The organism is Mycolicibacterium flavescens (assembly GCF_001722335.1).
Taxonomy (GTDB): domain Bacteria; phylum Actinomycetota; class Actinomycetes; order Mycobacteriales; family Mycobacteriaceae; genus Mycobacterium; species Mycobacterium flavescens.
Map to the genome: position 1 here is coordinate 282787 of NZ_MIHA01000001.1, position 55118 is coordinate 337904.

The following is a 55118-nucleotide window of genomic DNA, read 5'->3' on the forward strand; positions in this document are numbered from 1 at the left end:
TGGCCTTCCTCGGAGCGTCCACCTCGTTCGTCGAGTGCACGCTCGGGCAGATCTACAAGACCCGCGACGCACTGACCGGTGAGTACCGCGGCGGGCCGGCCTACTACCTGAGCCGCGCGATGGCCCACACCCGCGCCGCCGGCGCCTTCAAGGTCTACGGCCTGATCTTCGCCGCGGTCACCGTGCTGGCGTGCGGACTGCTGCTGCCCAGTGTGCAGTCCAATTCGATGGCGTCGGCGATGGAATCGGCGTGGGGCTTCGAGAAGTGGTGGGTCGGTGCCGGCACCGTCATCGTGCTGGCCTTCGTCATCATCGGCGGCGTCAAGCGCATCGCGGCGTTCGCGTCGATCGTCGTGCCGTTCATGGCGGTCGTCTACATCGCCCTGGCGCTCGTCGTCGTGATCGTCAACGGCGAGCGGATCCCCGAGGTGCTGCAGTTGGTGTTCGCCAGCGCGTTCGGCCTGGACTCGGCGTTCGGTGCGATCGTCGGCTCGGCGGTGATGTGGGGCGTCAAGCGCGGCATCTACTCCAACGAGGCCGGCCAGGGCACCGGCCCGCACGCGGCAGCGGCCGCGGAGGTCTCACATCCGGCCAAACAGGGTCTGGTGCAGGCGTTCGCGGTCTACGTCGACACCCTGTTCGTCTGCTCGGCGACCGGCTTCCTGATCCTGTCGACGGGCGCCTACCGGGTCTTCGAGGGCGAGAGCGAAAGCGGCCCGGTCCTCGCCGAGGGTGGCCTGCTCGCCACCACCGTCGAGGTGGGTCCCGCCTACGCCCAGGTGGGCTTCGACACCCTCTGGAGCGGGGCCGGGTCGACTTTCATCGCGGTGTCGCTGGCGTTCTTCTGCTTCACGACGATCGTCGCGTACTACTACATGGCCGAGACCAACCTGCGATTCCTGCTCGGCCGCTTCTCGACGGCGTCGATGCCGGTGATCCGCGGGACCGTGGGATCGAACCTCACCATGGCGCTGCAGGCGCTGATCCTGGTGTCGGTCATCCTCGGCGCGGTGTCGACCGCGACCGAGGCGTGGGTGCTCGGCGACATCGGCGTCGGGTTGATGGCCTGGTTGAACATCGTCGGCATCCTGATCCTGCAGCAACCGGCCTACCGTGCGCTGTGGGACTACGAGAAGCAGAAGAAGGCCGGCCTGGATCCGGTGTTCGACCCGCACGCGCTCGACATCGTCGGCGCGACGTTCTGGGAGAACTACGACCCGAACAAGACCGAGGAGCCGCAGCGGGCCAGGACGTGAGCGCTCACACCGCGAGCAGGGACGCCACCGCGGCGCGCGGCACCGTCGCCTGCACCGGGCCCGCGGACTCCGGGTACACCTCGCCCTGACTGAAGAAGAACAGCAGCGAGTCGTCGGTCAGCGCGAAGTTCTGGTATCTGGCCGGGTCCATGCCGTCCTCGGGCGGCACCGGCCGGATCATCCCCTGGTGCTGCAGGAACCGGTTCACCTCGGGATAGATGACGTCCAGCGGTCGAGTGCCGGGTTTGAACAGCGTGTCGAAGGTGATGGGTGCGCGTTTGGCGACGTCCCAGTTGAAGGTTTCGTAGAACGTCTGCGGATGCATGCCGCCGAGGTTCTGCCACATGGTGAGCACCACGCTGCGGGTGCCGCCACCCGGCGGACCCGACCGGTAGCCGACACCGTCGGCGTCGAGTTCGTACGGCGGGTTGTAGGCGTCGGGATCCTCGGCGACGTTGAGGAACCCGTCACGCGCCTGCGTCAGGTAGGCCACCACCGGCGCCTGGTCGGGGTAGTCGGTGGGAAAGCTCAGGTCCAGGGTGTAGGCCGGCTTCTCGACGAGCACGCGGCAGATCTGGTCCGGCCCGACGGTGCCCTGCAACTGCGCGCACCCGGACTGTGCGCCGGCGGCCGGGACCGCGATCGAGCCCGCGACGATCAGCGTCGCCAGCGGTACACCGAGGTTGCGCATGCGCATCGTGTGGTCGTCCTCGCAGCCGGCACCGGTTCGGCCACCGGTGCATCACTGCCAGCGTACGTAAAGGTCATCGGGAGGGACGACAAATGAATGCCGTTGCCCGGCTTGCCACCCCAGCCCCGATACGAGCGATCACCACCGATGCTTGCCCGCTGCCGCGCAGGCGAAGCCGCGACCGCAGGGCGTCGGGGTCCACGTCGACACCGCGCACGAGGATCTCGACCGCACCGATATCGCGGGCCGAAAGCGCCTGCCGCAGCCGCCGTTCGCTGAACGCGAGTTCCTCGAGGACCTCGAATCCGCGGACCCCGTCGGGCAGCCGGTCGGTCGACAGGTAGGCGATCGCCGCGTCGAGTTGCCACATGCCGTGCCGAGCGGCGTAGTGGCGCACCAGGCCCGCCCGCACCACCGCGCCGTCCGGGTCGACGATCCACCGGCCCGCCGGTCCGACGGCGCTGTCGTCGGGATCGGCGTCGGTGATCTCCTCACCGGTGTCGAGCACCGAGGCGCGTCGCCGTACCCCGGGTTGCGTCAACTCGCCCGTCCACAGGCACGCTTCGCGCACGCTGCCCGTCAGCGATGTCACCTCGATCTCGCCGGTGAAGCCCAGACCGGTCAACGCGTCGAAATCGATTCCCGGCGCGCACTTCACCGCGGTGTCGCGGTCGCGGTAGACGTCCAGCACGGCGTCGAGGGCGGGCGCGTACCCGCGCGGGTCGAACCGGCGCCGGCCGCCGCTGCGGCGCGCGGGGTCCAGTACGACGACGGTGTCGCGGGTCACCGGTCTCAACGCGTCGGCGCGGCACACGTCGACGCCGGCGACGTTGTGGCGCGCCATCGCCAGGCGCACCGGGTCGAGGTCGCTGCCGACGAGCGCCGCGGCGGTATCCCGAAGCGCCGCAAGCTCGGCGCCGATCGAGCACGTCGCGTCGTGAACCCGCGCACCGGCCAGTCGACGTGCGCGGTGACGGGCCACCGGCTCGGCGGTGGCCTGCTGCAGCGCTTCGTCGGTGAACAGCCACCGCTGGGCGTCGGAGAACTTGGCGGCCGCCTTGCGGCGCAGCACCGTCGTCTCCACCAGCACCGCCGAACGATCACCGAAACGCGAACGCGCCGAAGCGATGTCGGCGACGAGCGTGGCCTTGCTCAGGGGCAGGGCGCCGACTTCGGCCAGGGCGCGCACCCCGGCTTCGCTGCGCAGGTAGGCGACGGCGTCGACGTCGAAGGCGACGCTCACTGCGCGGTCGGCTTGACCCCCGTGATCATCACGTTGTAGTACCAGGACTTGGGAACCACACGGCTCCACAGGTTCTCGTCAACCCAGCTCAGCGCGATCCAGCTGTTGAACGCGAACTTCGCGTAGTTCCAGCCCAACCGGCCCGGCGGGACCGCAGCCTCCAGCGTGCGCAGCGGCCAGCCCAGCATCGCCGCGGTGAATTCGGTTGTCGCAGTCGATACCTCGACGGCGCCGGCGTTACCGGCCATGCGCTCGAGGTCGGCGGGCGAGAACGTGTGCAGGTCGACGATGGCCTCCAGCGCGGCGGCCCGCGACGACTCATCGAGTTCGGTCTGCGGCCGGCGCCACCCCGACAGGCCGGGCAGCCGCGTCACGTTGGTGACAGCCTTCCAGGTCAGCGTGGACAGCGGCCGCGCGTAGTTCTCCCCCGCGTTGGTCGGCTCGCCGGCGAACACGAACCGCCCGCCCGGCTTGAGGACGCGCACCACCTCGCGCAGCGAAAGTTCGACGTCGGGGATGTGGTGCAGCACCGCGTGGCCGACCACCAGGTCGAAGGTGTCGTCCTCGTAGGGGATGCCCTCGGCGTCGGCGACCCGGCCGTCGACCTCCAGTCCGAGGTTCTCGCCGTTGCGCACCGCCACCTTGACCATCCCCGGCGACAGGTCGGTGACCGAACCGCGGCGCGCAACACCGGCCTGCATCAGGTTCAGCAGGAAGAAGCCGCTGCCGCAGCCGAGCTCCAGCGCCCGGTCGTAGGGCAGCTTGCGCTGTTCGGAGTAGGGCACGGTGACGTCGAACAGGTCGCGCGCGTAGTCCACGCAGCGCTTGTCGTAGGAGATCGACCACTTCTCGTCGTAGGTCTCGGCTTCCCAGTCGTGGTACAGCACCTGCGCCAGCTTGGAGTCGTGGCGGGCGGCTTCGACCTGTTCCGCGGTGGCGTGCGGGTTCGGGGCGGCATCGGAGCGGGCGTCGGTACTCGTCATGAGGGCAGCCTAATTGGCGAAGGTGGCCTTGGCGGCAGCCAGTGCCTGCGGCGGATGCTCGACGAACCGTTCGGCCCAGGCCAGCGCCGCGTCGTACACGCCGTCGGGCGCGACCATCTGGTCGATCAGACCCAGCGCCGATGCCTCCTTCGCGTCGATGAACCGGCCGCTGAAGACCAGGTCCTTGGCCTTGCTCACCCCCGTCGCGCGCGCCAACCGGTCGGTCCCGCCGGCCGGGGCGCGGCCCGCGAGGATCTCGGTGGCGGCGAACTTGACGTTGTCGCCGGAGACCCGCCAGTCAGCGGCCAACGCCAGGGTCAGCCCGCCGCCCAGCGCGTACCCGGTGATCGCGGCGACCACCGGTTTGGGGATCGCCGCGACGGCGTCGAGCGCCTCACGGCAGAGCACCGCCGCCGCGGCGGTCTCGTCGGCGTTCAGCGTCTGCAGTTCGGCGGCGTCGTCGCCGGCGGAGAAGATCTCGTGGCCTCCGAACAGGATCACCGCGTGCACGTCGTCGCGCCCGGCCAGATCGGCCGCGGCGTGCGCGACTTCGCGGTACACCTGCCGGGTCAGCGCGTTGGACGGCGCCCGGGCGATCAGCAGCGTGGCCACGCCGGGATGCGCGTCGGCGGTGTGGACGGAGACGAACTCGCTCATTTGGTGCGCGCGCCGGACCCGTAACCGTCCGGCGACCGGCGGTTGCGGGCGGCGTTGTACCGGTCGCTGTTGAAGAACTCGATCTCCCAGTTGCCGGTGTCCTCGTCGGCCGTCAGGTGCGGTTCGACCGCGACGATCTTCCGGTCCAGCGCAAGCACTTCGGCGACCGTGCGCCCGTTCAGTGAGTCCAACTGAGTCCACGTCGGGGGCAGCAGGAAGCTGCGGCCCTCGGCGAAGTCGTCGAGCCCCTGCTGCGGGGTGATCCAGTCGGCGCCCTCGGATTCGGTGTTGTCGTCGTCGGCGCGCTGCCCCTCCGGGAGGGCGCCGACGAAGAAGTAGGTGTCGTAGCGACGGGTGCGCTCCTCCTTCGGCGTGACCCAGTTCGCCCACGGCCGAAGCAGGTCGGCCCGCAGCACCAGGTTCTCGCGGCGCAGGAAGTCGGCGAACGACAGCGACCGGTCGACGAGCGCGGCGCGCGCCTCGCGGTACACCGACGCGTCGTCGACGAGCACGTCGCTGTCGTCGGCCGCGCCGGCGAACAGCACGCCCGACTCCTCGAACGTCTCGCGGGCCGCCGCGCACACCAGCGCCTGCGCCAGGTCGGGTTCGACGCCGAATCGTTCTGCCCACCAGGCCGGTTCGGGCCCGAACCACGCGATGTCGGCGTTGCGGTCGCGGTCGTCGACACCGCCGCCGGGAAAGACCATCACCCCGGCGACGAAGTCCATCGCCGAGTGCCGCCGCATCAGGAAGACCTTGATCCCCTCGTCGGTGTCCTTGATCAGCATCACGGTCGCGGCCGGCCGCGGGGTCAATGGCTCGTCAGTCACGCTTTCCTCCTGTGTGCGGCGCGGCTCCTCGCCCGGCGCGCGAAATACCGTCCGTCGGAAACCTCGAGGGTGATCGCCTGACCGAACGCCTTCGACAGGTTCTCGCCTGTCAGCACGTCGGACAGCAGACCGGACGCGACGATCTCGCCCTCCGACAGGATCAGGCAGTGCGAGAACGCCCGCGGGATCTCCTCGACGTGGTGGGTGACCAGCACCATCGCCGGCGAGTCCGGGTCGGCGGCCAGATCCTCCAGCCGCGCCAGCAGTTCCTCGCGGCCGCCGAGGTCCAGACCGGCGGCGGGTTCGTCGAGCAGCAGCAGTTCGGGGTCGGTCATCATCGACCGGGCGATCAGCACCCGCTTGCGCTCGCCCTCGGACAACGTGCCGTAGGTGCGTTCGGCGAGGTGTTCGGCACCAACGCTCTCGAGCATGTCGATGGCCTGGTGGTAGTCGACCTCGTCGTACTGCTCGCGCCACCGGCCCATCACCGCGTAGCCCGCCGAGACCACGAGATCGCGCACCACCTCGTCGTCGGGGATCCGCTGCGACAGCGCCGAGCTGCTCAGGCCGACCCGCGACCGCAGCTCCGACATGTCGGTGCGGCCGAGCCGCTCACCGAGTACGTAGGCCGTTCCCGACGACGGATGCTCCAGCGCGGCGGCGATGCGCAGCAGCGAGGTCTTGCCCGCGCCGTTGGGGCCGATGACGACCCAGCGCTCGTCGAGTTCGACGGCCCAGGTCAGCGGGCCGACGAGGACCCGACCGCCCCGTCGCAGCGACACCTTCGCGAAGTCGATCAGCAGGTCCGGGTCGGCTGAGTCTCCTTCGGGGGTGGGCACTCGCTCATCGTAGTCAGGCGGGTCGCGGCCACCCCACGCCAGCCACTGACCGCCAGCACCCGCGTCGGCGTCATCCGGACGAACATCTGTACCAGCGGACCGATGCCGAGCGCATACGCCACGGTGCCGACGCCGACCGTGCCGCCGAGCAGCCATCCCGCGGCCAGCACCGTCACCTCGATCGCGGTGCGGATCAGGCGCACCGACAGCCCGGTGCGCTGCACCAGACCGGTCATCAGGCCGTCGCGCGGGCCCGGCCCGAGCCCGGCACCCACGTAGAGCACGGTGCTGAACGCGTTGAGCACGACGGCGGCGACCATCATCGCGATCCGCGCCGGCAGCGACGTCGGCGCCGACAGCAGCCACAGCCCGGCGTCGACGGTCACCGCGATGACGATGACGTTGGCGACGGTCCCGATGCCGGGCCGGTTCCGCAGCGGGATCCAGGCCAGCAGCACCGCGACGCCCACCACCGCCGACGCCATGCCGATCGACATCGGGGTGTGGATGGCCAGGCCCTGGTGAAAGACGTCCCACGGGTCCAGTCCGAGCCCGGCGCGCACCATCATCGCCATCGACAGGCCGTAGCCCGTCAACCCGGTCAGCAGCGCCGCACCGCGCAGGACACCCTCACGCATGGTGGGGAAAGCGCAACTTGATCGCCTCCAATTCCCTGGCCATGCGTTCGGCGTCCCGGTCGACGTAGTCGGTGTAGGCGACCGGGGGCTGCCAGGCGAAGAGCCGCGCGAGCCGCCGAGCCAGCCGAGAGATCCAGTTTCCGTTCATTACCGCATGATTTCGGCGAACTGGCTTGCTATTCAATAGCCAGTTGGCGAATACTGGCCTCTAATGACCATCGATATGCCCGCTCGTGCGCTGAATGTGGATCTTCTGGCTCGCGAATTGGGCAACTGGCGTACGTCCAGTCGGACCGGTCCGGCCTACCAGGGGCTCGCGGACGCCATCCGGTTGCTGATCGTCGACGGCCGGGTGCCAGTCGGCGCGCGACTGCCCAGTGAACGCGCGCTGGCCGACGCGCTGCGGGTGTCGCGGACCACGGTCACCGCCGCGTACACGCAACTGCGCGACGACGGCTATCTCAACGCCCGCCGCGGCGCCCGCAGCACCACCGCGCTGCCGCTGGCCCCGGCCGCGCCGGTCGAGGCCGCACCACCGACGGTGAGCCTGGCCGCGGCGGCGCTGTCGGCCCCGGCCGCCGCGGTGATGGAGGCGTTCTCCGAAGCCACCGGTGACGTGACGCCGTATCTGCACGCCCCCGGCCACGAACTCGTCGGTGTCGCACCGCTTCGCCAGGCGATCGCCGAAAGGTATTGCGAGCGGGGGCTTCCCACCGAGCCGGACGAGGTCATGGTGACCACCGGCGCGCTGCACGCGATCGGCCTGATCCTGACCACCTACGTGCAGCCCGGCGACCGTGTGCTCGTCGAACAACCCACCTATCACGGTGCGCTGAGTTCGATCGCGACGACCGGGGCGCGCGCTGTCCCGTTCGCGCTGACCGACGACGGCTGGGATCTCGAGGCGCTGGCGGCCGTCATCCATCAGATGACGCCCACCCTGGCCTATCTGATCCCCGACAACCAGAACCCGACCGGGATGACGATGCCGGCCGAGGGCCGAAAACACCTGGCGCGCCTGATCTCCGAGACACGGACCCGAACGATCATCGACGAGACCATCCTCGACATGTGGCTCGACGACCCGATGCCGGCGCCGATGGCCGCCGCGATGTCCGCGCGGCGAGACCTGGTGCTGACGGTCGGCTCGATGTCCAAGTCGTTCTGGGGCGGGCTGCGGGTCGGCTGGATCCGCGCCGAGCGCGCGACCATCGCCACGATCGCCGCGCTGCGGCCGTCAGTCGACATGGGGACCGCGGTGCTCGAACAGTACGCTGCGGCAAGGCTTCTCGGACGGCACACCGAGCTGCTTCCGGAGCGACGTGAGATCCTGCGCAGCCGCCGCGCCCATCTTCAGGCGCTGCTGAGTCGCCACCTCCCCGACTGGGAACCGGGTCCGGGTGTCGGCGGGATGTCGTTGTGGGTGCGGCTGCCCGCGCCGATGAGCACCGCCCTGTCGGCGGCCGCGTCCCGGCTGGGGCTGGAGCTGCCCGCCGGCCCGAGGTTCGGTGTCGACGGGACGCTCGAGCGGTTCGTGCGGGTGCCCTACGCGCTACCCGAGCCGCAGCTCGACGAGGCGGTGGAGTTGCTCGCGCGGGCGTGGCACAGCATCACCGGGCTGTCGGCCCCCGAACCCGCGACCGTGGTCGTCTGACTACTGCCGAGCAGCGCCACGCCGAGCAGACGCAAAGTGCCCCGAAAACCCGCGAAAATAGGGCATTTTGCGTCTGCTCGCGCAAGAAAACCGGGCGTCAGTCGGGGATCTCGACCCGGCGCAGCACGCCGTCGATCGCGTCGGCGGCCTCGATCTCGCCGCGGGTGATGCCGAGGATGAACAGCACCGAGTCCAGATACGGGTTGCTCAGCGACGCGTCGGCCACCTCGCGCAGCGCCGGTTTGGCGTTGAACGCCACCCCGAGACCCGCGGCCGCCAGCATGTCGATGTCGTTGGCGCCGTCGCCGACAGCGACCGTCTGCTCCATCGGCACACCGGCCTGATGGGCGAAATCACGCAGCGCCTTGGCTTTTCCGGGCCGGTCGATGACGGGGCCGATGACGCGCCCGGTCAGCTTGCCGTCGACGATCTCCAACTCGTTGGCGGCGACGAAGTCCATCATCAGCTCGTGGGCCAAGGGTTCGATGACCTGACGGAAGCCGCCCGAGACGATGCCGCAGTGAAAACCCAACCGCCGCAACGTGCGCAGCGTGGTCCTGGCGCCGGGAGTCAGCTCGATCTGCTCGGCGACGTCGTCGAGCACCGACGCCGGAAGCCCCGCGAGCGTCGCGACCCGCCGGTGCAGTGATTCGGCGAAGTCCAGTTCGCCGCGCATCGCGGCCTCGGTGACCTCGGCGACCGCGGCCTCGGCGCCGACGCGGGCCGCCAGCATCTCGATCACCTCGCCCTGGATCAGCGTGGAATCGACGTCGAAGACGATGAGCCGCTTGGCCCTTCGCGCCAGGCTGTAGTCCTCGAGCGCGACGTCGATCTCCTGCTCGACCGCGACCCGCGCCAGCGTCTGCTGCAGCTCTTCGTACACCGCCTGTGACGGCACGGAGACCAGCAACTCCAGGCCGGTAACCGGGTAGTCGGACACGCCGCGGATGGTGTCGATGTTGACGTTGAGCCGGGCCAGTTCGCGGGCCACGACGCCGAACTCCTCGGCGCTGATGGGCCTGCCGAGAACGATGATCGTGTGCGTCGACGGCTCGCGCATCACGGGCAGACCGTCACTGCGCTCGATCGTGACGTCGAGCCCGACCCCGCGGATCGCGGCGGTCACCTCGTCGCGCAGCGGCGAACCACCGGTGACTTCGGCCGATCCGGCGACGAGCACACCGAGCGTCAACCGTCCGCGGATGACGACCTGCTCGACGTTGAGAAGCTCGACGCTGTGGCGCGAAAGCACCTCGAACAACGCCGACGTCACACCGGGCTGGTCAGCCCCGGTCACCGTGATCAGCAGCGACGACCGATCGCGCGGCGAGCCGCCGCTCACACCGGCACCTCCGGCTTACCTCCCCCGACGGCGCCCGCCGTCAGCTCGACTGGTCGACGGGCCGCGGATCCGAGGTGTCGTGGCTGCGGCCGACGTGTGCCTCGGCGCGCATCCGGTCCACCATGTGCGGATAGTGCAGCTCGAACGCGGGGCGCTCGGAACGAATCCGGGGCAGTTCGGTGAAGTTGTGCCGCGGCGGCGGGCACGACGTGGCCCACTCCAGCGAGTTGCCGTAGCCCCACGGATCGTCGACCGTGACCGGCTCGCCGTAGCGCCAGCTCTTGAAGATGTTCCACACGAACGGGATCGTCGAGACGCCGAGGATGAACGCGCCGATCGTCGAGACGACGTTGAGGGTGGTGAAACCGTCGGTCGCCAGGTAGTCGGCGTAGCGGCGCGGCATACCCTCGTCGCCCAGCCAGTGCTGCACCAGGAACGTGGTGTGGAAGCCGATGAACGTCAGCCAGAAGTGCAGCTTGCCCAGCCGCTCATCGAGCAGGCGCCCGGTCATCTTCGGGAACCAGAAGTAGATGCCGGCGTACGTGGCGAACACGATCGTGCCGAACAGCACGTAGTGGAAGTGCGCGACGACGAAGTACGAGTCGGTGACGTGGAAGTCCAGCGGCGGGCTGGCCAGCAGCACGCCCGACAGGCCACCGAGCAGGAACGTCAGCAGGAAGCCCACCGAGAACAGCATCGGTGTTTCGAACGTCAACTGCCCCTTCCACATCGTGCCGATCCAGTTGAAGAACTTGATCCCGGTCGGCACCGCGATCAGGAACGTCATGAACGAGAAGAAGGGAAGGAGAACGGCTCCCGTCGCGTACATGTGGTGCGCCCACACCGCGATCGACAGCGCCGCGATCGCGATGGTCGCGTAGATCAGCGTGGTGTAGCCGAAGATCGGCTTGCGGCTGAACACCGGGAAGATCTCCGACACGATGCCGAAGAACGGCAGCGCGATGATGTACACCTCGGGGTGCCCGAAGTACCAGAACAGGTGCTGATACAGCAGCACACCGCCGTTGGCGGGGTCGTAGATGTGCGCGCCGAGGTGGCGGTCGGCGGCCAGGCCGAACAGCGCGGCGGTCAGGATCGGGAACGCCAGCAGCACCAGGATGGAGGTGACCAGGATGTTCCAGGTGAACACCGGCATCCGGAACATCGTCATGCCCGGGGCGCGCATGCACACCACGGTGGTGATCATGTTCACGCCGCCGAGGATGGTGCCCAGACCCGAGATGGCCAGGCCGAGGATCCACAGGTCACCGCCCGCGCCGGGTGAGTGGATGGCGTCGCTGAGCGGGGCGTAGGCGGTCCAACCGAAGTCGGCCGCGCCGCCGGGGGTGATGAACCCGGAGATGGCGATCAGGGCGCCGAAGACGAACAGCCAGAAGCTCAGCGCGTTCAGCCGCGGGAAGGCCACGTCGGGCGCGCCGATCTGCAGCGGCAGCACCAGGTTGGCGAAGCCGAACACGATCGGGGTGGCGTAGAACAGCAGCATCACCGTGCCGTGCATGGTGAACAGCTGGTTGAACTGCTCATTCGACAGGAACTGCAGCCCCGGCATCGCCAGCTCGGTACGCATGAACAGCGCCATCAGCCCGCCGATGAAGAAGAAGATGAAGCAGGCGACGCAGTACATGATGCCGATCAGCTTGTGATCGGTCGTCGTGACGAGCTTGTAGATCAGGTTGCCCTTGGGACCGAGCCGAGCCGGGAACGGACGTCGTGCCTCGAGTTCTCCGATAGGGGGCGCTTCGGCTACCAACAGGTCCTCCAAATTCCGATCGGGGCTTGCCCGCAGTGTTGCTGATCGAATCCTAGCTGCCTCTGTACCCACGGGTCGTGCCGGTCCTACAAAGTGTCGTATTCGACGGTCCGCACCGCTGGCCGGGCAGTCAGCCTCCCGATGTTACCGTCGGCGACGTGCTGATCAGCGGACCGCAGTGGGGTATGGCGGCCAGGGCGCTGGGTCTGACGGCAGTCGCCGCGGCGGTCGCCGTCACCGCGGTGAGCGGATGCGGCGGCTCCCTCGGCGGGGCGCCCCCCGAGGGTGCGGCTTCGCAGTCGGTGATCACCAGCACCACCCGGATTGCGGGCGCCGGCGTGCTGGGCAACGATCGCAGGCCCGACGAGTCCTGCGCACCCGAGCCCGCTGCGGTCGATCCGGGCCCCCCTGAGCGCAGTGTCCGGCACGCCGCGGGTGAGACCGTGGTGCGCGCCGACCCGCAGCGCATCGTGGTGCTGTCCGGCGACCAGCTCGACGCGCTGTGCGCGCTGGGCCTGCAGTCGCGGATCGTCGGGGCCGCGTTGCCCGACGGGTCGCCCGACCAGCCGTCGTATCTGGGGCAGGTCATTCACGACGTCCCCGGCGTGGGCACCAGCAGCGCGCCCGATCTGGACGCGATCCGGGCGGCCACCCCCGACCTCATCCTGGGATCGGAGGCCTTGACCCCGCAGGCGTACGGCGCGCTGTCGGACATCGCGCCGACCGTCTTCACCGGCGCACCCGGGCCGGCGTGGCAGGACAACCTGCGCACCGTCGGCGCCGCGACCGGACGCGCGGACGCGGCCGGCGGGCTGATCGAGGGTTTCGACCGCGAGGCCGACCGCGTCGGCTCCGAGAACGACGCGACGCATTTCCAGGCCTCGGTGGTGCAGTTCACCGATACGACGATGCGGGTGTTCGGCCCCGACACCTTCCCCGGGCGGGTGCTTGCCGAGGTCGGTGTGGATCGTCCTGCGGCGCAACGGTTCACCGACAAGCCCTATGTCGAGGTCGGGGTCACCGACGCCGACCTGGCCGACTCCCCGGACCTGTCGGCCGCCGAGGGCGACATCGTCTACGTGTCGTTCGCGTCGGGGGAAGCCAAGGACCACGCGTCGACGGTGATGGGCAGCGACGCGTGGAAGAAGTTGAGCGCCACCCGCGACAACCGCGTCTATGCGGTCAACAACGAGGTGTGGCACACCGGTGAGGGCATCGTCGCGGCGCGCGGGATCCTGGCCGACCTACGGTGGATCAACGCCCCGATCAACTGACGCGCCGATCTGTCGCCGCGACGGTGATCCGATAGCGTGGCAGCCGTGTTCCACGTGCTGAAGTCGACCTATCTGCAGCCGCCCGAGGTCGTCGACCAGACCCGCCCCGCGCATCTGGAATTCCTCAAAGGTGAGGTCGCCGCCGGGCGCATCGTGCTGGCCGGCCGGCTGGACGACGAGACCGGTGCGGTGCTGGTCACCGGTGACATCAGCGCCGAGGAGGCGCAGGACATCGTCGACCGTGACCCGTACACGCCGGCCGGCGCGGCGCGCTACGAACGGGTTTCGTTCAACGGCGCGTTCCGCGCCGCGGGACTTTAGGAGCGAATTCACAGGCTCGCACGGGATTGCTGAGCGCTCGTGGTTCGTTGGGGCTTACAGGTGGCCGCACTGTCGCGGTGAGTTCGTGTTGTCAATCTGCAAATAGAGAAGGTCGCTAATGAGCACTGTTACCGCCTACGCCGCACCGTCGGCGTCCGCACCGCTGGAAAAGACCACGATCACCCGCCGCGAGGTCGGGCCGCACGATGTGGCGTTCGACATCCACTTCTCGGGCATCTGTCACTCCGACATCCACACCGTGCGCGACGAGTGGGGCCGGGCCAGGTATCCGGTGGTGCCGGGACACGAGATCGCCGGTGTCGTCACCGCGGTCGGCGCGGAGGTGACCAAGTTCGCCGTCGGTGACCGCGTCGGCGTCGGCTGCTTCGTCGACTCGTGCCGCGAGTGCGAGCAGTGCCGCGCCGGTGAGGAGCAGTACTGCACCGGTGGCGGGATGGTCGGCACCTACAACGCCGTCGGCCGCGACGGGCAACAGACCCAGGGCGGCTACAGCGGCGCGATCGTCGTCGACGAGAACTACGTGCTGCGCATCCCCGAGGGCCTGCCGCTCGACGCCGCCGCTCCCCTGCTGTGCGCGGGGATCACGCTGTATTCGCCGTTGCGGCACTGGAACGTCGGCGACGGCACCCGAGTCGCGATCATCGGTCTGGGCGGGCTGGGGCACATGGGCGTCAAGCTCGCCGACGCGATGGGCGCGCACGTCACGGTGCTGTCGCAGTCGCTGAAGAAGATGGAGGACGGGCTGCGCCTGGGCGCCGACGAGTACTACGCCACCGCCGACCGCGACACCTTCAAGAAGTTGCGCGGCTCCTTCGACGTCATCCTCAACACCGTGTCGGCCAACCTCGACATGGGCGGCTACCTCGGCCTGCTCAAGGTCGACGGCACCCTGGTCGAGCTGGGCATGCCGGAGAAGCCGATGTCGGTGCCCGCTCATCCGCTCGCCGGCGGCCGGCGAAGCCTGTCGGGTTCGATGATCGGCGGGATCGCCGAAACCCAGGAGATGCTCGACTTCTGCGCCGAGCACGGTGTGCTGCCCGAGATCGAGGTCATCACACCGGATTACATCAACGAGGCCTACGACCGGGTGGTCGCCAGCGATGTGCGCTACCGCTTCGTGATCGACACCGCGACGCTGCGCGGCTGAGGCTCAGTAGCCGCGGACTTCGACGGCGTTGACGAACAGGCCGTGGCCGGTGGAGTCATAGGTGATGCGGGTGCGCAGGCCGTCGGGCTCGATGGTCCAGCCGTTGACCTTGTAGGCGCCGGTGTCGACGGACACCGGCGCGGTCGGCAGCTGGGCGGCGTCGGGCAGAAGGCCGCGGTCCCAGTTGAACTCGCCGGTGCCGCGAATCACGGCGAGGTTCAGCCGCTGGTTCCATTTGGACGTCTCGAACGGCGCCATCCCCCACGGCTGGCCGTTGGTCAACGCGCAGACCGTCATGGGCCCGCCACCGAAAGCACGGTCGTCGGCGTTGACGAGGCACCGCACCGTCCCGGATTGCAGGAGCACGATCTGGCCCGTGTAGTCCGCCCCGGCCGGCGGCGCCAACGCCACGAGTCCGAGGCCCACGCCCAGAGCCACCGCTGTCCGCCGCACCATGCTTCGTCTCCACACTCTTCGCGTCATCACCTTCAGCGTGGAATGTTCTCACGCCCGGTGACCGGCGGTGGCGGGTTTCCCGGGGAAGCCGCCGGCGATCAGAAGTCCCAGTCCTCGTCTTCGGTGTTGACGGCCTTGCCGATCACGTAGCTCGACCCCGAGCCTGAGAAGAAGTCGTGGTTCTCGTCGGCGTTGGGCGCCAGCGCCGACAGGATCGCCGGATTGACGTCGGTCTCGTCGCGCGGGAACAGCGCCTCGTAGCCCAGGTTCATCAGCGCCTTGTTGGCGTTGTAGCGCAGGAACTTCTTGACGTCCTCGGTCAGCCCGACGGCGTCGTAGAGGTCCTGGGTGTACTCGACCTCGTTGTCGTAGAGCTCGAACAGCAGCTCGTAGGTGTAGTCCTTGAGCTCCTGCTGCGTGGCGGCGTCCTCCATGGCCAACCCGCGCTGGAACTTGTAGCCGATGTAGTAGCCGTGCACGGCCTCGTCGCGGATGATCAGCCGGATCATGTCGGCGGTGTTGGTCAGCTTGGCCCGGCTCGACCAGTACATCGGCAGATAGAAGCCGGAGTAGAACAGGAAGCTCTCCAGCAGCGTCGAGGCCACCTTGCGCTTGAGCGGCTCGTCGCCCTTGTAGTACTGCATGACGATCTCGGCCTTGCGCTGCAGGTTCGGGTTCTCCTCCGACCACCGGAACGCGTCGTCGATCTCGGCCGTCGAGCACAGCGTCGAGAAGATGTTGCTGTAGCTGCGCGCGTGCACCGACTCCATGAACGCGATGTTGGTGTACACCGCCTCCTCGTGCGGTGTCAGCGCGTCCGGGATGAGGCTGACCGCGCCGACGGTGCCCTGGATGGTGTCGAGCAGCGTCAGGCCGGTGAACACCCGCATCGTCAGCTGCTTCTCGCTGTCGTTGAGCGTGTTCCACGACGGGATGTCGTTGGACACCGGCACCTTCTCCGGCAACCAGAAGTTGCCCGTCAGCCGGTCCCAGACCTCGGCGTCCTTCTCGTCTTGGAGACGGTTCCAGTTGATCGCCGAGACGCGGTCGATCAGCTTCATGCCATCACTCACGAGAACCCCATTTCACCAGGCTGTTTGTCTTGTGTCGCAAATCTCTCCGCGACGCCTCCAACACTACAACTGGGGTCCGTCATCCCAGCGCTATACGAGATGTTGTGTCTGGCGTGTCGCCCCCGAACTCGCAAATCCGGCAGCGTCGCGGGTGCAGGTCCTCAGGCCGCCGCAGCGCGCCGCCCGCCGAGAAACCGGTACTCGGACGCGTCGAACTTGCGGGTCGCCAACCAGTACTGCCAGGTCATCCCGCTCCACAGCGTGCGGTTGACCCCGTGCTCGTCGAGGTACCAGCTGCGACAACCGCCGGTGCTCCACACCGTGCCGGCCAGGTCGGCCTGCAACTGCTCGTTGTAGTTGTCCTGCGCCTCGCGGGTCGGCGCCAGCGCCTGCGCGCCGGCCCGGTCGACCGCGGCGATCGCCTGCGCGGCGTAGCGGATCTGCGACTCGATCATGAACACCACCGAGTTGTGCCCCAGCGCGGTGTTCGGCCCCAGCAGGAAGAACAGGTTCGGCATGTCGGCGACGGTGATGCCGCGCAACGCCGCGATGCCCTCGCGGTTCCACCGGTCCACCAGGTCCTCGCCGCGCGGGCCCTTGATGTTGACGTAGGTGTACGAGTCGGTGACGTGGAAGCCGGTGGCGAACACCACGACGTCGACCTCGTGTTCGACACCGTCGGCGGTCACGATCCCGGTCGGCGTGAACCGGGTGATCGCCTCGGTGATCACATCCGTGCGGGGGTCGGCGATCCCGCGGTAGTACGTGTCGGAGTTCAGGATCCGCTTGCAGCCGGCCCGGTAGTCCGGGGTGAGCTTGCGGCGCAGCTGCGGATCCTTGATCGACTTGCGGATGTTCCACTTACCCAGCAGCTCACCGATTTTCAGCAGCTTCGGCTGCTGCGTCATCGCGAACCCGACACCCTCGTGGATCCAGTAGATGCCCGCGCGCATCAACTGCCGGGTGCCGGGAACCGTGCCGAACATGTTGCGCATCCACTGCGGGATCGGGTTGTTGGGCCGCGGCATCACCCACGCCGGAGTGCGCTGATACAGCTGCAACTCGGCGACGTCCCTGACGATCTCCGGCACGATCTGGATGGCACTGGCCCCGGTGCCGATCACCGCGACCCGCTTGCCGGTCAACTCGACGCTGTGATCCCATTCGGCGGAATGGAAAGTGGCACCGCCGAATTCGTCGAGGCCGGGGAACTCCGGCACCAGCGGGATGTGCAGGCCGCCGGCGCCCGAGACGACGAACTGTGCGACGAACTCGCGGCCGTCCTTGGTGAAAACGTGCCAACGGTGCTCATCGTCGTCCCAGTGCGCGCGGTCGACGTGCGAGCCGAACCGGATGTAGCGCCGCAGCCCGTACTTGTCCGTCACGCCCTTGAGGTAGTCGAAGATCTCCGGCTGAAACGACCACATGTGGCTCCAGTCGGCCTTTGGCTCGAACGAGAACGAGTACATGTGCGACGGGATGTCACACGCGCAGCCGGGATAGGTGTTGTCCCGCCACGTACCGCCGATCTCGTCGGCCTTCTCCAGGATCAGGAACTCCACGTTGCGCCGCTGCAACTCGATCGCCATGCCCAGCCCGGAGAAACCGGTGCCGATGATCAGTGTGCGGGTGTGCACGGGTTGATTGCTCGTCTGCGCGGCAACCGTCATGGTGGGCCCTTCCTGGGAACGCCGGTACCGGGTACTTCAGGCAAGTCTCCGGAACGGGACCGACGGTGTCAACGCGCCGTCACGCGCTGTCAGTCACGCGACGGGCTGCTGCTTGCGGACCGCGGTGTTGATGGGCTGGTCAGCGTCGATCTTGATGCCGAGCAGTTCTGCGGTGCCGTTGATCGCCCCGACCATGATCGTCGTCATGTGCGCGATGAACTGGTCGGCGGGCATGCGGCGGGGCTGGTCGTCGTCGGCGCCGAGCCACCAGTCGGTCGCCGAGGCCGCGGTGCCGAAGATCGCGAACGCCGCCAACTCGAACGCGGCCGGATCCGAGGCGAGGTCCTTGAGTTGCGCGCTGATCATGTCGGCCACCGCCAGGGTGATCTCGCTGCCCTTGTTCACCGTCGTCATCGCGGCGGCGGACTGATCGGCGAAGCGGCCCTGCAGCAGGAACCGCACCACGTTCGGATGCTGCTCGACCAGCTCGACGTAATGCCCCACCCCGCGGGCGACGATCTGGCGCGCCGAGTCGTGCTCGACATCGATGCTCGGGATGATCGCCGCCCACAACATGTCCCGCATGCGCTGGCCGATCTCGCTGAACATGTCCGACTTGTCGGTGAAGTGCCGGTAGATCTTCGGCTTGGCGGTCCCGGCCTCTTCGGCGATCTCGCGCACGCTGACGTTGGGGCCCAGGTTGTCGATGGCGCGGAACGCAGCGTCGACGATCTCGGCGCGCACCTTTTTGCGGTGCTCGCGCCAGCGTTCACTGCGGGCGTCCACCTTGACGCCCGACTCGCCGCTGGGGCGTGGCTTGGACCCTCGTCGCACCCGGTCACTGTACCGCTCCGGCGCTGCTGACCTGCTCAGACCATGCTGGGGCGTGTTACGTGTGACGCTCGCCGGGCAACGCCGTCCGACGAGAAACACGCTCGCGGCGCGAGTAATATCGCTTCGACAGCCGAACGACGAGACGAGTTTCATGACGCAGCGATACGACCTGGTCATCGCAGGTGGCGGGCCTTCCGGCTCGGCAGCAGCGTGGCAGGCCGCGCAGACCGGCGCCAAGGTAGTGGTCCTGGACAAGGCCGAATTCCCCCGGGCCAAGCCCTGCGGCGACGGGCTGACCGCCCGCGCGGTCAGCTATCTGCAGAAGATGGGGCTGGCCGACGAGGTCGCCACCTACCACCGGGTGAATCGCGTGACGGTCTTCAGCCCGAGCGAGTGGGAACTGTCGTTCCCGAAGCGCCCCGGCATGCCTGATCACGGGCACACCGTCAGCCGCGAACGCCTTGACACCACCCTCCTCAAGCACGCCGAGTCCGCCGGCGCCGAGGTGCGTCAGGGCGCCGAGGTGTCCGGGCCGATCCTGGAGAACGGCCGCGTCGTGGGGGTCACGCTCAAGAGCGGCGAGAAGGTCTACGGCGATGCGGTGATCGCCGCCGACGGCGCCTACTCCCCCATCAAGCGCGCGCTGAAGATCGACTCGGAATACAACGGCTACTCGGCGATCGCGATCCGCTCGGAGATGGCGGCCAACCGGCCGGACTCCGACAGCCTCGACATCTATCTCAAGCTCGTCTTCGAAGGTGACCAGTTGCCGGGCTACGGCTGGGTGTTCCCGATGGGCGACGGCATCTTCAACATCGGGCTCGGCTACGTCAACAGCTACAAGAATTGGCAGTCGATCAACGCCACCCAGTTCCTCGGCGACTTCCTGCGCACACTGCCGCGCGAGTGGAACCTGCCGCCGATCGAGGAACTGAAGAAGAACAAGAGTGTGCGCGCCTGGCGGCTGCCGATGGGCTTCACCGCCTGGCCGCCGTGGCGTCCGGGCGTGCTGTTCACCGGCGACTCGCTGGGCGCCGGCAAGCCGGCCTCCGGGGCGGGCATCTCCAAGGCGCTCGAATCCGGTTTGGCCGCAGGCGAATGCGCGATCGCGGCGCTGCAGAACGGCGGCCCCGACGACTTCACCAACTACGCCCAGCGCATGGAGGCGGCGTGGGGCCGGGAGTATCGGCGCGGCCGCTACATGCACAAGTTGATCGGTCAGCCCAAGCTCGCCAACGCCGGTGTCAAGCTGATCGACAACGCCGCGTTCCGCGACCGGATGCTCAAGGCGCTCTACAAGAAGGCCCAGGGCCCGCAGCACACCATCAAGAAGTAGCTCGGCGGCCGAAGGGCCACTTATCCCGCGGTTGACTAAGTGGCCACTCAGCGCGGGCTACTTGGCGACGACCGTCAGCAACACCGCCGAATCCTCGAGCGCAGCAAGGCTGTGCCGCTCCTCGGGGATCGGCAGGTAGTCGCCGGCCGCCCCTTCGACCGCCCCACTGGGCGCGTCGAGGCGCACGCGGCCCCGCAGCACCAACAGCGTTGCCTCGCCGGGGCTTTCGTGATCATCGAGGCCGTGGTCGGCGGCCAGCGCCAGCACGGTCTGGCGCAGCGTCTTGCCGCTGCCGCCGAACACGCTGCGCGCCGACCGGCCCGCCGAGGCGGCCTTGGCGGCGGTGATCAGCTCGTCGGCCAGCTGGTGCAGCGACAATGCGGTGGACGTGGTCATGAAATCTCCTTTTCTGCCCCGACGGTCAACGTTCGGGGCGCAATACCAATCCGACCTCGCACGAACCGCCGTGCGGGTCCGGCGTCACCGACGCCTGATACTTCGCGCCGACCGCGTCGGCGTTGCAGTCGATCACTTCCTGGATCAGCCCCTGCTGGATCCCCCGCACGACCTCCGGCGCCGACGCCGCGACCTGCGCCAGCGGGCAGGTGCAGATCTGCACCGTCACCTCGCCGAACGAGTTGAACACCGAGCGCACCTGGAAGCCGAGTTCGTTGAGCGTGGCCACCACCATGTCGGCGATCGTCGGCTCGGAACGCGGCCGCGCCAGCCGGACCCGGCGCGCCAGATCCGCACCGATACGCACCGCGCGCTGCTCCCGCTCCTGCGGTGTGCCGCCCAGATGCGTCGCGAACAGCGCGACGATGTCGGCGTAGTCGAGCCGCGGCGCGACCTCATAAGTCACCCGCGGCCGGCCCGCGCGACCGGCCCTGGCCGTGTGGCCGCGCCGCACCACGCCCTGCTCCTCGAGCGTGGCCAGGTGGAACCGCGCCGTCGTGATGTGGATCTGCAGCGCGTCGGCGACCTGTTGGGCGTCGACGGCGGCCGTCGCGTTCTGCAGCAGGTTCAGCACTTTCCGGCGCTGCTGGCCGACGGCCCGCTCCGAGGGCGCGTCGACGTCATGTCGCGGCACTGACATGACCCGAGTCTGTCACGACTCCGGCACGACGCCGACCAGCGCGACCGCGGTCAGCGTGTGCCGATACCGGTGGAACGTCTTGCGCATCCCGATGACCCGTTTGCGCGCGGCCGGTCGGCGGATCAGGTTTCCGACGATCCGCAACGCGCCGAGCGGTCCCTCGTCGGCCAACACGCGCGCCGGGTTGAGCAGCGCCATCTTCGCGTGGTCGACGGTGTCCACGGTGAACCCGGCGTCGGTCAGCAGCGCCGCCCACTCCGCTGTGGTCAGCGGCCGGGCGTTGACCTTGATCGCACGCGACATGTCGCGGCGGATTTCATCCTTGGTGTCCTGCGCAATGTCGTCGGGCGCGAGGCCCAGCTCGTGGATCGCGTAGCGCCCGCCCGGCCGCAGCACCCGGAACGCCTCGGCGACGATCGCGCGTTTGTCCTTGTCGCCTTGCATGGTCAGCATCGCCTCGCCGATCACCACGTCGGCGCTGTCCGACGCCAGCCCGGTCTCGGCGGCGTTGGCGACCACGACTTTCCCGTTCACGGGTGCGACGATCTTGCGCACCGCCTCACCGGCCGCCGCGGTGTCGTCGACACCGACGTAGGAACGCGGATGCTGCGCGACGATGTCGGTCGCGGTGCGGCCCAGGCCGGGGCCGAGTTCGACGACGTCGGCACCGGTGATCCCGGCCGCACCGAGCAGTCGGCTGGTCAGTTCGAGTCCGCCGGGGCGCAGCACCCGCTTGCCCAGCCGGGCCAGCAGCCAGTGTCCGGGAAGATCTGCGTCGGGCCGCTGCGCCAGCGGAAGTGCCTCTCTATCAGTCATTTTCGAACCGTCCTTTCGACAGCGGCGATCGCGATGATCGCCGTGAACACTGAGCATGCGTACACCAGCGCGGCGTTGGGACCCCACGGCGGAGTCAGCACGCTGTCCTGACCGGTGCCGTACACCGCGTTCAGGAGCGGCAGAAAGCGTTGCAGCGTCGCCCCGCTGGGCAGATAACCGGCCGCGCTCTCCACCACGAACGCCCACAACAGGATCGCGCCCACCGCGCCGAGCGGCGACCGGACCAGCGCGCCCACCCCGACACCGGCCCCGGCGGCGAAGAACGCCAGCAGCGGGACCGACCACAACAGTCGCACACCGACGTCGTCGCCGATCGACACCGGTCCATAGACCGTAGGTGCGATGACCGGCAGACCGATGAGCACGACGGCCACGGTGGCCGCGGCGACGGCGGCGCCCACCACGCCGTAGAACAGCCACCGACCGGTCAGCACAGGCCAGGGCCGCGGCATCGCCAACCGGACGTACTCACCTGCGTGGTAACGGTTTTCGGCTGTCTGACCGTCTGCGCCTGCGACGGCGACCATCGCAACGGTGATCGTGATGACCCAGTAGGCGGCATTCGAGGTGGTCACCTGCAGCACCGAGATCTGGCCCGGGATGCGCGCAAACGACTCCGCGATGAGCGCGACGGCGAACGTGATCGCCACCGGGATCCCAGCGGCGGCGGGGATCTCGACGGTCCACAGCCTGCTGCACCCGCCGGTGCGGATCTGTTCGGCGCGTACGTTGCGCGCTACGGCGCCGGCGATCATGCGCACTCCAGCAGCGTCGACTCGAGCCATTCGCGGGTGTCGGCACCTGCCGGGGTGAGTTGTCCGAGGTCGCCGGTGGCGTGCACGCGCCCGTCGCGCAACAACACGATGTGGTCGGCGGTCAGCGCCACTTCGCCGAGCAGATGGGTGGCGACGACGACGGTGCGGCCACGGTCGGCGAGCTCGCGGACCAGCGACCGGAACCAGACGATGCCGGGCACGTCGAGACCGTTGAGCGGTTCGTCGAACAGCACCGTGGGCGGGTCGGCCAGCAGTGTGCCCGCGACGGCCACCCGCTGACGCAGACCCAGCGAGAGCCCGGCGATGCGCTGGGCCCGGTGGTCGTTGAGACCGGTCTCGGCGAGCACCTCGTCGATGCGGGCGTCGCCGATCCCGGAAAGCGCTGCGAGCCAGCGCAGATGGCGGTGCACCGTGTGACCCGGGTTCATGGCGGCCGGTCCCAGATGGAAGCCCGACAGCAGCGGGTCCGCACCGGCCGGCGTCCCGCACACCGTGACCGTCCCCGTGTCGGGCCGGGTCAGTCCGCCGAGGATCCGCAGCAGCGTGGTCTTGCCCGCGCCGTTGAGACCGAGCAGCGCGGTCACCGCCCCGGCCGGGAAACTCACCGTGACGCCGTCGACGGCGCGGCGGCGACCGAAGGACTTGGTCACCCCGACGGCGTCGATCGTCATTGGAAGTTGCACGGGATCGGCAGGCCGAGGGTCTTGATGCCGTTGCACAGCGACTTGCTCGCCAGCTTCCACCGGCCGTCGATGCGGCGCCACTCGGCCTCGACCTGGACGGTCGGGGCGCCCTGCCGGCTGGCGTTGATGACCGCGGTGTGCCGGTCGCCGTCGTGGGTCTCCGGGCCGGTCACCACGCTGGATCCGCGGGGCGGCCGGAAGAACCCGATCCGGTAGACCATCTTCGGCACGACGACCGCGCGGCTGCCGCCCTCGAGCTGAGCGGCCTTGACCGAATCCGGGGCCGGCGTGCCGACCAGCAGCCGGATCTGCGCGTCGAGTTCGGCCAGCGACGGCACCTCCGAAGTGATGGCGAACTCCTGGACCGGATCGGGTTGGGCCTGCGCCGCGGGCGCAAAACCGGAGGATGCCACGGCGATTGTCGCCATCACTACGCACAGACGCCTGAACATGACCCGGTCTCCTATTTAGAGGAAATCTTTCCGCTAAATGTAGACCGCCCGACCGAGTGAGGCAAGGCTTACCTCTGATAGCAAGCGTGCAGTTGGCGCCGCAGAAAACGGGCTCTGCTGTCTAGACTCCGCGTATGGGTGGCGCGGTCAGGGGGGCGACGGTCGCGCGCACGTCGGTCACCGCGGTGACCTTCCTGCTCCTCATCTACCTCGCCGTGATCGCCCTCTATCCGGAACTGCGTCAACGTGTTCCGAGCGCGGTGCGGTGGTTCGGCGAACCGGTCCCCGTGTCGGTGCCCTCGATCGCGGTCGTCGTGCTGCTGTTGCTGATCGTCGGGATCGGGATCTTTCGCGCGCACGGCAACCGGGAGACCGGCGCGCCGCTCGCCGTGGTCGCCGGGCTGGCGACCATCAGCCTGGTGCTGAGCCTGGCCTCGTTCTGGCGGTGCCACGACTCGTCGCACCCGTTCTTTTTCGCGCCGCTGATCGGCGCCGTGGGAGTCGTCAAGGGCGGCACCGGCGCGCTCGAAACCGAGGCGGGCGCATGTCCGTCGCCGGTGCCGGTGGCGCTGGAGATCGCCCGCCTGTCCGCGCTCGCCGCGATCTTCCTCAGCGTGATCGGCGTGGCCGCCGCACTGTTCCGCAGCCGGGTGGACCGGTTGCGCGTCCGCTTCGCCCGGGCCGTGACGGTGGCGGTGGGCCTCGACGACGACAGCCTGTCGATGGTCGAGGCCGTCGCCGACACCCTCGGACGTCGCAGCACCCTGGTCGTGGTCACCTCGATACCGGACCGGCACTGTGTGCACGCCGCGCGCACCCGCGGCGCCCGCGTGCTCACCGCCGACCTCAGCCACCCCGAGACTCTGCCGGCGCTGCAGTTGTGGCGCCGACTCGACCGGCTCTACCTGCTGTCGGCCGACCCGTCGACCAACCTGCGGCGCCTCACGGCGATCAGCAGTGCGATCCCGGAAACGCATGGGCGTCAACGGATTCCCCTCATCATGCGGATCGACGACCCGTGGCAGGCCATGGCGTGGCGGGCCCAGCACTTCGGCGGCACCGACACCCGGTGGGCCGCCGACGCGGTCGGCAAGTACGAGGTGACCGCACGGCGCCTGCTCGACCGGATCGTCGCCGACCGCAGCTCCCGGCTGCTGGTGTGCGGATCGTCGGCGCTGACGCTGGCGTTGTGCGCGGACCTGGCACAGCGTCGCCTGGAGCGCGACTACCACGCCGGCGAGACCGAAGCCTCGCTCCCCCAGCTGATTCTGGTCGCTGTCAACGCCGACGAATACCGCCGCGACCACGAGCACTGCCTACGACAGGCCGGCTTTCCGCCGGACCGCCTCACCGTCGAGGTCGTCGCCGCCGAGCCCTCGGTCGCGACGGTGCTGGATCTCGTCGAGGGCGGTGACCCGGCCACGACGGCGGTGATCCTGGTCGACTCGGCCGCACTCGATCCGACCACCGCGACACGCCTGGCCGCGCGGCTGCCTGCGACCAGCATCTGGGCGTGGGACCCGAAGGCTGTCGGCTCCGACGAGCGCGCCGCGCTGGTCGGCAGGTTGCGCACGTTCCGGCTCAGCATGGATCTGCCGCAGGGCCAGGCGCACGACGCGTGGGAGCGCGCCGCTCGGCTCATCCACGAGCGCTACGCCTCCGCCGTCGGGCATCGCACCGCCGCGAGCGCGCCGTGGCAGGACCTCGACGAGTTCTACCGCGGGTCCAACCGGCGGCAGGTCGAGACGACCCTGTGGATCGTCGAGGCGATCGGCGGGCACACCTGGAACACGTTCGGCGCCGAGTCCGACGAAGTATCGATCGCCGAGCTGCGGGGACTGGAACCGCTGGAACAGTTGCGCCGGCTGGGTTTCGACCGCGACCGGGCGCTCGCCATGGCGCGCGCCGAGCACGAGGACTGGTGCCGCTACTACCGCAAGCACGGATGGCGGCACGGAAAGGTGCGCGACGACGCCCGCAAGATCCACGACAAGTTGGTCGACTGGAGCGTCGTCGAATCCGAACCGGCGCTGCTGTCGAAGTCACTGAGCAGTCTGGCGGCATCCCTGACGGCCATGCGCGAGCTCGGTTACCGGTCTCGACCGGTCACCGATGCCGCGTCGAACGGCATTCCGTGGCAACGCTTTCGACGCACCGGGACCGTGATAGCCGAAAAGCGTGACGAGCCGTGGACGTGGACCGCGTCGTCCGGGGATTCGATGAAGGCCAGTGCGGGCGACTGGGCGGTGCGCGACCCCGACGGCGGACAATGGTGGTCGGTGCGCGACGACATTTTCCGGTCGCGCTACGAACACCTGGGCGGCGACCGGTGGCGCCGGTCCGGTTTCGCCGCGGCCCGCCCCGCCCGCGACGGTGAGGTGATCGACACGCTCGAGGGTCCGGTAACCGCGTCGGCCGGCGACTGGGTGGTCCGCGGTGAGCACGACGAACAGTGGCCGGTGCCTGCCGATCAGTTCGAACGTCGCTACCAGGGCCCGGTTTCGGATTGACTCAATCCGGCGCGATCGGTAGCTCCGGACACGTCTTGATGTAGTCGATGTCCGGGGAGACCCATTCGTCCCACTGCTTTTCGCTCATGTTCGCGGTGAGTTTGGCGCACAGGTCGTCGGGCTCCGAGCGACCAACCCGGCCGGGGCTCAGAAGAGCCGGTAGCCCTGCCGCGAGATCGTGAAGCCGTGGCCGTCTTCGACGTCGAGGCACGTCACGCCCGACTCGGCGCTGTCACAGCGCAGCACCCCGGCCGAGGCGGATCGGCCGTAGGCGAGCGGTGCGCCGGCGGCGAGCGCGGTGTCGCCGGCGCAGACGAACCAGGCCCCGCGGCCGGGTTGGAGAACGATGCCCTGGCCGTAGTCGAGATGGCAGTCGGCGGGTGGCGGCGGCGGAGCCCAGTCACGTTCGCGGATATCGCACCTGACGTGATCGACGTCGAGGACGCAGCCGATGTTGCCCGATGGCGACGTGAAGCCGGTGATCTCCGCATGGGCGGTCGGTGCGGCGCCCAACGCGACGGCCATGAGGGCACCTGCGAGCAGGTATGCGATCCGCGAGTGTGCCATGGCCATTCCCCCGTCTGCCTCGAGTTCTGACAGAACTCGTTGCACGGTCTTACCACACTGGCGACGGTGATGCCCGCCGACCGAGTCAGCCGGTGACGAAGAGCGCTTTGACCTTGATCAGCAACTCGTAGACCCCGTAGGCGAACGGCACGCCGACCCACACCCACGCCAGCGCGATGTACATCTTCGGCACGGTTTCCTGGTACTCGTGCAATTCGGCGGACTGTTCGGTCATCGCTTCGCCTCCTGCAGTTGGTCTTTGACGTCCGCGGCTTCATGCCATTTGTCGTTGACGGGACGGATCAGCTCGTTGCAGACGAAGCCGACGACGAGCAACCCGATCATGATCGAGAACGACATCGTGTACAGGCCGGGGCCGGACTTGCCCGCGGCCTCCTGGCTGTCGGCGACCGCGTTCACCAGGATCGGCCCGAGGATGCCGGCCGCCGACCACGCGGTGAGCAGTCGGCCGTGGATGGCGCCGACCTGGTAGGTGCCGAACAGGTCGCGAAGGTAGGCGGGCACGGTTGCGAAACCCGCACCGTAGAAAGACAGAATCAGCATGGTGGAGACCAGGAACACGACCTTGTTCGAGTTCTCCATCAGCGTGATCGTCAGGTAGAGCAGCGCCCCGACGCCCAGGTACATCCGATAGGCGTTCTTGCGGCCGATCTTGTCCGACAGGCTGGACCAACCGATGCGCCCCAGCATGTTCGACAACGACAGCAGCGCCACATACCCTGCCGCAGCCGCGGCCAGTGCGGTGGCCGCAGCCCCCGCGGCGGGGAAGAAGTCCTGGTAGATCGGTGACGCCTTCTCCAGGATGCCGATACCGGCGGTCACGTTGAAGCACAAGACAACCCACAGCAGCCAGAACTGGGGCGTCTTGACCGCGTTGTTCGCCGAGACCTGTCCTCCGGTGACAATCGAGTCGGCCTCCGACGGCGCCGGTGGCGTCCAGCCGTGCGGTTTCCAGTCAGAACGCGGGACGCGCACCAGAAGCCAGCCGAGCGACATGAACACCGCGTACGCGAGGCCGTGTACGAGAAAGGTTTTGGCGATGCCCGAGGACTCGGTGCCGAAGACGTCGAGCATTGCCGTCGACCACGGGGAGGCAATCAGCGCGCCGCCGCCGAAGCCCATGATCGCCAGGCCCGTCGCCATCCCGGGCCGGTCGGGGAACCATTTGATCAACGTGGAGACCGGCGAGATGTAGCCGATGCCCCACCCGATGCCGCCGACCAGCCCGTAGCCCAGAAGCACCAGCCGCCAGTACTGTCCGATCGCCAGGCCCGCTGAGCCGATCAACCAGCCGCCGCAGAAGCAACACATCGCAACGAACATCGCGGCACGTGGGCCGTTGCGGTCCACCCAGGTGCCGAAGATCGCCGCGGAGACACCGAGCACGACGATGCCGACGGTGAAGGGCAGCGCGCTGAGCGTGCCGGAGATCCCCAGCGCACCCTCCAGCGGGTTCTTGAACACGCTCCAGGAGTAGGCGGCGCCGATCGACAGGTGGATCGACAGTGCCGCGGGAGGCACCAGCCAGCGGCTCCAGCCCGGCGAGGCGATGATCCGGTCGCGGCTGAAGAAGGGCGGCTTGGTCGCTGCGGTCATCCCCTCGCCTTTCGTTTTCGGTGGTCACACGGAGTGGGCGCACGTCACTGGCGGCACGTGGTGTGGCCGAGCGCACACTCGTGCGTACCCGCGACGACGATAGCGAAACGGCGCCGATCTTGAAACGTTTCATGGAGATTGATGATCGCAGCAAACGACGACCTCACCCAGCCTGTGAAAATGCTGGTAACCAGCTGAAAACCGTTGGAGTCCACGCGGTTCTGCCGCCGAGATTGAGTAACCGTTGAATGGGTAGATAACAGTTACTTGATCTAGAGAGGTGCATCATGACGGGGCTGACGACTCGAGAGCTGACCAGCGGCACGTGGGACGACTTCGTCGGCGTCCTCGGCTCCAACGGCGGCGCCAGGGGCTGCTGGTGCATGCACTGGCGACTGTCGATCGCCGAGTGGACGGACGGCAGAGGTGACGGCAACAAGCGGGCGATGAAAAGCCTCGCCCGACGAAAGAGGGCACCCGGTGTCGTCGTCTACCGGGACTCGACTGCGGTCGCGTGGTGTTCGCTCGGGCCGCGCGACGAGTTCCCGCGCCTTGTCCGGTCGCCGCTGCTGAAACCCGTTGACGATGAGGATGTTTGCGCCATCGCCTGCGTGCTGGTGGCGCGCGCACACCGGCGAAGCGGTCTTCTTCCGTCGGTCTTGGACGCCGTCTGCGACTACGCCGCGGCGCGCGACTACCCCGCGGTCGAGGGTTATCCCGTGGATCCGCCCGACGGCCGCCGCGCCGGTGCCGACACCGCGATGACCGGTATCGCGAGTGCGTTTCGCGAAGCCGGTTTCACCGAGATCGCGCGGCGTCGTAAGGACCGTCCGATCATGCGTCGCGTGCTCAGGTGACGAGGCTGCGGTGCCGGCTGGCCTTTTCGCGGTTACCGCAGGTGCTCATACTGCACCAGCGTCGCCGCCCGCCGCGCGACGAGTCGAGGAACAACCAGCCGCAGCGGTTGCACGTCCTGACCCGGTCCGGCGGCAACGTGAACACCGCGTGCACTGCGAACATCGCCAGGACCGCCGGGATGGCCTGCGGCGCCCTACAGTCGATGCTGAGATCGTGGCCGGTTGCGGAAATGTCGCCGGCACTGGCGCCGTCCGCGGCTCGCCGGAGCAGGTCGCCCAGTTCCGCGCCCGGCAGTGGTTCGGCCCGCGTCACCGCCGCGAATACCGCCCACACCTGCTCGCGGACCTCGCGGAGATCGCGCACCAGGGTGTCGGCCGTCGTTGCGGGCAGCCGCGGCATGCGTCCCATCAGACCGACCGACTGACACCACGACAGTGCATCGGCTGGAGCTTTAAGCAATTCGTTGTCGGCTAACGGATTTCGCCGGTCGGCCACGGTGTTGGCCAGGTCCAGGACCGGATGCCCGCCGATGAAGTGCGCATGCTGCCACGGTTTGCGGGGTCGAATGCGCAGGTCGGCGACGGTAACCATTGAACCGAGTTTAACCGGTTGCGCCTTCTCCGAGCCGTGTCAGCGACGGCCGCGACCGGGCCGGCCCGGTTTGCGCGCCACCTTGCCCGCGGCCGCACGGGCGGCTTGCTTGGCGAGGGTCTTTTCGCGCGCGGTGCGTTTGGGTGGAGTCGCCGCCTGTCCGCGCGACGAACCGGGTTTGCGGCCGCGGACGACGCCGATGAACTCCTCGAGCAACGGCGACTGCGGGCCGTCCTGGAAGGCGAGCGCCACGGGGCACGTGGGAGCGTCGGTGATCGGCCGGTAGGTCAGGTCTTTGCGGTGATACAACCGGGCCAGCGATTGCGGGACGATCAGCACACCCATCCCGGCGGCGACGAGTTCGACTGCGGCCTCGGTGTTTTCGGGTTGGTGTTCGATCGGCGTTCCGGGCGCGTCGGGCCAGGCGACGACGTTGTCCAGTGGGAGCAGTACCGGCTCGGCGGCGAGGTCGGCGGCGGTGACCGTCTCGGCGGCGCTGACGAGATGGTCGGTCGGCGCGACGACCACCGTCGTCTCCTCGTAGAGGGGAATGACCGAGAGCCCGCCGGTGTCTGCGGGTAGCCGGATCAGCGCGACGTCGACGTCACCGGCCCGTAGCGCGTCGGCGGCATCGGCCGCGGCGACGGCGCACAGCTGCAGCGGCGCGTCGGGGTGGCGCTGCGCCCAGTGCCGGACCCATTTCGCGGGTGTCCCGCCGGGCACGTAGCCGAGGGTCAGGGACGGCGCGGTCACTGCCTCAGGTTACCGATACGCTGGGGCTATGAGCAGGCCGAACACGCAGTCCATGAAACCCGCGACGGCGGCGAAGAAGCTGGACGTGTACCTGCCCGCGACTCCCGGGGAATTCCAGCAGAACCCGATCACCCGCGGCGAACTCGAGGCCCTGCAGGCGGACCCGCCGCAGTGGCTCAAGGACCTCCGCAAGAACGGTCCGCACCCGAAGAACCTGGTCGCCGCGAAGCTGGGCATCTCGATCGCCGGTCTCGCACGCGGGGGCGTCACCGAAGCGCTCACCACCGAGCAGATCACCGCGCTGCTGGAGGAGATGCCGGAGTGGCTGGTCGCCGAGCGTGAGAGCTACCAGAACGTGCTGCGCGAAGAGCGGCGCCTGAAGTCGCAGCGTGCCGAGCAGGCCCGCTGACGTCAGTCGTCACCGGAAGAACTTGTCGCTGAGTCGGTCGAAGAAGCCGTCTATGCGCCGATCCAGTCGCGAGCCTTTGACCCATGTCTCCCATACGAAGATCAGAGCTAAGAGTGCGAACACGATCCCGAGAACGAGCGCGGTGATGAGAATTGCCTCGACGGTCGTCGACATCTGATGATCCTCCGGTACCTAGTGATTCGGGAGGAAGCCGGCCAGCTTATGCCGAGTCTTCGTTGCAGTACCGACACGTCTCCTTCTTGATGCCCTTGTTCGTGTGGTGCCTCGTATGCGCACTGCGCTTACTCGACGGCATTGGCCGCCCCTTCCGCACTGCCGACATCTTTGCGCGGGTCTCAGCACTGGCTTGGCGCCCGAAATTCGGATTGGCGGCGCCTCGCCGCTGTTCGGCCAACTGGGCACGAGCCTCTTCCGACATGACGTGACCAAAGCTCGGGTGATCGGCTCCGAACTTCCCGAAGTTGGGATTCTCGGGACCTGAGTTCTGTCCTTTGCGTTGTTTCGCCCATTTTGCGCGCTGCTCAACAGCATGCGTCCGTCCGTCCGTAGAAAGGATTCTCCGCCGCGTATCTACTCACTCCTTTTCGACCCGTCGACCGAATTCTTGCGGCTTCACGCATTTCCGCCGTCCATACGATTCCCATGGGCCCTAAACCGCCCTTGGACAGATTGAGCAACGGGTGCCCTTCCCCCCGGAGGCGCTCGATCCAAGCGACTTCCGCCTGCCCTAGTTCTTCGAGGCCGATAACCTGCTGCAGAACATCCGCGACGATGTCATCACCGTCATGAACTCGAAGCCAGTCATAGAACGGCGTCTTTCTGCCCGACCTGGCAACTTTGACATGCTGCCTGAGACGAATCTCGGCATTCTTGGTCGTCAGACCCACGTAGCGGTAAACGAACCCCGGAGCCTGATCCCATAGATCACGCCTCCGACCGGGGTTTCGTCAGTCACGACATTGCCGCGCTGTCAGCGAGCTACAACATACAGCTGACGCAATTTTCCACCTCAGTGCCTGCCAAGGCCATCTGGCGCAACCGGATGTAGTACAGCGTCTTGATTCCCTTGCGCCAGGCGTAGATCTGCGCCCTGTTCACGTCGCGCGTGGTGGCGGTGTCCTTGAAGAACAGCGTCAGGCTCAGCCCCTGGTCCACATGCTGGGTTGCCGCGGCATAGGTGTCGATGACCTTCTCGTAGCCGATTTCGTAGGCGTCCTGGAAGTACTCCAGGTTGTCGTTGGTCATGTAGGGCGCCGGGTAGTAGACGCGGCCGATCTTGCCTTCCTTGCGGATCTCGATCCGGCTGGCGATCGGGTGGATCGAACTGGTGGAGTGGTTGATGTAGGAGATCGACCCCGTCGGCGGGACCGCCTGCAGGTTCTGGTTGTAGATCCCGTGCGCCTGCACCGACTCCTTGAGCCGCGACCAGTCGTCCTGGTTGGGGATCCGGATGCCGGCGTCGGCGAACAGCTTGCGGACCTTGTCGGTCTTGGGCTCCCACACCTGCTCGGTGTACTTGTCGAAGAACTCACCGCTGGCGTACTTCGACTTCTCGAATCCCTTGAAGTGCGTGCCGCGTTCGATCGCGATGCGGTTCGACGCGCGCAGCGCGTGATACAGCACGCAGTAGAAGTAGATGTTGGTGAAGTCGACGCCCTCTTCGGAGCCGTAGAAGATCCGCTCACGCGCCAGGTAACCGTGCAGGTTCATCTGCCCCAGCCCGATGGCGTGGGAGTCGTTGTTGCCCTGCTCGATCGAGGGCACCGACGCGATCGACGTCTGGTCGCTCACCGCGGTCAGTGCGCGGATCGCCACCTCGACGGTCTGCGCGAAGTCCGGCGAGTCCATCGCCTTGGCGATGTTCAGCGAGCCCAGGTTGCACGAGATGTCCTTGCCCACCTTGGCGTACGACAGGTCCTCGTTGAACTCCGAGGGCGTCGACACCTGCAGGATCTCCGAGCACAGGTTCGAGTGGGTGATCTTGCCGTCGATCGGGTTGGCCCGGTTCACCGTGTCCTCGTACATGATGTACGGGTAACCCGACTCGAACTGCAACTCGGCCAGGGTCTGGAAGAACTCGCGCGCCTTGATCTTGGTCTTGCGGATGCGCGCGTCGTCGACCATCTCGTAGTACTTCTCGGTGACGTTGATGTCGGCGAACGGCACCCCGTACACGCGTTCGACGTCGTACGGCGAGAACAGGTACATGTCCTCGTTCTTCTTGGCCAGCTCGAAGGTGATGTCGGGGATGACCACGCCCAGGCTCAGCGTCTTGATCCGGATCTTCTCGTCGGCGTTCTCGCGCTTGGTGTCGAGGAACCGGTAGATGTCGGGGTGGTGGGCGTGCAGGTACACCGCGCCGGCGCCCTGCCGCGCCCCCAGCTGGTTGGCGTAGGAGAACGAGTCCTCGAGCAGCTTCATGATCGGGATGACGCCCGAACTCTGGTTCTCGATGTTCTTGATCGGCGCGCCGTGCTCACGAATGTTGGTCAGCAGCAACGCCACCCCGCCGCCGCGCTTGGACAGCTGCAGCGCCGAGTTGATCGAGCGGCCGATCGACTCCATGTTGTCCTCGATGCGCAGCAGGAAGCAGCTCACCGGCTCGCCGCGCTGCTTCTTGCCCGAGTTCAGGAATGTCGGCGTGGCCGGCTGGAAGCGTCCGTCCATGATCTCGTCGACCAGCTTCTCGGCCAGCGTGGTGTCGCCGGCGGCCAGCGTCAGCGCCACCATCACGACGCGGTCCTCGAACCGCTCCAGGTACCGCTTCCCGTCGAACGTCTTGAGCGTGTAGGAGGTGTAGTACTTGAACGCGCCCACGAAGGTCGGGAACCGGAACTTCTTGGCGTACGCACGATCCAGCAGCGTCTTGACGAAGTTGCGCGAGTACTGGTCGAGCACCTCGCGCTCGTAGTAGTTCTTCTCGATGAGGTAGTCGAGCTTCTCGTCCTGGCTGTGGAAGAACACCGTGTTCTGGTTGACGTGCTGCAGGAAGTACTCCCGCGCGGCCTGCACGTCCTTGTCGAACTGAATCTTGCCGTCGGCGTCGTACAGATTCAGCATCGCGTTCAGCGCGTGGTAGTCCATCTCCCCCGGGAGCGCGTGCGCGCCGGTGGTTACAGGCTCTGCAGCTGTGACGGTTGGTGGCACGTCTGTTCCTTCCAGAATTCTTGCAATCCCACCCGGACGGCGTCCACGTCGTCCGGGGTTCCCATGAGTTCGAAGCGGTAGAGGTACGGCACCCGGCACTTGGCCGAGACCACATTGCCCGCGTAGGCGAATTCCTCGCCGAAGTTGTTGTTGCCCGCGGCGATGACCCCGCGGATCAACGCCCGGTTGTGCTCGTTGTTGAGAAAGGCGATGACCTGCTTGGGTACATAGCCGCCGCTGTTGATGTCGGGGCTGGCCTTGCCGCCACCGTAGGTCGGCAGCACCAGCACGTAGGGTTCGTCGACCTCGATGCGTCCGTGCAACGGGATGCGGGTGGCGGGCAGACCCAGCTTCTCGATGAAGCGGTGGGTGTTCTCCGAGACGCTGGAGAAGTAGACGAGGTTGCTCATCGATTTCTCCTTTCTGCCCGTTCGATTACCCCGTGAGTTGTTCGTCGTGTCCCTGTTACGCCGTGGCCGTGACGGCGGCCAGCGCCTTGATGCGGTCCGGGCGGAATCCCGACCAGTGCTCGTTGCCGACCACCACGACCGGGGCCTGCAGGTAACCCAGCGCCATCACGTAGTCGCGGGCCTCACTGTCCAGGCTGATGTCGACGACCTCGTAGTCGAGGCCCTGCTTGTCCAGCGCCTTGTAGGTGGCGTTGCACTGCACGCAGGCGGGCTTGGTGTACACGGTGATCGAGGGCTGAGTCATCTGCGGTACGGCTCCTGTGCGAACTGGGACTGGCAACTGACGGGTTACTGCGGTTTGCCGAGATTCACTGAATATCAGCGGTCCGGAGGCCGGGAGAATTCCCTGCCGTCCGGAGCCGCCGTCGCCGGTGTCGGATGACCCGATCCCCCGGTTTGGGAGGCTCCGTCCGGCCCTTGAGAGCGTGGGAATCGCGGGGGCCTTCGGTGCTTCGGAACACTACACCTAGTGTCCGACATTGCGAAGGGATACAAGATGTTCTGAATGACATTTTTGAAATTCCCAGGTCGTAAGCTTTTCGGGCCGACACGCCCCGGCGTGTCGCACGTCACATCTGGCCGGTGTGTCGCGGTGCACCCTCGATCCTGCCACCGGGCACCGACAGGTCCGCGCCGACGACTTGCTGACGACTCGCCGACAGCAAAGCGCCGGCCGGGCCACCAGGGGCCGGGCCGGCGCAGGGTCGAGGGTCGGGTCAGCCGACCTCGGCGACCAGCTTTCCGACGATGTCGCGCAGGTTCGCGGCGAGCTCGGCGTGCTCGCGCGGGTGCCGGCCGTCGAGCGATTTGGTGGGCACGGACAGCTTCAGGTCCTCGACCACCCGCGCACCGGCGATCCCGAACGACTTGCGGGTCTCGTCGTGAGCCCACTGGCCGCCGTAACCCCCCAGCGCCGCGCCGACGACGGCGAGCGGCTTGTCCTTGAGCGCGCCGTCGCCCCAGGGCCGCGACAGCCAGTCGATCGCGTTCTTGAGCACGCCCGGGATGCTGCCGTTGTACTCCGGGGTGACGACGAGTGCGGCGTCCGCTTCGGCGGCGGCCTCGCGCAGCGCGACGACGGGCTCGGCCGGCTCGGCGGTGTCGATGTCCTCGTTGTAGAACGGCAACTCCGCCAACCGGTCGAACAGCTCGAGGTGCACACCGTCGGGTGCGCTCTCGATCGCCAGCTCGACCAACTGCCGGTTGATCGAAGCCGCCCGCAGGCTTCCTAGCAGTACCAATACCTTGGTCTGGGTGGACTCCGGCATTTCCGTCCCTTCGTCGTCGGTGAAATCTTCGCACGACACAACCGGACCATAGTCCGTTTCATTCCCGCTGAACTAAACTACTGACATGGTCGCCTCTCGCCCCGCGCGCGGGTTGCCGGTGGCCGACCAAGCGCCCCACGAACGCGGCGACGCCGCGCGCAATCGCACGTTGATTCTGGACGCGGCCCGCCGACTGATCGCAGAACGGGGGGCCGACGCGGTCACCACCGACGACATCGCGGCGGCCGCCGGCGTCGGTAAGGGGACGCTGTTCCGCCGGTTCGGCAGTCGGTCTGCCCTGATGATCGTGCTGCTCGACGAGGACGAGAAGGTGCATCAGGCGGCGTTCCTGTTCGGTCCACCGCCGCTGGGCCCCGGCGCGCCCCCGCTCGAGCGCCTGCTGGCCTACGGTCGGGCCCGGCTGGAGTTCGTGCATCTGCACCACGACCTGCTGTCTGATGCCAACCGCGATCCGCAGATGCGCTTCAACGCGCCGGCCACGCTGCACCACCGGCATGTGCGCGTGCTGTTGGCCGACGCCGACACCACCGGTGATCTCGACGCGCAGGCCGCCGCGCTGCTGGCGCTGCTGGACTCCGACTACGTGCAGCATCAGCTCCATGACCGCGGCGAGACCCTGGAGTCGCTCGGAGATGCGTGGGAGTCGGTGGCGCGCAAACTCTGTGGCACATGACCCGCTGGGTGCTGCATGTCGACCTGGATCAGTTCCAGGCCGCGGTGGAGATCCGGCGCAACCCCGACCTCGCCGGGGTCCCGCTCATCGTGGGCGGCAACGGCGACCCCGCCGAACCGCGCAAGGTGGTCACCTGCGCGTCCTATCCGGCCCGGGCGTTCGGCATCCATGCGGGCATGCCGCTGCGCACTGCGGCGCGTAAGTGTCCGCAGGCGACGTTTGTGCCGTTGGACACCGACGCCTACGACGAGGTCTCGGCTCAAGTGATGGATGTGCTGCGCGAATTCGGTCATCCGGTGGAGGTGTGGGGCTGGGACGAGGCCTACATCGGCGCCGACCTCGACGATGATCCCGTGGCTTTCGCCCAGCGCATCCGCGAAGTGGTCGCCGCCGAGACCGGCCTGACATGTTCGGTCGGCATCAGCGACAACAAGCAGCGGGCCAAGGTCGCCACCGGGTTCGGAAAGCCGGGGCGCACAACCGGTCCCCCGGGTGTCTTTGTGCTCACCGACGAGAACTGGATGGCGGTGATGGGTGATCGCGGGGTCGACGCGTTGTGGGGCGTGGGCCCGAAGACGACGAAGAAGCTCGCGGGTATGGGAATCACGACGGTCGCGGATCTGGCGTCCACCGACGCGACCGTTCTCACCGCGGCGTTCGGCCCGACCACCGGGCTGTGGATCCTGCTGCTCGCCAAGGGCGGTGGTGACACCGACGTCAGCGCCCAGCCGTGGGTGCCGCGGTCGCGCAGCCATGTCGTCACCTTCCCGCGCGACCTGGACGACATCGACGAGATGCGTTCGGCGGTGATCGATCTCGCGCGACGCACGCTCGCCGACATCGTCGAGCAGGGGCGCGTCGCGGCGCGGGTGGCGGTCACCGTGCGGACCAAGACATTTTTCACCAGGACGAAGATCCGCAAAATGCCCGCACCGACGACCGACGCCGCGGTCATCACCAGCACCGCGCTCGATCTCCTGGCCGAATTCGACGTCGACCGGCCGGTCCGACTGCTGGGTGTGCGGCTGGAGCTGACCCCGCCGGAGGGTGGTTACTGACTGCGCGCCTGCACTTTCGGTGTCTCGATCGGCCGAAAGCGCCTACGGATCAACGCCGTTGCGGGCACCGCCGCCAGCGTCATGACGATGCCGGCCATGATGATGTAGAGGTAGACGCCGGTCGCGGTGCTCACTGCGTCGTCACCGGGGGACGCGTTGGTTCGAAGGATCTCGCCGCCGGCGACATTGAACACCACCGAGCCCAGTGCGAGCACGACCGAGACCAGTCCGGCGCTCGTACCCTGCCGTTGCGGCGTTTCGAGGCTGGTGGCCAGGTTGTATCCGGACGCGCCGATCGCACCGGCGGCCATCCCGAGCAGACCACCGCAGATGATTGCGACCGGGACCGCGGACGCCCCGGCCAACATCCCGAAGGCTCCCGCTGTCCCGAGTACGACGCCGCCGAGCAGCGGCAGTTCGGGGCCGACGCGCCCGGCGATCCAGCCGGCGCCGACCCCGCCGATCACGATGCCGAGGTTGGGGACGGCGAGCAGCACCGCGACCGCCTCTCCGCTGCCCAGCCCGTAGCCGAGCCCGAGGTCCGGCGGTACCTGCGCCACGAGGCTCGTCAGTTGCAGCATGCTTCGAAAGGCGCCCGCCGCCAACACCAGAGCCATCAGCGTCAGCAGGATCGGCCGGGACAGAGCGCGCACGTCGATGATCGGTTCCTCTACGCGCAGCATCACGAACACCCAGCCGAGCAGAGCTACCACACCGGCGGCCAGCAGCGCGGCCATACCCGCGGACGACCACCCGAAGCTCCGACCGAGGCTCGCATATGCCAGCACCGCGCCGAGCCCCCCGCCCAGCAGGAGCCCCCCGGCCACGTCGACCCGGCCGGGGCTGCGGATCGGCGACTCCGGAATGAAGATGCGGACGCTCAGTGCGGCCCCCGCGGCGAGCAGGGCCGCCACGACGAACACGCCGCGATAGCCGAGCACCTCGATCACCGGCGCCATCAGGAACGGCTCGACGACGCCGACGATCGCCGACCCCGAGGTCAGGATTCCCACCACCGCCATCGCTGCGCCCGCAGAGCAGATCTGGCGAACCAGGGTCACCGAGAGAAAGACCGCCGCGAAGGCTGCGCCTTGGAGGAAGCGGCCCACGAGAAAGATCCACATGGTGGGCGCGACAAGGCAGATGAACGCGCCGGCGCACGCCAGAAGCAGCGCGATGATCAGGATTCGGCGTTTACCGAAGATGTCGGAGCTCTTGGCGAGCAGCGGCGACCAGATGGCCCCGGCGAGCATGGCGCTGGCGTTCAGCCACGCGGCCTGGTCGGTGTCGAACCGTTCGAGCAGTTGCGGGAGCACCATCATCGGCGAACCGACCACGACGTCGGCGAGAACGTTGGCACACACCAGGACCGCGGTCCAGAGCACGAGCCGACCACTCCACCTGCGTCCCGTCGACGCCGGCGCGCCTGACCTGTCGCTCAAAAGAATCCTTAAATCTACAATTAGTCGCTTTAGGGCTACGGTAACCCTGCATCGCTTGCACCGCAACGCCGGGCCCGACCACAATCGACACCTCACGCGCAGAAGACAGGGGCACGACAATGGGCGACGGCACCGCCGACCGGCGCCCCGGCGGTCGCAACGCGCGGGTTCGCAATCAGATCCTCAGCGCCACAGCCGAACTCGTCGCACGTCACGGAGTCACAGGATTCCGCTACGAGGAAGTCGCCGAGCTCGCCGGCGTGCACAGGACCAGCGTGTACCGCAACTGGCCGGACCGCGAGAAGCTGGTCGCCGCGGCCCTTCTGCAGTACGCCGAGGACCTCGCATCCATCGCTGACACCGGAGACCTGCGCAAGGACCTGGTCGATTACCTCGTTCGCATCGCCACCGGCCTGCAGACCCCGTTCGGGCGAGCGCTCGAGTCGGCGATGCAACTCACCGACGACAGCCCCGCCGTCCGGCAGACCGTGGCCCTGATCCTCGAGGAGCGGGGCGCCGCGTTGCGGCGACGGGTGGCCACCGCGGTCGACCGGGGCGAGCTGCCGAAGGTCGACAGCGTATTTCTCGGCGAGATGCTGGCCGGCCCGACCCGCCTTGTCGTCAACCGCGGCGGCCGAACGTTCACCCGCGCGGATGCCGAACGCATCGTCGACGTGGTGCTCGCCGGTATCCGGGCCACCGCATCCGAAAGGGAGAACTGACCGACCATGCTGCGCACCGTCGCCATCCGCGGTTACCGCTCGCTGCGGGACATCGTGCTTCCGCTGGCGCAGTTGACCGTCGTCACCGGAGCCAACGGGACCGGCAAGTCGTCGCTGTACCGGGCGCTGCGGCTGCTCGCCGACTGCGGTCGAGGCGAGGTGATCGGCTCGCTGGCCCGCGAGGGGGGCCTGGAGTCGGTGCTGTGGGCCGGCCCCGAACAGCTCGGCGGGGCGCGCCGCACCGGCCGCGTCGAGGGCACCACCCGCACCGGCCCCGTGTCGCTCGAACTGGGTTTCGCCGCAGATGATTTCGGCTACCTCGTCGACCTCGGGCTACCCCAGATGGCGGGCCACAACTCGCTGTTCGCGCGGGATCCGGAGATCAAGCGGGAGGTGGTGTTCGCCGGGCCCGTCATGCGCAACAGCTCGACGCTGGTGCGCCGCACCCGCGACTACGTCGAGACCAGCTCCGAATCCGGTCGCGGTTTCGACAAGCTGACCCAGGCGCTTCCGGCGTACCGCAGCGTGCTCGCCGAGTACGCGCACCCGGGCGCCCACCCCGAACTCGCCGCGGTCCGGGACCGGTTGCGGCACTGGCGGTTCTACGACGGGTTCCGCGCCGACGCGGCCGCCCCGGCCCGGCAGCGTCAGGTCGGCACCCGCACACCGGTGCTCTCCGACGACGGCGCCGACCTCGCCGCGGCGATCCAGACCATCATCGAAGCCGGCTTCGAGGACCTGCACCGTGCGGTGGCCGACGCGTTCGACGGCGCCTCGCTGTCGGTGGCCGTGCACGACGGGCTGTTCGATCTGCAACTGCGCCAGCCGGGCATGCTGCGGCCGCTGCGCGCCGCCGAACTCTCCGATGGCACACTGCGTTTCCTGCTCTGGGCGGCCGCGCTGTTGAGTCCGGCGCCGCCGCCGCTGATCGTGCTCAACGAGCCGGAGACGTCGCTGCATCCCGATCTGGTCGCCCCGTTGGCGTCGCTGATCCGCACCGCGTCCGAGACCACGCAGGTCGTCGTCGTGACCCATTCGCGCACACTGCTCGACCGGCTCGACGCCGCACCGCTGGACGCCGAGGACGACGACCGGGCCGCCGTGCAGATCGCGCTGTTCAAGGATCTCGGCGAAACCCGCATCGAGGGACAGGGTCTGCTGACCACGCCGCCGTGGGACTGGGGCAAGCGTTAGCGGCGGCCCGCCGGCCGCAACGCCTTGGTGAACAACACGTTGGCCTGACGCATCGCCACGCTGTACGGCCACCAGGCCACCCGCTTGAACATGTAGAGCGCCCGGATGTCGAACGACGTGTAGATCAGGAACCGGTTGCGCCGCACGCCCTTGAGGATGCACTCGGCGGCCCGCTCCGGTGAGACCGCGTGACCGCTGAAACGGTCGGTCCACTTCTTCACCCGCGGGTCGTCGCGGTCCACACCTGCGATCTGAACCGTCTGCACCAGAGGCGTTTTGACCGCACCCGGGACTACCACCGAGACGCCGATGCGGTGCCGCGCCAGGTCGAAGCGCAACACCTCCGACATGCCGCGCAGCCCGTACTTGCTTGCGCTGTAGGCCGCGTGCCACGGCAACGCGACCAGCCCGGCCGCAGACGACACGTTGACGATGTGACCGCCGGTGCCCGCCGCCACCATCGGCGGCACGAACGCCTCGATGACGTGGATCGGGCCCATCAGGTTGATGTCGACCATCGACTTCCAATGCTCGTGCGACAGCGTCGAAACGGTGCCCCACGCCGAGACGCCGGCGATGTTCATCACGATGTCCATCGCGGGATGGCGCTGGTGGATGTCGGCGGCGAACGCGCGCACAGCGTCGTAGTCGGAGACGTCGAGGGCGCGGTACTCGGGTACCTCCGCGCCGAGCGCTCTCGCCTCGGCGACCGTCTTCTCCAGGCCCTCGGCGTCGCGGTCGGTCAAAAAGAGCTGGGCCCCCTCGGCGGCCAGTTGCAACGCCGTCGCACGGCCGATACCGCTGGCCGCGCCGGTCAGAAAGCAACGCTTGTTCGCAAACCCGGGGTGCGCCATGGCCGTCACGATACTGGCCTCAGGTCTGCGGCTGGTCGGACCGCTGCAGATGCCCCCAGAAAGCGGCGACCCACAGCCGTTCGAGCGCCTCGACCGCACGGTTCGGGTCGATACCGCGACCGACGAACGTGCTGTCCTGGGTCAGCGTCATCGTGGTGGTGGCGGCCAACGTGCGCACCAGGGCGGGCAGGTCGTCGGTGATCGGGCGGGCGTCCTCGTCCTGTTCGAGCAGCATGATCAGCTTGTCGATGATGCCGTCGTAGAAGTCGTCCATCATCTCGCGGATCTTGGCGTCGGTGTTGCGCGCGGTCGCGCACGCCGACATCACCGGGTCGTCGTTGGCGTACACCTGCGCGGCGCTGCCGACCATCCGCTGGGCGAACGATTCGGGCGTCTCCCCCGGCGCCCGGGGCGCGAAGTGGTGGGTGAGGCTGTCGAGCAGTTCCCCCGCATCGGCCAGGATGGTCGCCAGCACTGCGTACTTGGAGTCGAAATAAAAGTAGAAACCCGAGCGCGCGACGCCGGCGCGTTCGCTGATCGCGCTGACCGACAGGTCGGCGAACGACTGTTCCTGCAGCAGGTCGCGGACGGCTTTGACGATCGCGTCGCGCTGCCGGTCACCGCGGCTGCGACGCGGTGGCGGTGCTGGTTGCGCGGTCATCGCCCTAGACCTTGGCACCACGACGCGCCAAGACAAAACTTGACATGCGTCAAGTGTGCCATTCAGGATGATGGTAGGAGTGAGAACGGCCACAGTCCCTTGGCTCAGGAGAACGTGAATGGCATCGATCAGCACCACCGACTACCTGCTCGACCAGGCGAAGCGACGGCTCACACCGACGCTGAACAACCTCCCGTTGGGCCCGCTCGAGCGTCGGCTCAACAACCGGGAGTGGCCGCAGTTCGTGCTGGCCGAGCCTCCCGCCGGCAGCGGCCTGAAGCCCGTCATGGGCGACTCCGGCCTGCCGATCCTCGGGCACATGATCGAGGCGTTCCGCGGCGGCCCGGAGTACGTGCTGCAGGTGTACCGCAAGTACGGCCCGGTGCACTACGCGCATTCGCCTGCGCTGTCGTCGGTGTCGGCGCTGGGCCCCGACGCCACCCAGGCCGTCTTCTCGAACAAGAACAAGGACTTCTCGCAGAAGGGCTGGCATCCGGTCATCGGCCCGTTCTTCAACCGCGGCCTGATGATGCTCGACTTCGAAGAACACATGTTCCACCGGCGGATCATGCAGGAGGCGTTCACCCGCACCCGGCTGTCCGGATACGTCGAGCACATCGACAAGGTCGCCTCGAAGGTGGTGGCCGAGGACTGGGTCGCCAACGACGCGCGCTTCCTGCTGCACCCGGCGCTGAAGGAACTGACCCTCGACATCGCCTCGGTGGTGTTCATGGGCCACGAGCCGGGCACCGACCACGAGCTGGTCACCAAGGTCAACGAGGCCTTCACGATCACCACCCGCGCCGGCGGCGCCATCATCCGCACCAGCGTCCCGCCGTTCAAGTGGTGGCGGGGCCTGCAGGCGCGCAAGGTCCTCGAGGACTACTTCGAGGAGCGGGTCAAGGAACGCCGTAACTCCGGGGGCACCGACATGCTCACCGTGCTGTGCCACGCCGAGGACGAGGACGGCAACCGGTTCAGCGACGCCGACATCGTCAACCACATGATTTTTTTGATGATGGCCGCGCACGACACGTCGACGTCGACGCTGACCACGATGGGCTACCACCTGGCCGCCAACCCCGAGTGGCAGGAACGCTGCCGCGACGAGTCGTCGCGGTTGGGCGACGGGCCGCTGGACATCGAGGCGCTGGACAAGCTCGAGACGCTCGACCTGGTGATCAACGAGTCGCTGCGGCTGGTCACGCCGCTGCCGTTCAACGTGCGCCAGGCCGTGCGCGACACCGACCTGCTCGGCTACTACATCCCGGCCGGCACCAACATCGTGACGTGGCCGGGCATGAACCACCGGCTGCCCGAGCTGTGGACCGATCCGGACAAGTTCGATCCGGACCGTTTCACCGAGCCGCGCAACGAGCACAAGAAGCACCGGTATGCGTTCGCGCCGTTCGGCGGAGGCGCCCACAAGTGCATCGGCATGGTGTTCGGCCAGCTCGAGATCAAGACCGTCATGCACCGGCTGCTGCGCAAGTACCGGCTGGAGCTGCCGCGGCCCGGCTACCAACCGCAGTATGACTACGCGGGTATGCCGGTGCCGATGGACGGTATGCCGATCGTGCTGCGCCCGCTGCACTGATCTTTTCGCCGGATCAGGCGGCCAGTAGCCGGTTGGCGCACGCGATCACCGCGGCCAGCGCGGACTGCGTCGCGTCGTCGTCGAGGCCCATCGCCCACTCGGCGCGCAGCCCGTCGGAGCCGTGGATGAACGTCGCGATGCGCTCCCCGGCGTGCACCTGGTGGAAGTCGATCATCTCGACTCCGATGCCGCGGTCATAGAGCATCGCGGTCAACGCCGCGACGGGTCCGGGGGCGGCCGCCGTCGTCGTGCAGATCCGGTCCCCGATCGCCAGCGTCGCCTGGTAGTGCCGCGGCCCGAGCCGGTTGGCGGGCCGATCGCCGTCGGCGCAGCTCCAACTGCCCAGGCGCAGCGGCCCGGTGGTCGGTGAGTACTCGGCGAGAAAGGTATCGAAGGGCATCGCGTCTGCCTCCTGGCGCAGACCGCGCGGCATCGGGGCGTCGACGTGAGCCGCGAACGACGGCAGTGCTGCGGTGGTTGCGGATTCTGGTGCGAACGAGATGGTCATGTGCCGGTCTTCTTCTTCGAGAAGGGAAGTGACCGACTACGTAGCGACGACCCACAGCGAGGGGTCGGTCAGGATCAGACCCCGCTGCGGGTTGCTACTACGAGTCGCCTCGGCACGCGCTCGATGCTAGTCCTCCCCGACGTGTTGACGCAAAGGCATAATTGTTCGCGAAACGGTCGGTGGTCTTCGCCTTCTGGCTGGCCTCCGACCGAACCCGATGAGAAGGTGTTGGCCTACTTCTGGAGTCGCCCTGACCTGGAGGAACCGTGCGAAACATCGACTGTTCACAGGACGCCCCCGTGCCCGACGACCCGACGACGGTCGGCAATCGGGTGGGCGCCTTCCGCTATTTCCGCGCACAGGACCGCTGGGAGTGGTCCGACGCCGTCGCCGAGATGCACGGATATCCGCCCGGCCAGGTGCAGCCCACCACGGCGCTGGTCATGTCGCACAAGCATCCCGATGACGCCGCCAGCGTCGCGCTGCTGATCGAGACGGTCACCGGTCAGGGCCGGCCGTTCAGCAGCCGCCACCGCATCATCGACAAGAACGGTGACGTTCACCTCGTGCTGGTGATCGGCGAGCGGATGCGCGACGACAACGGCGACGTCATCGGAACCCAGGGCCTCTACGTCGATCTGAGCAACGTCGACGAGACCGGCACGGTCGACGCCGCGATCGCCGACTTCACCGAGCACCGGGCGATCATCGAACAGGCCAAGGGCGTGCTGATGCTGACCTACGGCATCTCCGCCGAGCGCGCGTTCGACATCCTGGTGTGGCGGTCACAGGACAGCAACACCAAACTGCGCCGACTGGCCCGCCAGGTCGTCGACGACTTCACCACGACGCTTCAGGTCCCGACCGGGCTGCGCGAGCGCGCCGACCATCTGCTGCTGACCGCCCACCAGCGGATCACGCCGATGGATTCGCGCAGCGACGCCTGCTGAGCACCGGAGCCCGCGCCCGGACGGTCAGGACCGCGCCGTAACGTGTGGCCGGTGTCGGCCGGTCGTGTGCGCTTTCCGCAGCGGTGAACTGGGCACTGCTGTTCGCCGCGGGCATCCTCGGCGGACTCACCGGCAGCATCGCCGGGCTCGCGTCGGTCGCCACCTATCCCGCCCTGCTGCTGGCCGGCCTGCCCCCGGTGACCGCCAACGTCACCAACACCGTGGCGCTGGTGTTCAACGGCGTCGGGTCCGCGCTGGGCTCGCGCCCGGAACTGCGCGGGCAGGGCCGCTGGATCCTCGGCACACTGCCGGTCGCGGTGCTCGGTGGCGCGGCCGGCGCCGCGCTGCTGTTGTCCACCCCCGCCGAAGGTTTCGAGAAGGCGGTGCCGTTCCTGCTCGGGTTCGCCTCGGTGGCGATCCTGCTGCCGCGCCGGCCAGCCGCACCCGACAGTCCGGGCAACCACCGGGCGCGCAGGGCGCTCGAAGCCCTCGCGATCTTCGCGATCTGCATTTACGGCGGCTATTTCGGTGCGGCCGCGGGCGTGCTGCTGCTGGCGCTGTTCCTGCGCATCGAGCACGCGTCGCTGGCCGAGGCCAACGCCGCCAAGAACGTCATCCTCGGCATCGCGAACGCCGTCGCCGCGGTGGTCTTCGCCGTCCTGGCCCCGGTGCACTGGTGGGCGGTGCTGGTGCTGGGCCTCGGCTGCCTGCTGGGCTCGCGGCTGGGCCCGGTCGTGGTGCGGCACGCGCCGCCCGGGCCGCTGCGTGTGGTGATCGGCGTGGCCGGGGTGGCGCTCGCGGTCAAGCTCGGTCTCGACGCCTACCGGTGACCGGCGTCAGCCTAGCTCAAAAGGGCTGTCGCCCTTGGTGACCCGCGTCCCGACGTCGATCAGGTTCTGCGCGTTGGCGTGCAGCCGCTCCCCCGCGTCGCGGCTGGCCTGCCCGAGCAGATAGCGCGACCACGTCCCCTCGATGACGATGCCGAGCTTGAAACACGCCATCGCGACGTACCAGTCGAGGTGGTCGGTCTCGCGCCCGCCCGCAGCCAGATAGGCCTCGAGAAGCTCACGGCGACTGGCCAACCCGCCCAGGGCCGCGAGGCGCGCCCCCGCGGTGATCGTGCTGATCTCCAGCGGCCAGCAGATCAGCATCCAGCCGAGATCCAGCAGCGGATCACCGATCGTGCACATCTCCCAGTCGACGAACGCCGCCAGTTCGGGTTTGTCGCGGCGCAGCATCACGTTGCTCAGATGCGGGTCGCCGTGCAGGACGCCGGGTCTGCCGTCGGGCGGCAGGTTCGCCGTCAGCCACTGCGCCAGCTCGGTCACCGCCAGCGTCTCGGGGTCGTAGCGGTCGTGCCGGTAGCTCTCGAGCAGCCGCAGGAACTGCGGAACCTGGCGCTCGAGAAAGGAACCCGGCCGCTTCAGTTCGGCCAGTGGCCTGCCCTCCCAGTCCACGTTGCCCAGTTCGGCGAGGCTGGCCGCGTACGACAGTCCGACCTGATGACGCATCGCCGGGTCGCGTTCGTAGGCCTCGGCCATGTCGTCGCCGGGGTTGAACCCGTCGACCTCCTCCATCAGGTAGAACACCACGCCCAGAACGCTGAGATCTTCACAGCCGGCGATGAAGCCGGGGTGCGGCACCGCAGTGCCCGCCAGCGTGCGCAGCGCCGCGATCTCGCGCAGCATCGTCTTGTCGCTCGTCGGCCGGGGATGCGCGGGCGGCCTGCGCAGCACCATGGGCCGATCGTCGACGCGCAGCCGCACCACGATGTTCTGCGTCCCGCCGGTCAGCGGTTCGACGTCGGTGACCGACTCCCCCAGCCCTTGCCGGCGGACCCAGTCCTGCACCGCGGCTTGGTCGGCGGGGCTCAGGGTCGGAAGCTGCTGCGCGTCGTCGGGCATGCCGCCATCGTCTCAGGTGGCGATTTCGGTGTAGTTGGTGGCGGTGAGCGCAACCAACTACACCGAAACCACGCGATTACTTGGGGGCGAAGCGCTGGCCGGCGTCCAGGCGCAGGCACTGGCCGTTGAGCATCGGGTTCTCGACGATCGCGGCCACCAGCTTGGCGTACTCCTCGGGCTTGCCCAGCCGCTTCGGGAACGCCGCATCCTTGGTCAGCGCCTTGGCGAACTCGTCGGGGATGCCCTCGGTCAGACCCGTGGCGAACAGGCTCGGCGCAATCGCCAGCGCCCGGATGCCCAGGCTGCCCATGTCGCGGGCCATCGTCAGGCACATGCCGGCGATCGCGGCCTTCGACGCGGTGTAGGCGACCTGCCCGATCTGGCCCTCGAACGCGGCGATCGAGGCGGTGTTGATGATGACGCCGCGCTCTTCCTTCTCGTCGTCGACGAGATCCTGCTGGCTCATCTGCCAACCGGCCAGCCGGCTGATGTTGAAGGTGCCGATCAGGTTCAGGTCGACGCACTTGCGGAACGTGTCCAGGCTGTGCGGCCCGTCCTTCTTGACCGTGCGCTCGGCCGCGCCGCCGCCTGCGGTGGTGACGATGATGTGCAGCCCACCGAGCTTGTCGATCGCCTGCTGCAGCACCTTCTCGGTGCCCTCGAAGTCGGTGACGTCCACCTCGAAGAAGGAACCGCCGATCGCGTCGGCCACTTCCTTGCCCTTCGACTGCGGACGGTCCAGCACCGCGACATCGGCGCCGCGCTGCGCCAACAGTTCGGCGGTGGCCTTGCCGAAGCCCGAGGCTCCGCCGACAACGATGGCCTTCTTGCCCGAGATCTCCACTGAGTCCCCTTTCCAGAAAATGCTCGAATCGTAAAGCAACCTAGCTGACGTCACTGTTCGGTAAGCCCCGCGGGTCGCCCGCATGAGTACTTTGGCGGGCATGACCCCGCGCGCGACCAAGGCGATGGCCGGTATCGCGGCGGCCGCGGTCGCCCTCGGAGTGGTCCAGTTGGTCGCCGCGATCGTCGGGCCGCGCTCGGACGCACGCACCGCGGTGGGGTCGGCCGTCATCGATCTGACCCCGGGACCGGTCAAGGAATGGGCCATCCAGACCTTCGGCACCGCGGACAAACTGGTGCTCACGCTCGCGGTGCTGGTGGTGATCGCGGCCGTCGCCGCGGCCGCCGCGGCGCTGGAGACCCGGCGCGTCCCGGTCGGCAGCGTCGCGATCGTGGCGGCCGGGGTCGCCGGTGCGGCGGCCGTGTTGTCGCGCGCGGGTGCGACGCCCGTCGACGTGGTGCCCACGGTGGTGGGCACCGTGTGCGGTGTCGCGGTCCTGCGGCTGCTGCTGTCGGGCCGGTTCACCGACGACGCGCCGACCGCCGACCCGTCCACCGACCGCGGCCCCGACCCCGGCCGACGCTTGTCGTTGGTGACGCTCGGCTTCCTGGGTGTCGGCGCCCTGACCGGTGTGGGCGGGCTGGTGCTCGCGCGGGTGACCGGCTCCGTGTCCGGTGATCGCAACGCGTTCGCGCTGCCACCGGTCGATGTGGCCGCACCGCCGGTGCCACCGAACGTGCAACCGCGGGGCGTCGAGCTGCCGTCGTTCGTGACCCCCAACACCGACTTCTATCGCATCGACACCGCGCTGAGCGTGCCGCAGCTCAGCCGGGAGAACTGGGAGCTGCGGATCCACGGCATGGTGGACCGCGAGATCACCTACGGCTTCGCCGATCTCGAGCAGTTCGAGGTGGTCGAGAAGCTCGTCACGTTGACGTGCGTGTCCAACCCGGTCGGCGGCGACCTGGTCGGCAATGCGGCATGGACGGGGTACCGGGTGCGGGATCTGTTGGCGCCCGCGGGAATTCACCCGGACGCCGATATGGTGTTGTCGATGTCGATCGACGGTTTCACCGCGGGCACGCCGGTCGAAGCCTTCACCGACGACCGCGGGTCGATGCTGGCGATCGGCATGAACGGCGAGCCGTTGCCGACCGACCACGGCTACCCCGCCCGGCTGGTGGTGCCGGGACTGTACGGCTATGTGTCGGCGACGAAGTGGGTCGTCGACCTCGAGGTCACCCGGTTCGACCGCGCGCAGGCCTACTGGACGCGGCTGGGCTGGTCGCCGCGCGGGCCGATCAAGACCGAGTCGCGCATCGACGTGCCGCGCAGCGGTCAGGACGTGCCCCGCGGCCCGGTCACCTTCGGCGGGGTCGCGTGGGCGCAACCGCGCGGGGTGCGCGCGGTGCAGGTGCGGGTCGACGGCCCCGACGGTGAGGGTGACTGGCAGCAGGCCACGCTCGGCGCCGGCTACTCCAACGACACCTGGCGGCTGTGGAGCCTGGCGTGGCAGGCCACCACGCCGGGTCCGCACACGGTGACCGTGCGGGCCACCGACAACACCGGCGCGGTGCAGACCGCCGACATCGCCGACCCGGTCCCCGACGGCGCGACCGGCTGGCACAGCGTCGACTTCGCCGTCACCTGAGCCTTCTGCCTTTGTGGCGCGAGCGTGCCACGCTGGACGGGTGCAGTTGCTCGATGTCGCCACCGCATCCGCTGACGTCGGCGCCTCCTCGTCGCGGCTGGCCAAGACCGCCCGGATCGCCGACCTGCTGCGCCGCGCCGCCGCCGACGGTGACGCCGACCAGATCGCCGTCGTCGTGTCGTGGCTGTCCGGCGAGCTGCCGCAGCGGCAGATCGGTGTCGGCTGGGCGGCGCTGCGGTCGCTGCCGCCCCCGGCGAGCGATGCGGCTCTGACGGTCTCCGAGGTCCATGCCCGGTTCACCGAGATCGGACAGGTCGCAGGTGAGGGTTCGAAAGCACGACGCGCCGAGTTGGTGGCCGCCCTGTTCGGCGCCGCCACCGACACCGAACAGACGTTCCTGCGCCGCCTGCTCAGCGGGGAACTGCGACAGGGCGCGCTGATCGGGGTGATGGCCGACGCCGTCGCGAAGGCCGCCGCGGTGCCGGCCCCCGCGGTGCGCCGGGCCGCGATGCTCGGCGGCGCACTGCCCGCGGTCGCGGCCGCGGTACTCACCGGCGGCGAGGACGCGCTGCACCAGTTCACGCTCACGGTCGGGCGACCCGTCGGGCCGATGCTGGCCCAGACCGCCGCCAGCGTGTCCGAAGCGCTCGACCGTCTCGGCGGCACAGGGGTTTTCGAGGCCAAGCTCGACGGGGCCCGGGTACAGATCCACCGTTCGGGTGACACGGTGTCGATCTACACCCGCAGCCTCGACGACGTGACCGGCAGGCTCCCCGAGGTCGTGGACGCCGCGCTCGCGCTGCCGGTCACCGAGTTGATCGCCGACGCCGAGGCGATCGCGCTGCGCGCCGACGGCCGTCCGCACCGCTTCCAGATCACCGCGTCGCGCTTCGGCCGCTCCGTCGACATCGCCGCCGCGGCGGCCGCCCAACCGCTGTCGGTGTTCGTCTTCGACCTGCTGCACGTCGACGGCACCGACCTGCTCGACCGGCCCGCCGCCGAGCGCATCGCGGTGCTCGACGCGCTCGTCCCCGACCGCCACCGCGTCGACCGGCTGGTCACCGACGATCCGGCTGCGGCTCAGGCGTTTCTGGACGCGACGCTGGCCGCCGGTCACGAAGGCGTGATGGCGAAATCGCCGGGCGCACTGTACGAGGCGGGCCGCCGCGGCGCCGGCTGGTTGAAGGTCAAGCCCGTGCACACCCTCGATCTGGTGGTCCTGGCGGTCGAATGGGGGTCGGGCCGTCGCACAGGCAAACTGTCGAACATCCATCTCGGTGCACGGGACCCGGACTCTGGCGAATTCGTCATGCTGGGAAAGACATTCAAGGGCATGACCGACGCCATGCTGGAATGGCAGACCGCGCGGTTCCTCGAACTGGCCGACGGAGCGACCGACGGCTACGTCGTCAAAGTGCGTCCCGAGCAGGTCGTGGAAGTGGCGTTCGACGGCGTGCAAACCTCGTCGCGGTACCCCGGCGGCATGGCGCTGCGGTTCGCCCGGGTGCTGCGCTACCGCGACGACAAGAGCCCGGCCGAGGCCGACACGCTCGACACGGTCCGGGCCTTCTACCAGCGCGGAAGTTAAAGCCGCCGTTTTTCCACACGTTCCGCGGGGCCGATGAAAGGATCGGTACATGGCATCCCCCACCGCCGCTTCAGAACGGATCGAAGAAACCGTAGGTGACGTCACCTACGTCCGCACCGACAAGGACCTGCCGCCGGTCGCGATCATCGACCGGTCGCCGATCACCGTCAAACACCGGGTCATCTTCGGCATCATCGCCGTGCTCGGCGCGGTCGCGTGGGCGGTGATCGCGTTCTTCCGTGGGGAGACCGTCAACGCGGTCTGGTTCGTGATCGCCGCGATCTGCACGTACGTGATCGGTTTCCGGTTCTACGCGCGGCTGATCGAGATGAAGATCGTGCGTCCGCGCGACGACAACGCCACGCCCGCAGAGCTGTTCGAGAACGGCACCGACTACATGCCGACCGACCGGCGGGTGCTGTTCGGACACCACTTCGCCGCGATCGCCGGCGCCGGCCCGCTGGTCGGGCCCGTCCTGGCCATGCAGATGGGTTTCCTGCCCGGCACCATCTGGATCATCATCGGCGCGGTCGTCGCCGGCTGCGTGCAGGACTACCTGGTGCTGGTGATCTCCACCCGCCGGCGCGGCCGGTCGCTGGGCCAGATGGCGCGCGACGAACTCGGCACCGTCGGCGGCGTCGCCGCGATCATCGGCGTGCTCGTCATCATGGTGATCCTGCTGGCGGTGCTGGCCCTCGTCGTCGTCGGCGCTCTCGCCGAAAGCCCTTGGGGCGTCTTCTCGATCGCGATGACCATCCCGATCGCCATCTTCATGGGCCTGTACCTGCGCTTCCTGCGGCCCGGCCGCGTCTCGGAGGTCTCGCTGATCGGGGTCGCGCTGCTGCTGCTCGCGGTCGTCTCAGGCGGCTGGGTCGCCGAAACGGCATGGGGCGACGAATGGTTCACGCTTTCGAAGGTCAGCCTGTCGTGGGCGATCATCATCTACGGGTTCGCCGCCTCGGTGCTGCCGGTGTGGTTCCTGCTGGCGCCGCGCGACTACCTGTCGACGTTCATGAAGGTCGGCACCATCGCGCTGCTGGCCGTCGGCATCCTGCTGGCCCGCCCGATCATGGAGGCGCCCGCGGTGTCGTCGTTCGCGGGTCAGGGCACCGGGCCGGTGTTCGCCGGATCGCTGTTCCCGTTCCTGTTCATCACGATCGCCTGCGGCGCGCTGTCGGGATTTCACGCGCTGATCTCCTCGGGCACCACGCCCAAGCTGCTGGAGAAGGAAGGGCAGATGCGGCTGATCGGCTACGGCGGCATGCTGACCGAGTCGTTCGTCGCGATCATGGCGCTGATCACCGCCGCGATTCTCAACCAGCACCTGTACTTCGCGATCAACGCGCCCGCCGCCTCCACCGGCGCGACGGCCGAGACCGCGGCCGCCTATGTCAACAGTCTGCCGATCGACAGCCCGCCGATCACCGCCGAGGACATCACCGCCGCCGCCGAGAGCGTGGGCGAGGAATCGATCGTGTCGCGCACCGGCGGCGCGCCGACGCTGGCGTTCGGGATGTCGGAGGTGCTCAGCAAGGTCTTCGGCGGTGATGCGCTCAAGGCGTTCTGGTATCACTTCGCGATCATGTTCGAGGCGCTGTTCATCCTGACCACCGTCGACGCCGGCACCCGCGTCGCGCGGTTCATGCTCTCCGACGGCCTGAGCAACATCGGTGGCCCGATGCGCAAGCTCAAGGACCCGAGTTGGCGTGTGGGAGCGTGGATCTGCAGCCTGGTCGTGGTCGCGGCGTGGGGCAGCATCCTGCTCATGGGTGTGACGGACCCGCTGGGCGGCATCAACACGCTGTTCCCGCTGTTCGGCATCGCCAACCAGCTGCTGGCCGCGATCGCGCTGACCGTCGTCACCGTCGTGGTGGTCAAGAAGGGTCTGATCAAATGGGCCTGGATCCCCGGCGTTCCGTTGTTGTGGGATCTGGTGGTGACGATGACGGCGTCGTGGCAGAAGATCTTCTCCGGCGACCCGAAGGTCGGCTACTGGACCCAGCACTTCCAGTACCGCAACGCCAAGGATGCCGGGGAGACCGCGTTCGGCGCGGCCAAGGACGCCGGGCAACTCGACGCGGTCATCCGCAACACGTTCATCCAGGGCACCCTGTCGATCATCTTCGCCGTGCTGGTGCTGATCGTGTTCGCCGCCGGCGTCATCATGGTGCTCCGTAGCCTGCGCGGGACGGGAACGCCGACGACCGAGGACGAGCCGGTGCCGTCGCGGATCTTCGGGCCGTCGGGCCTGCTCATGACGAAACCGGAGAAGGAGGTGCAGAAGCAGTGGGACGCATTACCGAAGTCGCACGCCAGATCCGTTGGTACTGGGGCTCATTGATGGGTGACAACCACTACCGGCGCTACCTCGACCACCGGTCGCGCACGCACCCCGGCGAGCCCGTGCTCTCCGAACGCGACTACTGGCGGATGCGGCACGCCGCATCGGACGCGAACCCGAGCGCGCGCTGCTGCTGACCCTCGGAGCGGGACCTACGTCAACGTGTAGCGGATCGGCAAGTGCTTGAGGCCGCCGACGAAGATGGTCGCGATGTGCTCTGCCGGCCCGGCCAACTCGATCGCACCCCGCGCACGGTGGTGTCGGCGCGGGCGGTACGCATGAACTCCTTGACCGGGCTCACCCACCGGATCATCTCCTCGGTGGCCAGCGGCATCAGGTCCATGTCGGCCTGCAGACGCGCCAACTGGTCGGGGTGTTCGATCAGCGCGTGCAGGCCACCGGAGACGACCGCGCTGGTGGTGTCGTGACCGGCCGCGGCGATGATCGCGTAGTAGGACACGGTCTCGATGTCGCTCAGCGGTTGCCCGTCGACGGTCGCGTTGGCGATCGCCGAGGCGAGGTCCTCGGTCGGGTGCTCGCGGCGTGACGCCGTCACGGTGGTGAAGTACGCGAACATCTCGAGCAGCGCCATCATCTGCTCTTCCTTGGTGGTGCCGCGTTGCAGTTCGGCGTCGTCGTTGCCGAACAGTTCCTGGGTGTACTTGAGCATCTGCGGGAAGTCCGCCTCGGGCAGCCCCAGCATCGACATGATCACGTACAGCGGGTAGTTGACCGCGACCTCCTGGACGAAGTCGCATTCCGGGCCGCGTTCGAGCATGCCGTCGACGAACCGCTTCGCCAGTTCGTCGATCCGAACCTTCATGGCGCGCATCGCCTTGGGCCGGAACCAGTTCGCGCCGATGGCGCGGATCTCGCGGTGCTGCGGGTCGTCCATGTGGATCAGTGTGCTGATGCCGACGGCGGCCTGCTGTTCGTCGGCCTCCTCGGTCATCAGGACCGGTCGCGGCGCGTTGGTGAACAGCGTGTTGTCCCGCTCGATCGCCATGATGTCGGCGTGT

General features: G+C 68.2%; 56 protein-coding genes and 1 pseudogene (2 of these 57 only partly in view). 20 read left to right on the forward strand and 37 right to left on the reverse strand.

Annotated features, from left to right (window positions below; translation table 11 throughout):
* On the forward strand, positions 1-1256 hold the 3' portion of the coding sequence (locus tag BHQ18_RS01385) for an alanine/glycine:cation symporter family protein (RefSeq protein ID WP_069411769.1). The gene continues 289 nt to the left of window position 1, outside the view; 1256 of the gene's 1545 nt are visible here — the last part of the coding sequence; the start codon falls outside the window, past its left edge; the stop codon is at positions 1254-1256.
* Between the two features lie 4 nt (positions 1257-1260).
* Here the strand turns inward: BHQ18_RS01385 and BHQ18_RS01390 are convergent, their stop codons facing one another.
* The 8 genes from BHQ18_RS01390 to BHQ18_RS29985 all read right to left on the reverse strand — a co-directional run bounded on the left by BHQ18_RS01390 (position 1261) and on the right by BHQ18_RS29985 (position 7285).
* Complete coding sequence (locus BHQ18_RS01390) at positions 1261-1953, reverse strand: esterase (RefSeq protein ID WP_084293811.1); 693 nt, start codon at positions 1951-1953, stop codon at positions 1261-1263.
* Between the two features lie 67 nt (positions 1954-2020).
* Positions 2021-3190: a THUMP-like domain-containing protein gene (locus tag BHQ18_RS01395; protein ID WP_109789151.1), complete on the reverse strand. Its 1170-nt coding sequence runs from the start codon at positions 3188-3190 to the stop codon at positions 2021-2023.
* A complete protein-coding gene (locus BHQ18_RS01400; RefSeq protein ID WP_069411770.1) occupies positions 3187-4173 on the reverse strand; it encodes a class I SAM-dependent methyltransferase in 987 nt (328 codons plus the stop codon). The genes BHQ18_RS01395 and BHQ18_RS01400 overlap by 4 nt, the downstream gene beginning before the upstream one ends.
* A 9-nt stretch (positions 4174-4182) precedes the next feature.
* Positions 4183-4830 (reverse strand): enoyl-CoA hydratase, encoded by a 648-nt coding sequence (locus BHQ18_RS01405; RefSeq protein ID WP_069411771.1) that lies wholly within the window; start codon positions 4828-4830, stop codon positions 4183-4185.
* Complete coding sequence (locus tag BHQ18_RS01410) at positions 4827-5618, reverse strand: NUDIX hydrolase (RefSeq protein ID WP_276045585.1); 792 nt, start codon at positions 5616-5618, stop codon at positions 4827-4829. Before BHQ18_RS01410 ends, BHQ18_RS01405 begins: the two co-directional genes overlap by 4 nt.
* Before the next feature lie 38 nt (positions 5619-5656).
* Positions 5657-6499 (reverse strand): ABC transporter ATP-binding protein, encoded by an 843-nt coding sequence (locus BHQ18_RS01415; RefSeq protein ID WP_069411773.1) that lies wholly within the window; start codon positions 6497-6499, stop codon positions 5657-5659.
* Positions 6457-7137 carry a membrane protein YczE gene (yczE, locus tag BHQ18_RS01420; protein ID WP_069411774.1) on the reverse strand — a complete coding sequence of 227 codons (681 nt, stop codon included), beginning with the start codon at positions 7135-7137 and terminating at the stop codon, positions 6457-6459. Before yczE ends, BHQ18_RS01415 begins: the two co-directional genes overlap by 43 nt.
* Positions 7130-7285 carry a hypothetical protein gene (locus tag BHQ18_RS29985; RefSeq protein ID WP_165614521.1) on the reverse strand — a complete coding sequence of 52 codons (156 nt, stop codon included), beginning with the start codon at positions 7283-7285 and terminating at the stop codon, positions 7130-7132. The genes yczE and BHQ18_RS29985 overlap by 8 nt, the downstream gene beginning before the upstream one ends.
* 63 nt (positions 7286-7348) lie before the next feature.
* Here BHQ18_RS29985 and yczR point away from each other — a divergent pair, with 63 nt between their 5' ends.
* Positions 7349-8791, forward strand: coding sequence for a MocR-like transcription factor YczR (gene yczR, locus BHQ18_RS01425; RefSeq protein WP_069411775.1), 1443 nt, complete (start codon positions 7349-7351; stop codon positions 8789-8791).
* A gap of 97 nt (positions 8792-8888) precedes the next feature.
* Here the strand turns inward: yczR and serB are convergent, their stop codons facing one another.
* A complete protein-coding gene (gene serB, locus BHQ18_RS01430; protein WP_084293812.1) occupies positions 8889-10133 on the reverse strand; it encodes a phosphoserine phosphatase SerB in 1245 nt (414 codons plus the stop codon).
* A gap of 40 nt (positions 10134-10173) precedes the next feature.
* Positions 10174-11904 (reverse strand): aa3-type cytochrome oxidase subunit I, encoded by a 1731-nt coding sequence (ctaD, locus tag BHQ18_RS01435; protein WP_069411994.1) that lies wholly within the window; start codon positions 11902-11904, stop codon positions 10174-10176.
* A gap of 158 nt (positions 11905-12062) precedes the next feature.
* On the opposite strand from ctaD, the gene BHQ18_RS01440 reads away from it, so the two are divergent.
* From BHQ18_RS01440 to BHQ18_RS01450, 3 genes are all read left to right on the forward strand, one after another.
* Entirely contained in the window at positions 12063-13178 is a 1116-nt protein-coding gene (locus BHQ18_RS01440; protein ID WP_234794041.1) for an iron-siderophore ABC transporter substrate-binding protein, read from the forward strand.
* 45 nt (positions 13179-13223) lie between these two features.
* On the forward strand, positions 13224-13499 hold the full coding sequence (locus BHQ18_RS01445; protein ID WP_069411776.1) for a YciI family protein: 276 nt from the start codon (positions 13224-13226) through the stop codon (positions 13497-13499).
* Between the two features lie 118 nt (positions 13500-13617).
* Positions 13618-14667, forward strand: coding sequence for an NAD(P)-dependent alcohol dehydrogenase (locus tag BHQ18_RS01450; RefSeq protein ID WP_069411777.1), 1050 nt, complete (start codon positions 13618-13620; stop codon positions 14665-14667).
* A 3-nt stretch (positions 14668-14670) separates the two neighbouring features.
* Here the strand turns inward: BHQ18_RS01450 and BHQ18_RS01455 are convergent, their stop codons facing one another.
* The 4 genes from BHQ18_RS01455 to BHQ18_RS01470 form a co-directional block, all read right to left on the reverse strand.
* Positions 14671-15123 (reverse strand): hypothetical protein, encoded by a 453-nt coding sequence (locus tag BHQ18_RS01455; protein ID WP_069411778.1) that lies wholly within the window; start codon positions 15121-15123, stop codon positions 14671-14673.
* 98 nt (positions 15124-15221) lie between these two features.
* Positions 15222-16184 (reverse strand): class 1b ribonucleoside-diphosphate reductase subunit beta, encoded by a 963-nt coding sequence (nrdF, locus tag BHQ18_RS01460; protein ID WP_069411779.1) that lies wholly within the window; start codon positions 16182-16184, stop codon positions 15222-15224.
* 173 nt (positions 16185-16357) lie between these two features.
* Complete coding sequence (locus tag BHQ18_RS01465; RefSeq protein WP_069411780.1) at positions 16358-17866, reverse strand: flavin-containing monooxygenase; 1509 nt, start codon at positions 17864-17866, stop codon at positions 16358-16360.
* Positions 17867-17959: 93 nt separating this feature from the next.
* Positions 17960-18700: a TetR/AcrR family transcriptional regulator gene (locus BHQ18_RS01470; protein ID WP_069411781.1), complete on the reverse strand. Its 741-nt coding sequence runs from the start codon at positions 18698-18700 to the stop codon at positions 17960-17962.
* A 151-nt stretch (positions 18701-18851) separates the two neighbouring features.
* Between BHQ18_RS01470 and BHQ18_RS01475 the strand changes: the two genes are divergently transcribed.
* Entirely contained in the window at positions 18852-20036 is a 1185-nt protein-coding gene (locus BHQ18_RS01475) for an NAD(P)/FAD-dependent oxidoreductase (protein ID WP_069411782.1), read from the forward strand.
* 57 nt (positions 20037-20093) lie between these two features.
* Here the strand turns inward: BHQ18_RS01475 and BHQ18_RS01480 are convergent, their stop codons facing one another.
* From BHQ18_RS01480 to BHQ18_RS01505, 6 genes are read right to left on the reverse strand one after another with little or no spacing between them, the layout of a single operon-like run.
* Complete coding sequence (locus BHQ18_RS01480) at positions 20094-20432, reverse strand: cupin domain-containing protein (RefSeq protein WP_069411783.1); 339 nt, start codon at positions 20430-20432, stop codon at positions 20094-20096.
* Positions 20433-20457: 25 nt separating this feature from the next.
* Complete coding sequence (locus BHQ18_RS01485) at positions 20458-21132, reverse strand: helix-turn-helix transcriptional regulator (RefSeq protein WP_069411784.1); 675 nt, start codon at positions 21130-21132, stop codon at positions 20458-20460.
* Positions 21133-21144: 12 nt separating this feature from the next.
* Positions 21145-21948, reverse strand: a complete 804-nt coding sequence (locus BHQ18_RS01490; RefSeq protein WP_069411785.1) for a class I SAM-dependent methyltransferase — start codon at positions 21946-21948, stop codon at positions 21145-21147.
* Positions 21945-22724, reverse strand: a complete 780-nt coding sequence (locus BHQ18_RS01495; RefSeq protein WP_069411996.1) for an ABC transporter — start codon at positions 22722-22724, stop codon at positions 21945-21947. Before BHQ18_RS01495 ends, BHQ18_RS01490 begins: the two co-directional genes overlap by 4 nt.
* A complete protein-coding gene (locus BHQ18_RS01500; RefSeq protein WP_069411786.1) occupies positions 22721-23416 on the reverse strand; it encodes an ABC transporter ATP-binding protein in 696 nt (231 codons plus the stop codon). Before BHQ18_RS01500 ends, BHQ18_RS01495 begins: the two co-directional genes overlap by 4 nt.
* Positions 23413-23880, reverse strand: coding sequence for an MTB12 C-terminal domain-containing protein (locus tag BHQ18_RS01505; RefSeq protein ID WP_069411787.1), 468 nt, complete (start codon positions 23878-23880; stop codon positions 23413-23415). Before BHQ18_RS01505 ends, BHQ18_RS01500 begins: the two co-directional genes overlap by 4 nt.
* 134 nt (positions 23881-24014) lie before the next feature.
* On the opposite strand from BHQ18_RS01505, the gene BHQ18_RS01510 reads away from it, so the two are divergent.
* Positions 24015-26390, forward strand: a complete 2376-nt coding sequence (locus tag BHQ18_RS01510) for a hypothetical protein (protein WP_069411788.1) — start codon at positions 24015-24017, stop codon at positions 26388-26390.
* Between the two features lie 147 nt (positions 26391-26537).
* Here the strand turns inward: BHQ18_RS01510 and BHQ18_RS01515 are convergent, their stop codons facing one another.
* The 3 genes from BHQ18_RS01515 to BHQ18_RS01520 all read right to left on the reverse strand — a co-directional run bounded on the left by BHQ18_RS01515 (position 26538) and on the right by BHQ18_RS01520 (position 28574).
* Positions 26538-26915 (reverse strand): DUF6636 domain-containing protein, encoded by a 378-nt coding sequence (locus tag BHQ18_RS01515; RefSeq protein WP_234794042.1) that lies wholly within the window; start codon positions 26913-26915, stop codon positions 26538-26540.
* Positions 26916-27042: 127 nt separating this feature from the next.
* Positions 27043-27192, reverse strand: a complete 150-nt coding sequence (locus BHQ18_RS29990) for an MFS transporter small subunit (RefSeq protein ID WP_165614522.1) — start codon at positions 27190-27192, stop codon at positions 27043-27045.
* On the reverse strand, positions 27189-28574 hold the full coding sequence (locus BHQ18_RS01520) for an L-lactate MFS transporter (RefSeq protein WP_069411789.1): 1386 nt from the start codon (positions 28572-28574) through the stop codon (positions 27189-27191). Before BHQ18_RS01520 ends, BHQ18_RS29990 begins: the two co-directional genes overlap by 4 nt.
* Before the next feature lie 287 nt (positions 28575-28861).
* Here BHQ18_RS01520 and BHQ18_RS01525 point away from each other — a divergent pair, with 287 nt between their 5' ends.
* Positions 28862-29431, forward strand: a complete 570-nt coding sequence (locus BHQ18_RS01525; protein ID WP_069411790.1) for a GNAT family N-acetyltransferase — start codon at positions 28862-28864, stop codon at positions 29429-29431.
* Here the strand turns inward: BHQ18_RS01525 and BHQ18_RS01530 are convergent.
* The gene (locus tag BHQ18_RS01530; protein WP_069411791.1) at positions 29424-30023 is read right to left on the reverse strand and encodes a CGNR zinc finger domain-containing protein; all 600 of its coding nucleotides are present in this window, start codon (positions 30021-30023) and stop codon (positions 29424-29426) included. The genes BHQ18_RS01525 and BHQ18_RS01530 overlap by 8 nt on opposite strands.
* Before the next feature lie 39 nt (positions 30024-30062).
* A complete protein-coding gene (locus BHQ18_RS01535; protein WP_069411792.1) occupies positions 30063-30776 on the reverse strand; it encodes a LysR family substrate-binding domain-containing protein in 714 nt (237 codons plus the stop codon).
* Between the two features lie 28 nt (positions 30777-30804).
* Here BHQ18_RS01535 and BHQ18_RS01540 point away from each other — a divergent pair, with 28 nt between their 5' ends.
* On the forward strand, positions 30805-31185 hold the full coding sequence (locus tag BHQ18_RS01540) for a DUF5997 family protein (protein ID WP_069411793.1): 381 nt from the start codon (positions 30805-30807) through the stop codon (positions 31183-31185).
* Between the two features lie 9 nt (positions 31186-31194).
* On the opposite strand, the gene BHQ18_RS29995 is transcribed toward BHQ18_RS01540, so the two are convergent.
* The 5 genes from BHQ18_RS29995 to BHQ18_RS01560 form a co-directional block, all read right to left on the reverse strand.
* Positions 31195-31359 (reverse strand): hypothetical protein, encoded by a 165-nt coding sequence (locus BHQ18_RS29995; protein ID WP_165614523.1) that lies wholly within the window; start codon positions 31357-31359, stop codon positions 31195-31197.
* A gap of 825 nt (positions 31360-32184) precedes the next feature.
* Complete coding sequence (gene nrdE / locus BHQ18_RS01545; RefSeq protein WP_084293813.1) at positions 32185-34353, reverse strand: class 1b ribonucleoside-diphosphate reductase subunit alpha; 2169 nt, start codon at positions 34351-34353, stop codon at positions 32185-32187.
* Positions 34320-34763, reverse strand: a complete 444-nt coding sequence (gene nrdI, locus BHQ18_RS01550; RefSeq protein WP_069411794.1) for a class Ib ribonucleoside-diphosphate reductase assembly flavoprotein NrdI — start codon at positions 34761-34763, stop codon at positions 34320-34322. The genes nrdE and nrdI overlap by 34 nt, the downstream gene beginning before the upstream one ends.
* Positions 34764-34818: 55 nt before the next feature.
* On the reverse strand, positions 34819-35067 hold the full coding sequence (locus BHQ18_RS01555) for a redoxin NrdH (RefSeq protein WP_069411795.1): 249 nt from the start codon (positions 35065-35067) through the stop codon (positions 34819-34821).
* A gap of 472 nt (positions 35068-35539) precedes the next feature.
* Positions 35540-36091, reverse strand: coding sequence for an NAD(P)H-dependent oxidoreductase (locus tag BHQ18_RS01560; protein WP_069411999.1), 552 nt, complete (start codon positions 36089-36091; stop codon positions 35540-35542).
* An 85-nt stretch (positions 36092-36176) separates the two neighbouring features.
* Between BHQ18_RS01560 and BHQ18_RS01565 the strand changes: the two genes are divergently transcribed.
* Both BHQ18_RS01565 and BHQ18_RS01570 read left to right on the forward strand, forming a co-directional pair.
* Complete coding sequence (locus tag BHQ18_RS01565; RefSeq protein ID WP_069411796.1) at positions 36177-36785, forward strand: TetR/AcrR family transcriptional regulator; 609 nt, start codon at positions 36177-36179, stop codon at positions 36783-36785.
* Positions 36782-37843, forward strand: a complete 1062-nt coding sequence (locus BHQ18_RS01570; protein ID WP_069411797.1) for a DNA polymerase IV — start codon at positions 36782-36784, stop codon at positions 37841-37843. Before BHQ18_RS01565 ends, BHQ18_RS01570 begins: the two co-directional genes overlap by 4 nt.
* On the opposite strand, the gene BHQ18_RS01575 is transcribed toward BHQ18_RS01570, so the two are convergent.
* Positions 37837-39228 carry an MFS transporter gene (locus BHQ18_RS01575; protein ID WP_234794043.1) on the reverse strand — a complete coding sequence of 464 codons (1392 nt, stop codon included), beginning with the start codon at positions 39226-39228 and terminating at the stop codon, positions 37837-37839. The two genes, BHQ18_RS01570 and BHQ18_RS01575, sit on opposite strands and share 7 nt — an antisense overlap.
* A gap of 176 nt (positions 39229-39404) precedes the next feature.
* Here BHQ18_RS01575 and BHQ18_RS01580 point away from each other — a divergent pair, with 176 nt between their 5' ends.
* Positions 39405-40007 carry a TetR/AcrR family transcriptional regulator gene (locus BHQ18_RS01580; RefSeq protein ID WP_069411799.1) on the forward strand — a complete coding sequence of 201 codons (603 nt, stop codon included), beginning with the start codon at positions 39405-39407 and terminating at the stop codon, positions 40005-40007.
* Positions 40008-40013: 6 nt separating this feature from the next.
* Positions 40014-41201, forward strand: a complete 1188-nt coding sequence (locus BHQ18_RS01585; protein WP_069411800.1) for an AAA family ATPase — start codon at positions 40014-40016, stop codon at positions 41199-41201.
* Here the strand turns inward: BHQ18_RS01585 and BHQ18_RS01590 are convergent.
* Positions 41198-42055, reverse strand: a complete 858-nt coding sequence (locus BHQ18_RS01590) for an SDR family oxidoreductase (protein ID WP_069411801.1) — start codon at positions 42053-42055, stop codon at positions 41198-41200. The two genes, BHQ18_RS01585 and BHQ18_RS01590, sit on opposite strands and share 4 nt — an antisense overlap.
* 19 nt (positions 42056-42074) lie before the next feature.
* Positions 42075-42716, reverse strand: a complete 642-nt coding sequence (locus BHQ18_RS01595) for a TetR/AcrR family transcriptional regulator (RefSeq protein WP_069411802.1) — start codon at positions 42714-42716, stop codon at positions 42075-42077.
* A gap of 118 nt (positions 42717-42834) precedes the next feature.
* Here BHQ18_RS01595 and BHQ18_RS01600 point away from each other — a divergent pair, with 118 nt between their 5' ends.
* A complete protein-coding gene (locus BHQ18_RS01600) occupies positions 42835-44313 on the forward strand; it encodes a cytochrome P450 (protein ID WP_069411803.1) in 1479 nt (492 codons plus the stop codon).
* Between the two features lie 13 nt (positions 44314-44326).
* On the opposite strand, the gene BHQ18_RS01605 is transcribed toward BHQ18_RS01600, so the two are convergent.
* Positions 44327-44821: a 2-isopropylmalate synthase gene (locus tag BHQ18_RS01605; RefSeq protein WP_069411804.1), complete on the reverse strand. Its 495-nt coding sequence runs from the start codon at positions 44819-44821 to the stop codon at positions 44327-44329.
* Positions 44822-45096: 275 nt separating this feature from the next.
* Here BHQ18_RS01605 and BHQ18_RS01610 point away from each other — a divergent pair, with 275 nt between their 5' ends.
* Positions 45097-45771 carry a PAS and ANTAR domain-containing protein gene (locus tag BHQ18_RS01610; protein ID WP_234794051.1) on the forward strand — a complete coding sequence of 225 codons (675 nt, stop codon included), beginning with the start codon at positions 45097-45099 and terminating at the stop codon, positions 45769-45771.
* An 83-nt stretch (positions 45772-45854) separates the two neighbouring features.
* Positions 45855-46601, forward strand: a complete 747-nt coding sequence (locus tag BHQ18_RS01615) for a sulfite exporter TauE/SafE family protein (RefSeq protein ID WP_205866014.1) — start codon at positions 45855-45857, stop codon at positions 46599-46601.
* Positions 46602-46607: 6 nt separating this feature from the next.
* Here BHQ18_RS01615 and BHQ18_RS01620 read toward each other — a convergent pair whose 3' ends face one another.
* Together BHQ18_RS01620 and BHQ18_RS01625 are read right to left on the reverse strand one after the other, a co-directional pair.
* Positions 46608-47675 carry a phosphotransferase family protein gene (locus BHQ18_RS01620; protein ID WP_069411806.1) on the reverse strand — a complete coding sequence of 356 codons (1068 nt, stop codon included), beginning with the start codon at positions 47673-47675 and terminating at the stop codon, positions 46608-46610.
* Between the two features lie 76 nt (positions 47676-47751).
* Positions 47752-48519 carry an SDR family NAD(P)-dependent oxidoreductase gene (locus tag BHQ18_RS01625; RefSeq protein ID WP_069411807.1) on the reverse strand — a complete coding sequence of 256 codons (768 nt, stop codon included), beginning with the start codon at positions 48517-48519 and terminating at the stop codon, positions 47752-47754.
* A 100-nt stretch (positions 48520-48619) separates the two neighbouring features.
* On the opposite strand from BHQ18_RS01625, the gene BHQ18_RS01630 reads away from it, so the two are divergent.
* Genes BHQ18_RS01630 through BHQ18_RS28920 form a run of 4 tightly spaced genes read left to right on the forward strand, consistent with a single transcriptional unit; the run spans position 48620 to position 54236 of the window.
* On the forward strand, positions 48620-50170 hold the full coding sequence (locus tag BHQ18_RS01630; RefSeq protein ID WP_069411808.1) for a molybdopterin-dependent oxidoreductase: 1551 nt from the start codon (positions 48620-48622) through the stop codon (positions 50168-50170).
* 40 nt (positions 50171-50210) lie between these two features.
* Positions 50211-51758: an ATP-dependent DNA ligase gene (locus BHQ18_RS01635; RefSeq protein ID WP_069411809.1), complete on the forward strand. Its 1548-nt coding sequence runs from the start codon at positions 50211-50213 to the stop codon at positions 51756-51758.
* A 49-nt stretch (positions 51759-51807) separates the two neighbouring features.
* Entirely contained in the window at positions 51808-54099 is a 2292-nt protein-coding gene (locus BHQ18_RS01640) for a carbon starvation CstA family protein (RefSeq protein ID WP_069411810.1), read from the forward strand.
* Complete coding sequence (locus BHQ18_RS28920; protein WP_276045521.1) at positions 54099-54236, forward strand: CstA-like transporter-associated (seleno)protein; 138 nt, start codon at positions 54099-54101, stop codon at positions 54234-54236. Before BHQ18_RS01640 ends, BHQ18_RS28920 begins: the two co-directional genes overlap by 1 nt.
* 15 nt (positions 54237-54251) lie before the next feature.
* Here the strand turns inward: BHQ18_RS28920 and BHQ18_RS01645 are convergent.
* Positions 54252-55118 (reverse strand): annotated as a pseudogene (locus BHQ18_RS01645) (cytochrome P450); it runs 161 nt beyond the window's last position.

What these genes read in the sequence shown, in the direction of transcription:
- BHQ18_RS01585 (WP_069411800.1), top strand. Translation starts at nt 40,014, where the DNA reads ATGCTGCGCACCGTCGCCATCCGCGGTTACCGCTCGCTGCGGGACATC.
- BHQ18_RS01555 (WP_069411795.1), bottom strand. Translation starts at nt 35,067, where the DNA reads ATGACTCAGCCCTCGATCACCGTGTACACCAAGCCCGCCTGCGTGCAG.
- BHQ18_RS01595 (WP_069411802.1), bottom strand. Translation starts at nt 42,716, where the DNA reads ATGACCGCGCAACCAGCACCGCCACCGCGTCGCAGCCGCGGTGACCGG.
- BHQ18_RS29985 (WP_165614521.1), bottom strand. Translation starts at nt 7,285, where the DNA reads ATGAACGGAAACTGGATCTCTCGGCTGGCTCGGCGGCTCGCGCGGCTC.
- yczE (WP_069411774.1), bottom strand. Translation starts at nt 7,137, where the DNA reads ATGCGTGAGGGTGTCCTGCGCGGTGCGGCGCTGCTGACCGGGTTGACG.
- BHQ18_RS01620 (WP_069411806.1), bottom strand. Translation starts at nt 47,675, where the DNA reads ATGCCCGACGACGCGCAGCAGCTTCCGACCCTGAGCCCCGCCGACCAA.
- BHQ18_RS01465 (WP_069411780.1), bottom strand. Translation starts at nt 17,866, where the DNA reads ATGACGGTTGCCGCGCAGACGAGCAATCAACCCGTGCACACCCGCACA.
- BHQ18_RS01565 (WP_069411796.1), top strand. Translation starts at nt 36,177, where the DNA reads ATGGTCGCCTCTCGCCCCGCGCGCGGGTTGCCGGTGGCCGACCAAGCG.
- BHQ18_RS01600 (WP_069411803.1), top strand. Translation starts at nt 42,835, where the DNA reads ATGGCATCGATCAGCACCACCGACTACCTGCTCGACCAGGCGAAGCGA.
- BHQ18_RS28920 (WP_276045521.1), top strand. Translation starts at nt 54,099, where the DNA reads ATGGGTGACAACCACTACCGGCGCTACCTCGACCACCGGTCGCGCACG.
- BHQ18_RS01405 (WP_069411771.1), bottom strand. Translation starts at nt 4,830, where the DNA reads ATGAGCGAGTTCGTCTCCGTCCACACCGCCGACGCGCATCCCGGCGTG.
- BHQ18_RS01570 (WP_069411797.1), top strand. Translation starts at nt 36,782, where the DNA reads ATGACCCGCTGGGTGCTGCATGTCGACCTGGATCAGTTCCAGGCCGCG.
- BHQ18_RS01390 (WP_084293811.1), bottom strand. Translation starts at nt 1,953, where the DNA reads ATGCGCATGCGCAACCTCGGTGTACCGCTGGCGACGCTGATCGTCGCG.
- BHQ18_RS01490 (WP_069411785.1), bottom strand. Translation starts at nt 21,948, where the DNA reads ATGACTGATAGAGAGGCACTTCCGCTGGCGCAGCGGCCCGACGCAGAT.
- BHQ18_RS01480 (WP_069411783.1), bottom strand. Translation starts at nt 20,432, where the DNA reads ATGACCACGTCCACCGCATTGTCGCTGCACCAGCTGGCCGACGAGCTG.
- BHQ18_RS01455 (WP_069411778.1), bottom strand. Translation starts at nt 15,123, where the DNA reads ATGGTGCGGCGGACAGCGGTGGCTCTGGGCGTGGGCCTCGGACTCGTG.
- BHQ18_RS01475 (WP_069411782.1), top strand. Translation starts at nt 18,852, where the DNA reads ATGACGCAGCGATACGACCTGGTCATCGCAGGTGGCGGGCCTTCCGGC.
- BHQ18_RS01515 (WP_234794042.1), bottom strand. Translation starts at nt 26,915, where the DNA reads ATGGCCGTCGCGTTGGGCGCCGCACCGACCGCCCATGCGGAGATCACC.
- BHQ18_RS01400 (WP_069411770.1), bottom strand. Translation starts at nt 4,173, where the DNA reads ATGACGAGTACCGACGCCCGCTCCGATGCCGCCCCGAACCCGCACGCC.
- BHQ18_RS01605 (WP_069411804.1), bottom strand. Translation starts at nt 44,821, where the DNA reads ATGACCATCTCGTTCGCACCAGAATCCGCAACCACCGCAGCACTGCCG.
- yczR (WP_069411775.1), top strand. Translation starts at nt 7,349, where the DNA reads ATGACCATCGATATGCCCGCTCGTGCGCTGAATGTGGATCTTCTGGCT.
- BHQ18_RS01520 (WP_069411789.1), bottom strand. Translation starts at nt 28,574, where the DNA reads ATGACCGCAGCGACCAAGCCGCCCTTCTTCAGCCGCGACCGGATCATC.
- BHQ18_RS01590 (WP_069411801.1), bottom strand. Translation starts at nt 42,055, where the DNA reads ATGGCGCACCCCGGGTTTGCGAACAAGCGTTGCTTTCTGACCGGCGCG.
- BHQ18_RS01485 (WP_069411784.1), bottom strand. Translation starts at nt 21,132, where the DNA reads ATGTCAGTGCCGCGACATGACGTCGACGCGCCCTCGGAGCGGGCCGTC.
- nrdF (WP_069411779.1), bottom strand. Translation starts at nt 16,184, where the DNA reads ATGAAGCTGATCGACCGCGTCTCGGCGATCAACTGGAACCGTCTCCAA.
- BHQ18_RS29995 (WP_165614523.1), bottom strand. Translation starts at nt 31,359, where the DNA reads ATGTCGACGACCGTCGAGGCAATTCTCATCACCGCGCTCGTTCTCGGG.
- BHQ18_RS01495 (WP_069411996.1), bottom strand. Translation starts at nt 22,724, where the DNA reads ATGATCGCCGGCGCCGTAGCGCGCAACGTACGCGCCGAACAGATCCGC.
- BHQ18_RS01640 (WP_069411810.1), top strand. Translation starts at nt 51,808, where the DNA reads ATGGCATCCCCCACCGCCGCTTCAGAACGGATCGAAGAAACCGTAGGT.
- BHQ18_RS01500 (WP_069411786.1), bottom strand. Translation starts at nt 23,416, where the DNA reads ATGACGATCGACGCCGTCGGGGTGACCAAGTCCTTCGGTCGCCGCCGC.
- BHQ18_RS01530 (WP_069411791.1), bottom strand. Translation starts at nt 30,023, where the DNA reads ATGGTTACCGTCGCCGACCTGCGCATTCGACCCCGCAAACCGTGGCAG.
- BHQ18_RS01450 (WP_069411777.1), top strand. Translation starts at nt 13,618, where the DNA reads ATGAGCACTGTTACCGCCTACGCCGCACCGTCGGCGTCCGCACCGCTG.
- BHQ18_RS01630 (WP_069411808.1), top strand. Translation starts at nt 48,620, where the DNA reads ATGACCCCGCGCGCGACCAAGGCGATGGCCGGTATCGCGGCGGCCGCG.
- BHQ18_RS01560 (WP_069411999.1), bottom strand. Translation starts at nt 36,091, where the DNA reads ATGCCGGAGTCCACCCAGACCAAGGTATTGGTACTGCTAGGAAGCCTG.
- BHQ18_RS01525 (WP_069411790.1), top strand. Translation starts at nt 28,862, where the DNA reads ATGACGGGGCTGACGACTCGAGAGCTGACCAGCGGCACGTGGGACGAC.
- nrdI (WP_069411794.1), bottom strand. Translation starts at nt 34,763, where the DNA reads ATGAGCAACCTCGTCTACTTCTCCAGCGTCTCGGAGAACACCCACCGC.
- BHQ18_RS01410 (WP_276045585.1), bottom strand. Translation starts at nt 5,618, where the DNA reads ATGCTGATCAAGGACACCGACGAGGGGATCAAGGTCTTCCTGATGCGG.
- BHQ18_RS01540 (WP_069411793.1), top strand. Translation starts at nt 30,805, where the DNA reads ATGAGCAGGCCGAACACGCAGTCCATGAAACCCGCGACGGCGGCGAAG.
- BHQ18_RS01505 (WP_069411787.1), bottom strand. Translation starts at nt 23,880, where the DNA reads ATGTTCAGGCGTCTGTGCGTAGTGATGGCGACAATCGCCGTGGCATCC.
- BHQ18_RS01510 (WP_069411788.1), top strand. Translation starts at nt 24,015, where the DNA reads ATGGGTGGCGCGGTCAGGGGGGCGACGGTCGCGCGCACGTCGGTCACC.
- BHQ18_RS01580 (WP_069411799.1), top strand. Translation starts at nt 39,405, where the DNA reads ATGGGCGACGGCACCGCCGACCGGCGCCCCGGCGGTCGCAACGCGCGG.
- BHQ18_RS29990 (WP_165614522.1), bottom strand. Translation starts at nt 27,192, where the DNA reads ATGACCGAACAGTCCGCCGAATTGCACGAGTACCAGGAAACCGTGCCG.